The sequence below is a fragment of the Vibrio sp. D404a genome, assembly GCF_030248535.1.
In the GTDB taxonomy this organism is placed as follows: Bacteria; Pseudomonadota; Gammaproteobacteria; order Enterobacterales; family Vibrionaceae; genus Vibrio.
The window spans coordinates 1-57,671 of record NZ_JAHGAJ010000004.1; the positions used below are offsets into that span (position 1 = coordinate 1).

52 protein-coding genes, 1 other RNA gene and 1 pseudogene (1 of these 54 running past the window's edge) are annotated in these 57,671 nt (G+C 44.6%); 21 read left to right on the forward strand and 33 right to left on the reverse strand.

Annotated elements, in window-relative coordinates; translation table 11 throughout:
• Positions 1–198 precede the first annotated feature (198 nt).
• From dnaK to grpE, 4 genes are all read right to left on the reverse strand, one after another.
• Complete coding sequence (gene dnaK / locus KI655_RS02240; RefSeq protein ID WP_239842395.1) at positions 199–2,112, reverse strand: molecular chaperone DnaK; 1,914 nt, start codon at positions 2,110–2,112, stop codon at positions 199–201.
• Between the two features lie 365 nt (positions 2,113–2,477).
• The gene (locus KI655_RS02245; protein ID WP_285401311.1) at positions 2,478–3,515 is read right to left on the reverse strand and encodes a polysaccharide lyase family 7 protein; all 1,038 of its coding nucleotides are present in this window, start codon (positions 3,513–3,515) and stop codon (positions 2,478–2,480) included.
• Positions 3,516–3,779: 264 nt separating this feature from the next.
• Positions 3,780–5,054: a dicarboxylate/amino acid:cation symporter gene (locus KI655_RS02250; protein ID WP_285401313.1), complete on the reverse strand. Its 1,275-nt coding sequence runs from the start codon at positions 5,052–5,054 to the stop codon at positions 3,780–3,782.
• A gap of 323 nt (positions 5,055–5,377) precedes the next feature.
• The gene (grpE, locus tag KI655_RS02255) at positions 5,378–5,959 is read right to left on the reverse strand and encodes a nucleotide exchange factor GrpE (RefSeq protein WP_285401314.1); all 582 of its coding nucleotides are present in this window, start codon (positions 5,957–5,959) and stop codon (positions 5,378–5,380) included.
• Positions 5,960–6,102: 143 nt separating this feature from the next.
• Here grpE and nadK point away from each other — a divergent pair, with 143 nt between their 5' ends.
• From nadK to bamE, 3 genes are all read left to right on the forward strand, one after another.
• The gene (gene nadK / locus KI655_RS02260; RefSeq protein WP_285401316.1) at positions 6,103–6,987 is read left to right on the forward strand and encodes an NAD(+) kinase; all 885 of its coding nucleotides are present in this window, start codon (positions 6,103–6,105) and stop codon (positions 6,985–6,987) included.
• 289 nt (positions 6,988–7,276) lie between these two features.
• Positions 7,277–8,941: a DNA repair protein RecN gene (gene recN, locus KI655_RS02265; protein WP_285401317.1), complete on the forward strand. Its 1,665-nt coding sequence runs from the start codon at positions 7,277–7,279 to the stop codon at positions 8,939–8,941.
• 167 nt (positions 8,942–9,108) lie between these two features.
• Entirely contained in the window at positions 9,109–9,468 is a 360-nt protein-coding gene (bamE, locus tag KI655_RS02270; protein ID WP_285401319.1) for an outer membrane protein assembly factor BamE, read from the forward strand.
• Between the two features lie 99 nt (positions 9,469–9,567).
• On the opposite strand, the gene KI655_RS02275 is transcribed toward bamE, so the two are convergent.
• Entirely contained in the window at positions 9,568–9,876 is a 309-nt protein-coding gene (locus tag KI655_RS02275; RefSeq protein ID WP_285401321.1) for an RnfH family protein, read from the reverse strand.
• A gap of 2 nt (positions 9,877–9,878) precedes the next feature.
• On the reverse strand, positions 9,879–10,307 hold the full coding sequence (locus KI655_RS02280) for an SRPBCC family protein (protein WP_285401323.1): 429 nt from the start codon (positions 10,305–10,307) through the stop codon (positions 9,879–9,881).
• A gap of 118 nt (positions 10,308–10,425) precedes the next feature.
• Between KI655_RS02280 and smpB the strand changes: the two genes are divergently transcribed.
• From smpB to KI655_RS02300, 4 genes are all read left to right on the forward strand, one after another.
• The gene (gene smpB, locus KI655_RS02285; RefSeq protein ID WP_032551363.1) at positions 10,426–10,911 is read left to right on the forward strand and encodes an SsrA-binding protein SmpB; all 486 of its coding nucleotides are present in this window, start codon (positions 10,426–10,428) and stop codon (positions 10,909–10,911) included.
• Between the two features lie 67 nt (positions 10,912–10,978).
• Positions 10,979–11,345, forward strand: a transfer-messenger RNA (tmRNA) gene (gene ssrA, locus KI655_RS02290).
• 165 nt (positions 11,346–11,510) lie between these two features.
• The gene (locus KI655_RS02295; protein WP_285401328.1) at positions 11,511–12,752 is read left to right on the forward strand and encodes an integrase domain-containing protein; all 1,242 of its coding nucleotides are present in this window, start codon (positions 11,511–11,513) and stop codon (positions 12,750–12,752) included.
• A gap of 8 nt (positions 12,753–12,760) precedes the next feature.
• Positions 12,761–12,895: a hypothetical protein gene (locus KI655_RS02300; RefSeq protein ID WP_285401329.1), complete on the forward strand. Its 135-nt coding sequence runs from the start codon at positions 12,761–12,763 to the stop codon at positions 12,893–12,895.
• Between the two features lie 187 nt (positions 12,896–13,082).
• Here KI655_RS02300 and KI655_RS02305 read toward each other — a convergent pair whose 3' ends face one another.
• The 8 genes from KI655_RS02305 to KI655_RS02340 all read right to left on the reverse strand — a co-directional run bounded on the left by KI655_RS02305 (position 13,083) and on the right by KI655_RS02340 (position 27,702).
• Positions 13,083–16,820 carry a helicase-related protein gene (locus KI655_RS02305; protein ID WP_285401331.1) on the reverse strand — a complete coding sequence of 1,246 codons (3,738 nt, stop codon included), beginning with the start codon at positions 16,818–16,820 and terminating at the stop codon, positions 13,083–13,085.
• Positions 16,821–16,916: 96 nt separating this feature from the next.
• Positions 16,917–18,842, reverse strand: a complete 1,926-nt coding sequence (locus KI655_RS02310) for a DUF262 domain-containing protein (protein ID WP_285401333.1) — start codon at positions 18,840–18,842, stop codon at positions 16,917–16,919.
• A 52-nt stretch (positions 18,843–18,894) separates the two neighbouring features.
• Positions 18,895–22,116 carry a DUF1156 domain-containing protein gene (locus KI655_RS02315; protein WP_285401335.1) on the reverse strand — a complete coding sequence of 1,074 codons (3,222 nt, stop codon included), beginning with the start codon at positions 22,114–22,116 and terminating at the stop codon, positions 18,895–18,897.
• A 9-nt stretch (positions 22,117–22,125) separates the two neighbouring features.
• A complete protein-coding gene (locus KI655_RS02320) occupies positions 22,126–22,713 on the reverse strand; it encodes a hypothetical protein (protein ID WP_285401337.1) in 588 nt (195 codons plus the stop codon).
• On the reverse strand, positions 22,706–25,936 hold the full coding sequence (locus KI655_RS02325) for an ATP-binding protein (RefSeq protein ID WP_285401339.1): 3,231 nt from the start codon (positions 25,934–25,936) through the stop codon (positions 22,706–22,708). The genes KI655_RS02320 and KI655_RS02325 overlap by 8 nt, the downstream gene beginning before the upstream one ends.
• Positions 25,937–25,992: 56 nt before the next feature.
• Complete coding sequence (locus tag KI655_RS02330) at positions 25,993–26,166, reverse strand: helix-turn-helix domain-containing protein (protein ID WP_285401341.1); 174 nt, start codon at positions 26,164–26,166, stop codon at positions 25,993–25,995.
• Positions 26,167–26,336: 170 nt separating this feature from the next.
• Complete coding sequence (locus KI655_RS02335) at positions 26,337–27,521, reverse strand: DNA N-6-adenine-methyltransferase (protein WP_285401342.1); 1,185 nt, start codon at positions 27,519–27,521, stop codon at positions 26,337–26,339.
• Positions 27,514–27,702: an AlpA family transcriptional regulator gene (locus tag KI655_RS02340; protein WP_262646713.1), complete on the reverse strand. Its 189-nt coding sequence runs from the start codon at positions 27,700–27,702 to the stop codon at positions 27,514–27,516. Before KI655_RS02340 ends, KI655_RS02335 begins: the two co-directional genes overlap by 8 nt.
• Positions 27,703–27,865: 163 nt before the next feature.
• On the opposite strand from KI655_RS02340, the gene radC reads away from it, so the two are divergent.
• From radC to KI655_RS02355, 3 genes are read left to right on the forward strand one after another with little or no spacing between them, the layout of a single operon-like run.
• On the forward strand, positions 27,866–28,348 hold the full coding sequence (radC, locus tag KI655_RS02345; protein ID WP_276403960.1) for a DNA repair protein RadC: 483 nt from the start codon (positions 27,866–27,868) through the stop codon (positions 28,346–28,348).
• Positions 28,345–28,791 (forward strand): DUF2787 family protein, encoded by a 447-nt coding sequence (locus tag KI655_RS02350; RefSeq protein ID WP_285401347.1) that lies wholly within the window; start codon positions 28,345–28,347, stop codon positions 28,789–28,791. Before radC ends, KI655_RS02350 begins: the two co-directional genes overlap by 4 nt.
• 51 nt (positions 28,792–28,842) lie before the next feature.
• On the forward strand, positions 28,843–29,289 hold the full coding sequence (locus KI655_RS02355) for a DUF2787 domain-containing protein (protein ID WP_285401349.1): 447 nt from the start codon (positions 28,843–28,845) through the stop codon (positions 29,287–29,289).
• A 40-nt stretch (positions 29,290–29,329) separates the two neighbouring features.
• Here the strand turns inward: KI655_RS02355 and KI655_RS24140 are convergent, their stop codons facing one another.
• Positions 29,330–29,521, reverse strand: coding sequence for a helix-turn-helix transcriptional regulator (locus tag KI655_RS24140; RefSeq protein WP_373417280.1), 192 nt, complete (start codon positions 29,519–29,521; stop codon positions 29,330–29,332).
• A gap of 8 nt (positions 29,522–29,529) precedes the next feature.
• Positions 29,530–29,739, reverse strand: coding sequence for an AlpA family transcriptional regulator (locus KI655_RS02360; RefSeq protein WP_285401350.1), 210 nt, complete (start codon positions 29,737–29,739; stop codon positions 29,530–29,532).
• A 374-nt stretch (positions 29,740–30,113) separates the two neighbouring features.
• Here KI655_RS02360 and KI655_RS02365 point away from each other — a divergent pair, with 374 nt between their 5' ends.
• From KI655_RS02365 to KI655_RS02385, 5 genes are all read left to right on the forward strand, one after another.
• The gene (locus KI655_RS02365) at positions 30,114–30,878 is read left to right on the forward strand and encodes a hypothetical protein (RefSeq protein WP_285401352.1); all 765 of its coding nucleotides are present in this window, start codon (positions 30,114–30,116) and stop codon (positions 30,876–30,878) included.
• Between the two features lie 32 nt (positions 30,879–30,910).
• Entirely contained in the window at positions 30,911–32,149 is a 1,239-nt protein-coding gene (locus KI655_RS02370) for a hypothetical protein (RefSeq protein ID WP_285401354.1), read from the forward strand.
• A gap of 78 nt (positions 32,150–32,227) precedes the next feature.
• Entirely contained in the window at positions 32,228–32,404 is a 177-nt protein-coding gene (locus KI655_RS02375) for a hypothetical protein (RefSeq protein WP_285401356.1), read from the forward strand.
• A gap of 199 nt (positions 32,405–32,603) precedes the next feature.
• A complete protein-coding gene (locus KI655_RS02380; RefSeq protein ID WP_285401357.1) occupies positions 32,604–33,362 on the forward strand; it encodes a hypothetical protein in 759 nt (252 codons plus the stop codon).
• Between the two features lie 148 nt (positions 33,363–33,510).
• On the forward strand, positions 33,511–33,675 hold the full coding sequence (locus tag KI655_RS02385) for a hypothetical protein (protein WP_285401358.1): 165 nt from the start codon (positions 33,511–33,513) through the stop codon (positions 33,673–33,675).
• 66 nt (positions 33,676–33,741) lie between these two features.
• Here the strand turns inward: KI655_RS02385 and KI655_RS02390 are convergent, their stop codons facing one another.
• The gene (locus KI655_RS02390) at positions 33,742–34,401 is read right to left on the reverse strand and encodes an inovirus Gp2 family protein (protein WP_285401359.1); all 660 of its coding nucleotides are present in this window, start codon (positions 34,399–34,401) and stop codon (positions 33,742–33,744) included.
• A gap of 248 nt (positions 34,402–34,649) precedes the next feature.
• Positions 34,650–35,720, reverse strand: a complete 1,071-nt coding sequence (locus tag KI655_RS02395; RefSeq protein ID WP_285401360.1) for a hypothetical protein — start codon at positions 35,718–35,720, stop codon at positions 34,650–34,652.
• A 94-nt stretch (positions 35,721–35,814) separates the two neighbouring features.
• Here KI655_RS02395 and KI655_RS02400 point away from each other — a divergent pair, with 94 nt between their 5' ends.
• Entirely contained in the window at positions 35,815–36,564 is a 750-nt protein-coding gene (locus KI655_RS02400; RefSeq protein WP_285401361.1) for a hypothetical protein, read from the forward strand.
• A gap of 22 nt (positions 36,565–36,586) precedes the next feature.
• Here the strand turns inward: KI655_RS02400 and KI655_RS02405 are convergent, their stop codons facing one another.
• A complete protein-coding gene (locus tag KI655_RS02405; protein ID WP_285401363.1) occupies positions 36,587–36,895 on the reverse strand; it encodes a helix-turn-helix domain-containing protein in 309 nt (102 codons plus the stop codon).
• Positions 36,896–37,216: 321 nt separating this feature from the next.
• Positions 37,217–39,100 (reverse strand): RimK/LysX family protein, encoded by a 1,884-nt coding sequence (locus tag KI655_RS02410; protein ID WP_285401365.1) that lies wholly within the window; start codon positions 39,098–39,100, stop codon positions 37,217–37,219.
• Positions 39,101–39,456: 356 nt separating this feature from the next.
• Between KI655_RS02410 and KI655_RS02415 the strand changes: the two genes are divergently transcribed.
• Both KI655_RS02415 and KI655_RS02420 read left to right on the forward strand, forming a co-directional pair.
• A complete protein-coding gene (locus KI655_RS02415) occupies positions 39,457–39,930 on the forward strand; it encodes a hypothetical protein (protein WP_285401366.1) in 474 nt (157 codons plus the stop codon).
• A gap of 174 nt (positions 39,931–40,104) precedes the next feature.
• Positions 40,105–40,569 carry a copper chaperone PCu(A)C gene (locus KI655_RS02420; RefSeq protein ID WP_285401368.1) on the forward strand — a complete coding sequence of 155 codons (465 nt, stop codon included), beginning with the start codon at positions 40,105–40,107 and terminating at the stop codon, positions 40,567–40,569.
• Positions 40,570–40,677: 108 nt separating this feature from the next.
• Here KI655_RS02420 and KI655_RS02425 read toward each other — a convergent pair whose 3' ends face one another.
• From KI655_RS02425 to KI655_RS02460, 8 genes are all read right to left on the reverse strand, one after another.
• On the reverse strand, positions 40,678–41,865 hold the full coding sequence (locus KI655_RS02425; RefSeq protein WP_285401370.1) for a sensor histidine kinase KdpD: 1,188 nt from the start codon (positions 41,863–41,865) through the stop codon (positions 40,678–40,680).
• Positions 41,862–42,551 (reverse strand): response regulator transcription factor, encoded by a 690-nt coding sequence (locus tag KI655_RS02430; RefSeq protein ID WP_285401372.1) that lies wholly within the window; start codon positions 42,549–42,551, stop codon positions 41,862–41,864. The genes KI655_RS02425 and KI655_RS02430 overlap by 4 nt, the downstream gene beginning before the upstream one ends.
• Before the next feature lie 263 nt (positions 42,552–42,814).
• Positions 42,815–43,429, reverse strand: a complete 615-nt coding sequence (locus KI655_RS02435; protein WP_285401374.1) for a peroxiredoxin — start codon at positions 43,427–43,429, stop codon at positions 42,815–42,817.
• 1 nt (position 43,430) lies between these two features.
• A complete protein-coding gene (gene tpx, locus KI655_RS02440; RefSeq protein WP_306416330.1) occupies positions 43,431–43,931 on the reverse strand; it encodes a thiol peroxidase in 501 nt (166 codons plus the stop codon).
• A 79-nt stretch (positions 43,932–44,010) separates the two neighbouring features.
• Positions 44,011–44,202: a hypothetical protein gene (locus tag KI655_RS02445; RefSeq protein ID WP_285352830.1), complete on the reverse strand. Its 192-nt coding sequence runs from the start codon at positions 44,200–44,202 to the stop codon at positions 44,011–44,013.
• On the reverse strand, positions 44,183–45,151 hold the full coding sequence (gene cysK / locus KI655_RS02450) for a cysteine synthase A (protein WP_285401376.1): 969 nt from the start codon (positions 45,149–45,151) through the stop codon (positions 44,183–44,185). Before cysK ends, KI655_RS02445 begins: the two co-directional genes overlap by 20 nt.
• Positions 45,152–45,260: 109 nt before the next feature.
• Positions 45,261–45,971 (reverse strand): DUF429 domain-containing protein, encoded by a 711-nt coding sequence (locus tag KI655_RS02455; RefSeq protein WP_285401378.1) that lies wholly within the window; start codon positions 45,969–45,971, stop codon positions 45,261–45,263.
• A gap of 9 nt (positions 45,972–45,980) precedes the next feature.
• Positions 45,981–47,693: a class I SAM-dependent methyltransferase gene (locus tag KI655_RS02460; RefSeq protein ID WP_285401380.1), complete on the reverse strand. Its 1,713-nt coding sequence runs from the start codon at positions 47,691–47,693 to the stop codon at positions 45,981–45,983.
• A gap of 333 nt (positions 47,694–48,026) precedes the next feature.
• On the opposite strand from KI655_RS02460, the gene KI655_RS02465 reads away from it, so the two are divergent.
• Both KI655_RS02465 and KI655_RS02470 read left to right on the forward strand, forming a co-directional pair.
• Positions 48,027–48,800: a 1-acylglycerol-3-phosphate O-acyltransferase gene (locus tag KI655_RS02465; RefSeq protein ID WP_285401382.1), complete on the forward strand. Its 774-nt coding sequence runs from the start codon at positions 48,027–48,029 to the stop codon at positions 48,798–48,800.
• A gap of 134 nt (positions 48,801–48,934) precedes the next feature.
• Complete coding sequence (locus KI655_RS02470; protein ID WP_285401384.1) at positions 48,935–50,284, forward strand: MBL fold metallo-hydrolase; 1,350 nt, start codon at positions 48,935–48,937, stop codon at positions 50,282–50,284.
• 12 nt (positions 50,285–50,296) lie between these two features.
• Here the strand turns inward: KI655_RS02470 and KI655_RS02475 are convergent, their stop codons facing one another.
• Together KI655_RS02475 and KI655_RS02480 are read right to left on the reverse strand one after the other, a co-directional pair.
• Positions 50,297–50,893, reverse strand: a complete 597-nt coding sequence (locus tag KI655_RS02475; RefSeq protein ID WP_285401387.1) for an MltR family transcriptional regulator — start codon at positions 50,891–50,893, stop codon at positions 50,297–50,299.
• Positions 50,894–51,005: 112 nt separating this feature from the next.
• Positions 51,006–52,046: pseudogene (locus KI655_RS02480) on the reverse strand (PTS mannitol transporter subunit IICBA); the annotation flags it as partial.
• Between the two features lie 512 nt (positions 52,047–52,558).
• Here KI655_RS02480 and KI655_RS02485 point away from each other — a divergent pair.
• Positions 52,559–54,106 carry a sodium:alanine symporter family protein gene (locus tag KI655_RS02485; RefSeq protein WP_285401389.1) on the forward strand — a complete coding sequence of 516 codons (1,548 nt, stop codon included), beginning with the start codon at positions 52,559–52,561 and terminating at the stop codon, positions 54,104–54,106.
• 123 nt (positions 54,107–54,229) lie between these two features.
• Here the strand turns inward: KI655_RS02485 and KI655_RS02490 are convergent, their stop codons facing one another.
• The 3 genes from KI655_RS02490 to guaA all read right to left on the reverse strand — a co-directional run.
• Positions 54,230–54,823 carry an acetate uptake transporter gene (locus KI655_RS02490; RefSeq protein WP_285401390.1) on the reverse strand — a complete coding sequence of 198 codons (594 nt, stop codon included), beginning with the start codon at positions 54,821–54,823 and terminating at the stop codon, positions 54,230–54,232.
• A 535-nt stretch (positions 54,824–55,358) separates the two neighbouring features.
• On the reverse strand, positions 55,359–57,080 hold the full coding sequence (locus KI655_RS02495; protein ID WP_285401392.1) for a chitinase: 1,722 nt from the start codon (positions 57,078–57,080) through the stop codon (positions 55,359–55,361).
• A gap of 238 nt (positions 57,081–57,318) precedes the next feature.
• On the reverse strand, positions 57,319–57,671 hold the 3' end of the coding sequence (gene guaA / locus KI655_RS02500) for a glutamine-hydrolyzing GMP synthase (protein ID WP_032551338.1). 1,201 nt of this gene lie beyond the right edge of the window; only the last 353 of its 1,554 coding nucleotides appear in the window; its start codon lies beyond the right edge, outside the window — the gene reads right to left on this strand; its stop codon occupies positions 57,319–57,321.

Genomic DNA, 57,671 nt, shown 5'->3' on the forward strand with positions numbered 1-57,671 from the left:
TTCGAGATTCGAGAGCCATTATCTAGATTGACAGCCTAAATACAAATTTACGGGCGTGAGAGTTACCTCTGACGCCCGTATTAATAAGTCTTCGAGACAAATTTCTAAGCAGATAGCTTGAGTTCTAGGAGGAAGCGCGGAGCCTACGCTAGTAGGTGAGCACTTCCGACAACGAAGTCAGGCTACTCTGCGACGAAATTATTTCTTGTCGTCTTTAACTTCTTCAAACTCCGCGTCAACAACATCGTCGTCTTGCTTAGGTTGCTCACCTGCTTCTGCGCCAGCTTGCTGTGCTTGAGCTTGCTGTTGAGCGATTTCCATTAGCTTCTGAGCTGCTTGCATAAGTTCTTGAACTTTAGCGTCGATAGCTTCTTTGTCGTTACCAGACTTAACTTCTTCTAGTGCCGCGATAGCTGCTTCGATCTTCTCTTTCTCGTCTGCAGGTAGAGCTTCACCAGCTTCTTCTACTTGCTTCTTAGTACCGTGAATCATTTGGTCAGCTTGGTTACGTGCAGTTACTAGCTCTTCGAACTTCTTGTCCGCTTCTTTGTTAGCTTCTGCTTCTTGTACCATTGCTTCGATCTCTTCCTCAGACAGACCGCCTGATGCTTGGATAGTGATCTTCTGCTCTTTACCCGTCGCTTTATCTTTCGCAGATACGTTTAGGATACCGTCAGCATCTAGGTCGAAAGTTACTTCGATTTGTGGCATGCCACGTGGTGCTGGTTGGATACCTTCTAGGTTGAACTGACCAAGAGACTTGTTGTAAGTCGCTTGCTTACGCTCACCTTGTAGTACGTGGATAGTTACCGCGCTTTGGTTGTCTTCAGCTGTAGAGAACACTTGATCCGCTTTTGTAGGGATAGTTGTGTTTTTCTCGATTAGCTTAGTCATTACGCCGCCCATCGTTTCGATACCGAAAGATAGAGGAGTAACGTCTAGAAGTAGTACGTCTTTAACGTCACCAGCTAGTACACCACCTTGAACTGCAGCACCCATTGCTACTGCTTCGTCAGGGTTTACGTCTTTACGAGCTTCTTTACCGAAGAACTCAGCAACTTTAGCTTGAACCATAGGCATACGAGTTTGACCACCAACTAGGATAACGTCAGTGATTTCGCCTACAGATAGGTCAGCATCCGCTAGAGCAACTTTTAGAGGCTCAAGAGAACGTTGTACTAGGTCTTCAACTAGAGACTCAAGCTTCGCACGAGTAACTTTGATGTTCATGTGCTTAGGACCAGTCGCATCAGCAGTAACGTAAGGTAGGTTTACGTCAGTTTGAGTAGTAGAAGAAAGCTCGATTTTCGCTTTTTCTGCTGCTTCTTTAACACGCTGCATTGCTAGTGGATCAGTCTTAAGATCGATGCCTTGCTCTTTCTTGAACTCGTCTACTAGGTAGTTGATCATGCGGTTATCGAAGTCTTCACCACCTAGGTGAGTGTCACCGTTAGTAGAAAGAACTTCAAATGTCTTCTCGCCTTCAACTTCGTCGATCTCGATGATAGAGATATCGAAAGTACCACCACCAAGGTCGTATACAGCGATAGTGCGGTCACCACCTTGCTTGTCTAGGCCGTAAGCTAGAGCAGCAGCAGTTGGTTCGTTGATGATACGCTTAACGTCTAGACCAGCGATACGGCCAGCATCTTTAGTTGCTTGACGTTGTGCATCGTTGAAGTAAGCAGGAACTGTTACAACAGCGCCAGTTACTTCTTCACCTAGGAAGTCTTCAGCTGTTTTCTTCATCTTCTTAAGTACTTCAGCAGATACTTGAGGAGCAGCCATTTTTTGGCCTTGCGCTTCTACCCATGCATCACCGTTGTCAGCCTTAACAATGTTGAAAGGCATGATTTCGATATCGCGTTGTACTTCTTCATCTTCAAAACGACGACCGATTAGACGCTTGATAGCGAATAGTGTGTTTTGAGGGTTAGTAACAGCTTGACGTTTTGCAGGTTGACCAACTAGCGTCTCGCCTTCTGTGTATGCGATTACTGACGCAGTTGTGCGTTCGCCTTCCGCATTCTCGATTACGCGTGGTTTGTCGCCGTCAAGAACAGCAACACAAGAGTTAGTAGTACCTAAATCAATACCAATGATTTTACCCATCAGGCTATCTCCGAAATAATTCTATTTAGTTTTTGCTATACCCACATATGTGGGGGTGGTTACCGGGGATTCAACCCCGACACACAAAATTAAAGTGCAAATGTAATTTGCTTTCGTATGCACCATAGATAAGGGCGACAAACTGGTTTTCAAGGGAATATGTAAAAAAAATCTATTTTTTTCCCCATCTTTTTTCATAAAGGTAAAAAGTGAGCGTTCCCTTGCCAGTTAAGGCTCAAAAGTTGAGAAAGCCTCGCATTTAGCACTAGATTAAAACCCTGTTCTAATCCTCTACCCATAAAAAAGACCTTCATGTAGAAGGCCTTTGAAAATAGATATTTATCGATGAGTGTTGATTAACAATATTACTGATTAAGAACTAGCTGGTAGAAGCTTGTTTTGGTGTAATCACCTGCATCCATGCCGCGCCATTCACAGGCAGAGCTCGACTTCTTAGTGTTGCACTGGTTGTAAGCACCCGCTTTAAAATACATCCAATCCTGACCGTAACCTAAGTCCACATCGTGGCCTTGGTATTTACCCGCAGCTAAATCTACTTCGTACGTTTTCACGACTGGTGAATCTGAATTTGGGTTCTTAGTGAATGTCAGGTGCATGATGGTATCTTTGATATCCACATCGTAAGAGAAAACTTCACCTAGCTTGATGCCATCTGCTGGATCTGCACTGCCCTTCTTCAGGTTGTACTTGCCGAATACATCATGACGAATGTCTTTACGCAGCTTCTTACCATTTTCATCTTTGGCATTTTTCAGTTCTTTCGGTGGGTTTAATTCGTAATTCCACGTCAATGAACCATGTTCATGCTCAGGTAGTTTACGGTAAACAATCTTCAGTGGCTCATTGTCCGAGCCGTGAATCTGACCGATCACGACAGAAAACGCACCTGTCTTCTTATAGTTACCACTGGTACTTACTTGATCAACCGAAAGCGTCGCCGTCATTTGGCCACCAATGGCACCAAACGCCTGTGCATCTTTATGGCTTGATACTGCAAAGTTGTTGTCTGGAGCAGAATAGCTGTCTGCTAACATTGCGCGCAGTTCACTACGTGTATTCTTACTATTTGGTGTGGTTGGTGCGGTATTCGGGGCAACAAACACCATCGCACCGGTTTCCTTATCTGTGTAGAACCATTCAGGGTGAACATAAGGTGTCTCTACATTAGCAAGCTCAGTCTTGGCGATCTCCAGCGTTTTTCCTTTGCGAGGGCCTTCGGTAGTCAGCTCTGGCAGGTTGATTTTCCATTTAGATAGGTCAAAGTTTTGCGCTGGTGCCTTTGCAGGGTCTAAGTTGAACTGGCTCGCCATATCAGTATCAGCGGCAAGAGCAGGTGTCGCCAAAACAGCAGCGGTAATTAAGCTAAGGTAGGACAACTTCATTTTATTTTCCTTAATGTCGTCTGAATGTAGGTTGCCAGAGAATATAAAATACTATTGTATTATTATATGTGATCGATATTAGATATTTGCAGAGCCATGAATCATTTTCACGTTACCATTCACAAAACTGACCAATGACCTACCCACATCAAGTTGCCAGCTCTATGTATCACCCTCTATTCCCATCCTCTTAAGCACAAACGACAGACGAAAAAAAGCGAGGCACTCGGCCTCGCTTTTAGGATTCAATTTCAAGTTTTCTGATTAAGCTTCTGCTTTCTTCAGTTCAACTTCTTCGTCTGCTTCTACACCAATTTCGTTTTCAGACTTAGCAACAATTGTGTTTACTGCTGTGTCACCCACTACGTTAGAAGAAGTACAGAACATGTCACAAATACGGTCAACTGCGGCAACGATTGCTAGACCTTCCGGTGGTAGACCTAGTTGGTGCAATAGAACACCGACCATTACTACACCTCCACCTGGAACACCACCAGCACCGATAGACAGTAGCAGGATAGTTAGACCAAGAGTAAAGATGTCTGCAGTGTTGATTGGCTGACCAAATGCGTTAGCTACGAACATTGTTGCTAGTGCGATGTAGATAGATACACCAGACATGTTCATTGTTGCACCTAGTGGCACACCGAAACCTGCTACAGATTTAGAAACGTTTAGCTTCTCTGTAAGGGTACGCATTGTTACAGGAATTGTCGCGTTCGAGCTTGCAGTAGATAGTGAGAACAGAACTTGCTCACGAGTTGCACGCAGGAACTGCTTAGGAGAAATACCTGTGAACGCACCAACCATTGCTGGGTAGAAGAAGAAAATCCAGAACACTAGCATTGCAACAACAAGTGCTACGTAACCTGCTACCGACATTAACGTGTTTGCGTCAAGCGTTGCGCCTAGTTGAATCATAAGAGCGAATACACCGTATGGCGCTAGGCTCATTACAAGGCCGATAAGCTTCATCATGATTTCGTTAGCCATCTTGAACGTCTTGATAGCTGGGCCACCACGAGAATCAAGTGCTTGAATCGCAAGACCAGTCAGAATCGCCATGAAGATGATTTGAAGCATGTCGCCACTTGCGAACGCTTGTACTGGGTTACTAGGAACGATGTTTACAACCAGAGAGAAGATGTCTGGCGTTTCTGTTGTAGTTAGAGCAATCGTCTCAGAAACCGTACCCGCTAGGTTTGCACCCGCCCCCGGTTGGAAGATCAAACCGATAGTTAGCGCAGCTGAAATCGCGATGATGGTGTTGATAATGTAAAGAGCAAAGGTTTTACCACCAAGACGACCAAATGAACGGATATCTTTCAGTTCAACGATACCGCAAACGATAGATACGTAAACAAGTGGAACAACAAGAAGTTTAATTAGTGAAACGAACATACCACCAGCGCCTTCCGCAGCACCAAGTAGGTAAGTGTCAAAGATCGCAATACCGCTGAATAGGTACTGAATTGCAGTACCGATAAGTAGGCCGGCAAACAAACCTACAAATATTTTACTTGAGAGCGATTTATCCATCGTTTATCTCCAGTCTGTTATGTTTGAAAAATGTACTTTTATAGTTATATATACGAGTGATATCTCGATATGGCCGGAGATTTTACATATCAAAGTAACAATTGAAAGTATTATTTCACATATTAATTACAAATGTGACATCAGAGCAATTATTTAAAAACAACTGGTTTCATAAAATATTACACTAACCACCTGAAATCTCTAAAATAAAAAGAACGACATACCCAAACCACTTTTTTTGACTGTTTATTGGCCTGCCACTGTTTTAAACACAAAAAAAGAGAGGTCGAAGCCTCTCTCTGTATTTCACATGGTTTAGTGATTTATTTTGAAACCATAACCATCGCTGGACGAATCACACGACCGTTAAGCTCGTAGCCTTTCTGCATCACGAACATTACTGTGTTTGGCTCGTGATCTGGGCTCTCTTGAATCGACATTGCTTGGTGCAGCTCTGGGTTGAACGCTTCGCCTTCAGGGTTGATCTCTTTAAGACCAAACTTAGCCACTACGTCTACAAACGTTTTGTGAGTCAGCTCAACACCTTCAAACAGAGGCTTAACCACTTCGTTTTCACCATCAGCTGCTTGCATAGCACGCTCTAGGTTGTCGATAACTGGTAGCAGCTCTTCAGCAAACTTGTTTAGAGCAAATTTACGCGCTTTATCGATCTCTTGCTCTGTACGGCGGCGCATGTTTTCAACTTCAGCTTTTGCACGTAGAACAGAATCTTGCTGATCTTTTACTTTCGCTTCGCTCGACAACAAAGCTGCTTCTAGTTGAGCGATCTTTGCTTCTTGCTCATCCGCTGCTTCTTCAGTTTGCGCTTCTGCTTCAACTTTTTCTGCCTCAGCGATGATCTGATCTAGCTCTTCTTCCGTTACTTTGTTTTCTTCGTTGCTCATGATATCTCCAGAATTCAGTTTTCTATGCCAGTGAGCGGCGTATTAGCGCCCAATTTGATATAAAACACTCGCATAGTCATTCAACTTGCCTTTATTATGGGGATGAAGAATTTTGATTCAAGCCTAATTCGTTTGGAAACCGTATGAAAAAGCCATTTGAAGTCATCGCCATTATCGGTAAACCTCGAGATCAACAAGCAATTCAGACTCATAGAGAGCTGTATCAGTGGTTAAGTACCGAAGGCTATCAAGTCTTTGTTGATGACCGATTAGCCACTATCTTAGATGACATTCCTAAAGATCGATTCTCTAGTTTGGTGGAACTCGGTAAACGAGCAGACTTGGCGATCGTCGTCGGTGGTGATGGCAACATGCTCGGTGCAGCTCGAATCTTGTCTCGCTTCGACATCTCAGTGATCGGTGTAAACCGTGGCAACCTCGGCTTTTTGACCGATCTCAATCCCGAGAACTTCCAATCTGCATTAACCGATGTACTCAATGGCGAGTTCATGGAGGAAGAGCGCTTCCTGCTTGAAACGGAAATCCACCGCCACGGCCAGATCAAAAGCCACAACGCAGCACTTAACGAAGCGGTACTCCACCCAGGCCAAGTTGCTCACATGATCGAGTTTGAAGTCTACATTGATGATAGCTTCGCCTTCTCACAACGCTCAGATGGCTTGATTGTCTCAACACCAACTGGCTCTACCGCCTATTCACTCTCTGGTGGCGGCCCTATCCTCTCTTCAAGTTTGAATGCCATTTCTTTGGTACCAATGTTCCCGCATACGCTATCAAGCCGACCTTTAGTGGTTGATGGCAAGCGCCACATTAAACTGATCGTCTCCCCAGACAATCGCGGCACTCAAGAAGTCAGCTGTGACGGCCAGATTTCTTTACCTGTTTCACCGGGCGACGAAATCCATATCTACCAAAGCCCGAACGTGCTTAAGCTGATCCACCCTAAGGATTACAGCTACTACCACGTTCTACGTAACAAACTTGGATGGTCGAGTAAGTTATTCTAAGCTCACAACGAAGAAAATTTGAAAGGTTGGCGACATGCCAGCCTTTTTTATTGCCTGAAATCCAAACGCTCCCTCACCTTTTAAGCCTTTTTCACACCGTCATTCCAGAACCGAGGGACGAGGTGTCTGGAATCTCTTTTCGCAAATAGACATCAATATCAGTTACCTACAAACGAAGTTTGATTTGATCGATCTCACAAAAAATATTCACCTGTTCACTTTACTGTATAAAGAAACAGTATATACTGAGCTTATATACAGTATTGTTCAGTTATACAGGTAAATAAAAATGCTGGCTCATCTAAGTGTTAATAATTTCGCTATTGTTAAGTCTTTACAGCTAGAACTTTCTAAAGGCATGACAACCATTACCGGTGAAACCGGTGCGGGTAAATCTATTGCTATCGATGCGTTGGGCTTATGCCTTGGCGGTAGAGCCGACGCAGGCATGGTGCGACAAGGTGAAGAGAAAACCGAAGTCAGTGCCGCATTTTTACTGGATAACAACTTACACGCGACTCGTTGGCTAGAAGATAACGAGCTACTGGATGGTAGCGAGTGTATTCTTCGTCGTACCATCTCGAAAGAAGGCCGTTCGCGCGCCTTCATTAATGGCAGCCCTGTTCCGCTCTCACAACTAAAATCATTAGGACAGCTGCTTATTAATATCCATGGTCAGCACGCACACCATCAGTTGATGAAAAGTGACTACCAGATGGCGATGCTTGACCAATACGCAGGCCACCTTAACCTGCTGAAGTCGACTCGCAACGCTTACCAAACGTGGCGTCATGCAGACAATCACCTGAAAGAGTTGCGTGAAAACAGCCAGCAAAACCAAGCACAAAAACAGCTGCTTGAGTACCAAATCAAAGAGCTTAACGAGCTCTCACTTGGGGAGGAAGAATATGAAGAGCTTGAACAAGAGCACAAACGCCTATCCAACAGTGGTGAGCTTGCATCAACCTGTCAGCAAGCTATCGAGCTTATTTACGAAGGTGAAGAAGTTAATGCGCTTGGTATTCTGCAATCGGCCAATCACTCCCTAATCCAATTGGCTGAACTGGATGAAAGACTGGCTGAACTACCGAACATGCTCTCTGAAGCAATCATTCAGATTGAAGAGACCAACAGCGAGCTAAGAACTTACCTTGATAGTATCGATGTCGACCCAGGTCGTATGGCATTTGTAGAAGAGCGCTTCTCAAAGGTGATGTCGATGTCGCGTAAGCACCACGTGTTACCAGACGAGCTATATCAGCATCATCAAGATCTCCTACAACAGATCGAAGCGTTGGATTGTTCTGATGAAAAACTGGATGAGTTGGCGAATGAAGTAGAACAGCACTACCAAGGTTTTGTTGCAAAAGCAGAAAAGCTACACAAATCTCGTGTTCGCTATGCTAAAGAGCTCAATAAACTGATCACGCAAAGCATGCACGAACTGAGCATGGAAAAAGCGCAATTCGCAATAGAGGTAAACAACACCAATACTCACCCATCGCCACTGGGTATGGACAACGTGACCTTTATTGTTTCCACCAACCCGGGACAGCCAATGCAGCCGATCGCGAAAGTGGCCTCTGGTGGTGAGCTGTCACGTATTTCATTAGCGATTCAGGTGATCACCGCCCAGAAAGTCGATACCCCTAGCCTGATCTTCGATGAAGTCGATGTGGGTATCAGTGGCCCAACGGCTGCAGTCGTTGGTAAAATGCTGCGTACTCTGGGTGAATCGACACAAGTCATGTGTGTGACTCACTTACCGCAAGTTGCTGGCTGTGGTCACCAACAGCTGTTCGTAGCTAAGAGCACCAAAGCAGGCAAAACAGAAACGCAAATGCACACGCTTGATGAGCAACAACGTATTTCAGAGCTTGCAAGATTGCTAGGCGGCAGCCAGATCACCGATTCAACACTGGCTAACGCAAAAGAGCTGTTAATCGCCGCTTAGATTAAACTTTCGCCAAATACCTGATAGTTTTCTGAAAAAGATTGGCAATTTTGCAACTTATTTCAAAATTGCCAGTCATATTAAGTTCAAAGCGCAAGGAGCTTTTTACTTCTTGCTGGAGCTTGTTTATTATCAGGCAGTATTTTAGCGAAGAAAGATCTCAGACTATGCGAATTAAGAAGTGGTTAGTTGCAGTTCCACTTGCACTAACAATGTTGACCGGTTGTTCTCTATTAGAAAAGTTGGTTTATCGAATTGACATCAATCAGGGTAACTACGTTGAACAAGAAGCGGTCGACCAACTTAAATTTGGTATGACCAAAACACAAGTTCGTTACGTTATGGGTTCACCTATGCTGATTGAAAACGGCTACCCTGACACGTGGTACTACATCTACCACCATCAAAAAGGCCACGAAGATGCGATCCAGAAAAACCTCGTAGTTAACTTTGACGCGACAGGCACGCTTGTGAGCATCAACGGTGACTTTGAAGCGAGTGACGAGTTTTTCGAGAGCCTTCGATAAAGCGACTTCTGCTGAACAGATACTAAAAAGCCTGCATCACGCAGGCTTTTTGCTATTTGATTTTCGGCTTTAAACGCAACTAAGCGATTGCAGCAGTAGCTATTTAGATGCAGCAGCCTTTGCTTGTTCTGCACGCTTACGGCGGATCTCTTTTGGATCAGCCAGCAGTGCGCGGTAAATCTCGATACGGTCTTTGTCGCGAACCGTGGCATCGAGTTTCACGTTGCGGCTGTATACGCCGACCTTATTCTTAGATAGGTCGATCTCTGGGTAAAGTTCAAGCACGCCCGACTGGCCAATGATCTCTTCAACTGTCGCGTTCTTGTTTACTACCAGTGTGAATACACGCTGCTCATGTGGCAGTGCGTACACCACTTCAACGTGGATCATGTCTGATTCAATGCTCATGCTTAATACACCTGCTTAGCACGTTGCGTAAACGCGTTCACCATATTGCTGGTGAGCTCATTGAAAATCTTACCAAAAGCCATCTCAATCATGCGGCTAGAGAATTCAAACTCAAGCTTCAATTCCACTTTGCACGCTTGCTCGTCCAAAGGGGTAAAGTACCAACCGCCCTGCAGCTTCTTAAATGGGCCGTCCACCAGCTCCATTAAAATCTCTGCACCTTCCGCGAGGCGATTTGATGTTGTAAATGTTTTGCTAATACCAGCTTTCGATACATCAACCGAAGCCACCATTGCTGAATCTGAAGATTCGATCACACGAGAACCAGAACAACCCGGCAAAAACTCAGGATAACGAGCAACATCATTGACCAAGTCAAACATCTGGTCAGCACTAAATGATACTAATGCTGAACGAGTAACCTTTGGCATATAGACTCCTGTTAAAGACAGCGTTACATTAAACAAACCACAATTTTAATGGTATTGAGCCAGAGCGCAAATAAAAAGGATTCCCCATCTTTCGCGCAATCCGTATAATGAGGCCATTATGGCAAAGAAAAAATCAAAATCAAAAGCGGGTAGTAATACCATTGCGCTAAATAAGAAAGCTCGCCACGAATATTTCATCGACGATGAGATTGAAGCGGGGCTTGAGCTACAAGGCTGGGAAGTAAAATCCCTACGTGAAGGCAAAACGAACATCGCAGAAAGCTACGTCTACATCCGAGACGGTGAAGCATTCATCAGTGGCATGACTATCACTCCACTAACACAAGCAAGTACGCACATTGTCGCGAACCCAACACGTGTCCGTAAACTCCTAATGTCGAGAAAAGAGCTCGACAACCTATTCGGTCGTATTAACCGTGAAGGCATGACGCTAGTTGCAACATCGCTATACTGGTCTCGCTCTTGGGCGAAAATCAAAATTGGCGTAGCAAAAGGTAAGAAGCTGCACGACAAACGTACTGATATGAAAGAAAAAGATTGGGCTCGCGATAAAGCACGAATTATGAAGAGTAATTTGCGTTAATCTTGAGCACTTGAACTGCACAGTGCTAGACAGGCATAGCTTTTCTGGTACTATGCAAGAACACTTTGGGGCTGATTTAGGATTCGACAGGAATTTTGCAGTCTGAGGTGCATGCCGTGGGGCGGTTGGCCACGTAAAAAGCCGCAAAAAAATAGTCGCAAACGACGAAAACTACGCACTAGCAGCTTAATAACCTGCTCAGAGCTCTCTCGCCCTAGCTTCCGCACGTAAGACGGGGAATAACGAGAGATCAAACCCAAACGCGCTAGCCCGGATTTTCCCACCTGAGAGATGAACGGCGAATTATAATTCAGGTTAGCCTTTAACTAGCGTGTCGGTTCGCAGGTTACTGGTGAATTTAAAGATCGACTAAGCATGTAGTGCCAAGGATGAATGGTTTCTGGACGCGGGTTCAACTCCCGCCAGCTCCACCAATTCTACATTTAAAGACGTCCCAGGGCGTCTTTTTTTGTATCTACGACAACGTAAAATCAACAACTTAGCGTATCATCGCGTCCCATTACATCCCACCACTTCTTTGCTTTTTAGGTACATTGCAAGGTACACTGAATTTAGTTCATTAACTTGGTGTACCCATTATGGCAAAGATCACGACAAGACTGACCGACAAGGAAATCAAAGCCTCCAAACCTGGTGATAAAGAATACAACCTTTTTGACGGAGAGGGCTTACGCTTACGTATCAAGCCTAATGGCTCAAAACACTGGATACTGAACTATCACAGACCAACCAATCGAAAGCGTACTAACTTAAGCTTAGGCAAGTATCCTGACCTTTCTCTTGCAAATGCACGTAAAAGTGCATTAGAGGCAAAAGAACTGATCGCTCAAGGAATTGATCCTCAGGAAGAAAGAAAGAGATTATTAAACGAACACAAAGCAACTCATGAACACACTTTCAGTCTGATCGCGGCAAAGTGGTTTGAAATCAAAAAAGATTCGGTTACGGCTGATTACGCTATAGATATCTGGCGTTCACTCAAACTACACATACTACCTTCATTGTCGAATACCCCTGTAAAAGATATCGATGCTCCCATGATTATTGAGCTTCTAAAACCGATTGAAGCCAAAGGTAGCCTTGAAACCGTCAAACGCCTTGCTCAAAGGCTCAATGAGATAATGAACTATGCTGCCAATTATGGACTTATCAAAGCCAATCCCCTCACTGGGATCAAAGCTGCTTTCAAAAAACCGAAGAAAAAGAACATGGCAGCACTCGCTCCTACTGAGTTGCCAGAGCTCATGAGCGCAATTGCTAACGCCAGCATCAAACGAACAACACGCTGTTTGTTGGAGTGGCAACTGCACACCATGACACGCCCAACAGAGGCTGCTGGTGCACGTTGGGATGAGCTAGATTTAGATAATAAGGTTTGGATCATTCCCGCTGAGAGAATGAAAAAGCGAAGAGAGCATCGCATTCCGCTCACAGAGCAGATGCTAGCTATATTAGAAGTGATTAAACCAATTAGTGGACATCGGGATTACATCTTCCCTTCTGACAGAGATCCTCAAAAGCCGTGTAACAGCCAAACAGCAAATATGGCACTAAAACGAATGGGATTTGCCGGAAGGCTTGTTAGCCATGGTCTTCGTTCACTAGCAAGTACGACGCTTAATGAGCAAGGCTTTGAATCCGACTTGATAGAAGCTGCTCTTGCTCACGTAGATGATAACCAAGTTCGCAGTGCCTATAACCGTACCGACTACTTAGAGCGTCGAATCCCTATGATGTGCTGGTGGAGCGGGCATATAGAAGAGGCCGCCAAAGGCAGCCTCTCTGTTACGGGAACTAGAACTTTAAAAGTGATTGGGTAGGAGTCCTAATGAAACAACTAAACACTTACGATACAAAAGAAGAAGGCGAAGCAGCATTAGCTAAAATCGATGAGCCCAAACGTCTTGCTAGTGAGCGTGACAGTACCGAAACCATATATAACTTATTTGGTACACCTAGCTAGGGAAACTTCTACAGGCTGGGAATGTTTAATCTAGTAGAACTCAAAGTCATTGTTCAGAAAAAGCAAAACGGTCAACCCTATGATGAAAAAAAGCATTGTGAAATCATTACGATGCTTCAGTACGCTGCTAAAAGTTTCGAATTAGAAGTTCCAAAACACTGGTTGTAACTAATTCAGTTAAGTTGAATTAGTTAATCTCTTCCGGATTTATTTCAATCCCTCGAATAATAGCACTAGCTGTTTGCCTGCGTGCGCCCCCCTTGCTCCCATCAACCCTTCGAGCAAGAGACTCTAATGCGGTATTCACGATTAGTACTGGTGTATCAACATGCCCATCGCCTTGTCGAGGAAATTTTGCATCAATAATACCGGCAGTTAGCGAGACCTTCATATCTCTAGGGACCTCTCTAATTCTAACTGCTGTGTCTCGCTTACTAAATTGTTCTTCTAGTGCTCGAAGTATCACTGTTGCATTATCATCGAGTTTGCTGGTTTTGAGTTTTGAAGACATCAGTGAACGAACAACCTGATTGTTCAATAGCACCTGAGCCTTAGCTTGAAGTAGGTTGTTCCTCTCTACATTTGCTATTTTGCTTTGGTTTCGGTGGGTGTCTTTGGCGAACTTATCTATCTGCATCTGAGCGCGTTGGACGCTAGTTTTATCGTCACAAGCCTTGGCTTCATCGGCTGCGAGAGCTTGTTTCACAGAGGTTGCCAGTTGCATTCGGTTGTTATGATCTAAATACGCAATAGCTGCACATTCAATGTTGTCTTCTTTTGAGTGGAGAACTTGGCAGACTGGTTTGTCAATTTTCTCCACTACGAAGTTAAGCAGTCGTTCAAAAATAGGCTCACCATAGGTGGCGAAGTACGCATGCGAGCCATCCGGTAGACCCGTATCAAATAAAGACCTATCGATAGTTAATACAGAGCCATCAACGATCGATTCAATGCCATTTAAGATAAGGTATTTTCCACAATCACTCAGCTTGCAGCCAATTTCTTTGAGGAATTCTGATTCAATTAGGGTTTGCCAAATTTCAGTTAAATAAACCGGCAGCGGCTCTTTGCGATATGTTTGGCTGAGCCTTACATACACATTAAACATTTCCTCCACAGGCACTTCCATAAGCTTATTGTTAGCCTGTTGGATTTTGGCTCGGTCCATTGCAGCCTGTTCTACCTGTTTTTCGGTCATCGTACCTTCGGCCAATTTTTGGAACTCTTCTGTGGTGACAGGAAGCATTGAGAACTGTTGTGTTCCCACCACAAGATTTGCGCTAGCCAAGCGATTTAATAAGCGTTCATAGACAAATTGCTCTGCAGAGTCCGCAAAACATAGGTTGAGAACAAAAATCTCTTTATGAGTCTGCCCGATACGATCGATACGACCAATACGCTGTTCAACCTTCATTGGGTTCCAAGGCAGGTCATAGTTAACAAGCAAGTCAGAGGTTTGTAAGTTAAGACCCTCAGCGGCTGCGTCGGTACAGAGTAAAATATCGATATGGCCCTGAACAAATCGATGCTTGATCACATCACGTTCTACACCCACCATTTGATTCTTGTTTGGATCGTAGTAATGCCCACCTTCACCTGAATAGGTACCTATGAGTAGTTCAGGGAATTTGGCTTGTAGTCGCTCCCTGATGTCATGAAGGGTGTCGAGAAAGCGGGTAAAAATTACGGTTTGCTTAATGCGCTTGCCATCGATACGAGGCTTGAGTGCGGTCAGTAACGCTCTAAACTTATTCGAGTCCTCATAGATATCAGCCAACTCACCTAGTAATGAGTCGAGCATATCGCGTTCCCACCTTAAATCATCTTTGGTTCTGTTGTTGAGCAGCATTTCAACGGCGTCAACGTCATCGTCACCACCGTCAATAAGTAACTCCTGAAGCTCCTCATTATCGGTAGGGTCCATACTGTATTTCAGCTGCTCAATGAGCGTTGCTTCCACCTTTGTTTTACGGCGCGAGAGTGTCAGCTGTAATGCCTTAAGGCTGGATGCAAATCGTAAGCGCAAGAAGCTTAAATAGAAGCCTAAAGCAACCTGACCTGGTTCATTGAGCCCACTAGCCAGAAGCTGCTCTCTCAGTCCTTCGCAATATTCACCGAGCAGACCATCTACGCGAGCCTCTTTCTTGGTAAAGGTTATGCGTGGTGTTGGAATAACTGTTCTATCGGCAAGATTTGCACTAAGCTTGCCTTTCTGACGATAAATTTTAAGTAAATCACGCGTATGGCGCTGCATCACTCGTGACAGTGGGGCTGCAGCAAACAATAGTCTTGCTAAGGCGGCTAGCTCATGTTGCATTGGGATCGTGCCACGATTTAACCATTGCTCCAGTGAAATCTTCGACATAGGATCAATTACTACGTCGTTGAGGTATCGCCAGAGTTTCGGGTCCAGGTTTTCTACCGTCGTAACGGATTTACGAATAAAGTCCCATTCTTCCTGCTTTAACTTTTCGCCAGAGGCAACGGCATTAACAAGGCGATAATAAGCTAGCATCAAGGACGGATCGTATTGAAATGCTCCAACGCGATTGGTTAAACGAATCAAGTCGCTCACTTCCACAGGATCAAGCTGCATGGGTGTTGCAGTCGCTAAGAGCAAAGAGTGAGTGTTGCCACGCATGTGATCGGCAATGGTCTGATACAGCTGATTAAAACGGGGAAAGCCTCTCGTCCCACGCTGAGAGTTTTGCCGACGGGCATAGTGAGCCTCATCCACCAAGGCCAGATCGAATTTATCCGCTTGATCCAGCAATCGGCGTCTTTCCTTTCTCGCCATTAAACCTGTCGATACAATCGTTAAGTTGGGGCTATATAAACTGCCGATGGACTTTTTCTCTTCAAGAGGAAAGATCGATTCAGTTTGCGGTGATGGAGATGCTGTTACTCGGTCAAACCCAAGATAAAACTTGGTTGCCATTTCACGTTGCCACTGTCGTGTCAAGCTGGCTGGAGCTGCGATAAGGATACGTTTTGCGCGCATACTCAAGTACAGTGAGCGGAATGCTAGGCCTGCCTCAATGGTTTTACCCAATCCAACCTCGTCACACATCAGGTGCGATGCTGGAAAGTTCTCGATGATTCGTCGAGCAACCACTTCTTGATGGGGCCAAGGCTCAACTGGCGCTGTATACATGCCAACATACTCACCATTAGGCATCAAAGGCGCGTATTTCAGTGCGGTAAAACGCAATGCATCCTTGCTGGAAATCTTAGGTTGTTCAAGCTCAGCAGGGTGGTTATCTATCTCTACTGGAACCGTGATGCTTTCCGAAAAACGCAGTAGCTTTTCACGCACTGCTGAAGGCAAGTCCTTAACTACAAATGCGGGATGGATATTCTTCCACATTGCATCAAATGATCGCGCTGCATCTGCAATTTTTGCTCGCTCTTTTTTTCCTTCCCAAGAGCAATCAACGTCCACATTCTCTGCATTACGTTTCAGCGCGGTTTCTGATTCATTCCAGGAACCACTGGCATAAAGAGTTTCTCCATCCTTCCCCTCTTCGAAGTCATATCCCAACGCCCACTTTTCATGCACGTAGCCATCTTCACTGGAATCTAGGCTTATCGCTTCACCAGTTTGAGCATGCTTTCGCAAGGCGACTTTTATTTCTAAGTGGCCATGGGCAACCATCCAAGAAAGTAACTCCACACCGCGTTCAGCTTCTTCTGGCCATTGTTCTGTGCCGGCAAGCTCCTGATCAAGATGAGATTCAAGAATGGCGTGCTGGCCGTTTATAATGGCTTGCACATCTTTAGGTGTCATATCGACGCCAGCAATCAGACGCATTTTGCCATCACGATTTACAAAAGAGGTCATGCCTCGACTGGCAAGGGCAAGCGACGATGAGCGGAAGAAACCAGCTACCCGGTCATAGCGAACAATTCGCTGTAACAAAGGCACATAAAATTCCCGCAGAATATCTACGGCAGGCTCTCCCGGCGCTCTCACTTGAGATGTTTTATAACTGTACTCCCAGGAAAAGTCCTTTAATGGCATTTAATCGCAACCCTCATTATTTTTTACCTCATGGTTAAATCGATATTGACTGCTAAGTAGGTGTACCATCATTTGATTTCTTTGGGCAATATCATCTTTTTGCCACTGCTCGATCGTTGAAAGTGATACATCTTTGCCATTCGACTCGAATTTTAGGTTGTTCAAATACAAACCATTTTTGTAGCCAATATCGATTTTATGGCCCGCAGCGGTGATTTCAGTTTTCGATTGCTTCCTGTCGAAACTTTGATTTGATAGGCGGGAGTTGTAACCACTTAAAGTAAGATTACCCAGGCAATGAACGCTCTCATCTTGGATCTCTTTTGCTAAACTGGTATCTCCCCCTGCAATCATATCTACCCAATGGGCTGGAATATTCTCACCCTGAGGGAATATGTGCTCTACAGTCCAAATATATTGCCCTTTGTTGTTCCTTGCCCAGAAATCTGGTTTGTATTCGCGACTATGAGCTCGTTCATCCAGTTTTACTAATACATAACGAGCCATTTGCTTATTGTAATAGAACAAATTGTCGCTCAGTGCAGATTCGAATGATTCAAGTGAGGCGGGCTCTCCACGGCCTTTGCAGTAGGCGGTAATAACAAAGTCAGAATCGATAGTTTGGTTTATCTTTATTCTTGATTCGCAAGCTTCAACAACATCAATTTGTAACTGATCAAGGTCTCGCGTACTGGGGGTGTCTGTAATATTTCTCCGAACAAAATACTTCTGCAAAAAATTTACAACACTAAGTAAGGTATCAGCACTAGCGAAGTGCTTTTCATCCAGAGTCATCAAGTACATCAGCAGGGTATTTGAAGGCACTGCGCCGATCCGGTTTAGATCTACGAGTGCCAACCCTAACGGGGTACTCTCATCTGGCTGAGTAATTTCTCCGTAAACTTTAGCTTTTGCTACTAAATCATCAAAAATAAACTTGGCATTGCTTTCAATGATTTTCTCGTAAATAGCAATCAGAGTTGAAGAAGTTGCTTTGGCCGTAAAAGATGGCTGGCCAATTTTCTCTCTATGCTTAAAGGCGTTATAGAACTGTCTTAGAAAACGGTCCTCCACATCTTCAATGTCTTCTAGCATTTCTTGCCAAAACTCATACGCATCATCGATAGAAACGTCGTGTTGGCGTTCCATTTCAGCCAGCATTTTGTTTTTTATGATATCAACAGCTGTTAAAGGCACGCCTCGGTTGTTAAGCGTTTCAAAAAGGCGAAAGGCATTAGCGTGAGAGTTGACAGAGATATGGACTAATTGCAGTTGGTTGATTTTGTCTGCCAACAGCATTAATGCATCAATTGAATTCGGCAAACGATCTAAAAAATAGCGATAAGCTTTCGCCATAAGCCTGTTACCAAAATGGCTTGGGCACCTTACGGTATCGACTAATAGACCAGAGGTTGAAAGAATATACAGATAGTCATCTAGATTATGATTTTGGCTGGATGGTTGAACCCGCAATAATACAACACGCTTACCTGACTTGATTGCCCCGCGCTGATCTGCGACGTCAGCTTTAATTTTTCTTACGAGCTGTAACCCTATGCCTCGACGTTTGGCTTTTATCTCATCAAAGTCATCTTCATCAAAATCTTCTTCGTTTTCTGCTGCGTCTACACAGAGACTTAACTTCTGGTACAAAGCTGCAATCAACAAAGAGAGAGTAGTCATACGCTGTTGGCCATCGACCAACTCAAATACAAGGTCGTGTCCAGGCTTGCGCTTGCTATTCTCGTCAATGCAAATAATCGAGCCTATGAAGTGTCCAGCTTCATTTTCATCAATGTCATCAAATAACTGAGTCCAATTGTTCTGTCGCCAACTATAAGCTCGCTGGTATTTAGGGACATGGTAGTGTTCATTGCCATTATCAGACTGAATGATCTTTGAAAATGTTTGTTCAGACGCTTGCATGAAAAATTCCGTGTTGTGCTAACTGAGGCCTAATTCTGTTAGGCCTCTCTGTTTACTGTCTTAAGCCAAATAGCAGTGCTCGGGCTTCGTTACGTGCCTCTGGCGTTTCGGCTTCCTCTCCCCAAACCTCAAGTAAGTCGAGAATGATGTTGTCATTGCCTTCACGCTGTTCATCTAAATAGGCGCGTGCTACCGGCACATCACCTTCGCGGAACTTCAGCAACAAGCCATGCAGTACATCCCAATCTGATTGTGGTTTAGCAACCCGGCGAGCACTGCGCTCATGTGGCTTAGTCAAACGCAACTTAGAGCCTTTCTTCACAAGTGGTGCAGCGTAGCCTTTGTCCTCGGCAGCTTGACCTGCAACGGCAGTACGGCCACTGATTTCGGTGTTAATGCCCACCATGCGGCCTTCGATACCGTAACCACCGGTGCGGGTTTCTAGGCTAATATTAAGCGAGCGCGACAAGTTCAATACTTCCGTAAAGGAAGCGTCGTTATGCCCCCAAATACCGTACATGGTTAGCGCCATAGCGGTTTCAGTATCTAAATCGTCAACTGAGATATTGCCATCCGTAATCACTTTTATCTGGTGTTCTGCAACGACTCGACTGGCTTCGTTCATGGCGCGAATCGGTGATACCTCTTCATCGCCATCCATTACAGGCCAGTTTTCACTTAATACCTGTAAGGCGCGGCCGTAACAGGCGATCATCTGGTCAACGGCGTTGAGTTTTAGTGGTCTAAATTCATCAAGGCCTGCTTCTACAGCAGAGCGAATTTGGTGTTGTACGCCTGTGCCGCCTAGGCCTGACCAGAATGCGACTTGCTGATTATTTAAAGCGCGCTTACGGCAAGTAATAAAAATTGTACTGGCTGCAGAGGCCATATTCATTTGGTGGGTCGAGTAACCACTCTCAGATTCAACTGGGAAGCAGGACGTAATTTCCCATCCTGATTCAATCAATGAGCGAGTTAAGGTTTCCCAGGCATCTTGCGCTTTATGGGTGAACATCAGAGTCATCACACCGTCATCTTTAACGACTCGGCGAGACTCAGCAAATATTTCACCCATCAGCTTTTCATACTCGGCTTTGGCATTTTTTGCAGAGCCATCTCTAGCTGGGTTGGCAACGGCTTCTTCTTGTTTATTCGTTAATCGTGACCAGGATAATTCAGGATATAGATCTTTTAATGTTCGCTTCTGCCAAACATAGTAGTAATCCGATAATTCGGAATATTGAACATTGTCATAATAAGGAGGATCCATGCAGACAAGGTCAACGCTTTTATCCTTCACAGGCTCAATATGAACTCCGCTACCATTAATGATGGAAAGGTTTTGCCTTTCTAAATTAACAGAGTTTTCAACCAAGCCTTGAATACCCTGATACGCATCAAGAACTTGTGCCAATCCCCATTTTGAACCGGAGTTAGGTCCAGAAAGAATTATTTCGCCATAAGTCCACTTCAACGAAAAGTCATGGCGGCCAAAAGTGCCAACAATTACGCCGCGCCCAAAATGCCAACGAGTTTGTTTACTGCTGTAATCGACGACTTTGTCTATAGCAAACTGTAGGTACGTTATCACCGCTCTTCCGCGCTCTTGGCCTAACTCAGATATGATCTGGGGCTTTAACTGGCTAAGGGTTTCCATCGCTGTTAAATGGCCAAGCAGCTGTCGATCATTAAATAGCTTGTACCAACGCTCCATGCCATATTTAGCTGGTCTCATGTCGTTCCCATCAGGGAATTTTTCCGTTGGTATTAAGCCTTTTTCATCGAAGCGATCCCACTGTGCTTTTAACTCAGCACTTGCCGCCTCAATCGCGTCGTAATCTATTTGGTTTGGTGAGCGGAAAAAGCGAACTTTTTCTATTTTTACTTCACCTTTCCTTGGGCCTGTAGTGAAGTACTGCGGCAGACCGTTTTTGTCTAATTTGGGCTGGTGGCGAACTGCAACCACTGCGTAGAGTTCATCTTTCCATTGGCCGTGAATAGATTCACCACGCGCCTGAGACTTGATTTCATCAGCTTCAATTGCCTGCTTGCAGTGAACACATTGACCGATACCGCGCTTGCACGTTGCTTGTTCAGGATCTTCACCATTAGGGCCTTTGCCATTTTTTGCTTGATAGGTTTCAAAGCGGTAGGTGGCAGATGAGCCTGTACCAGAAGTAACTACTTTAACGCCCCACTGGTCTTTCGCTTCTTTAGATAGCCAATGTGTATTCAACAGCGGTGTTTTGGCGCTGCAACTTGGACAGGTGACTTGGCGGCAGTAGAGAATCCCACTTTGATCGAATTCAGGAGCATTAAATTGATCAAATAAATCTGGGCAATTTTCTAAATGATTTTTTAATCGCTTTTTCTCATGCTCTGGCAAGGGAGAAAAAGGCGTGAATGGCGCCATTTCACGTTCAACTCGCTCTAGCAGCTTATGTCCCCAGCTCTCAATATCTTGATATAAGGACTCTCCATATCTGGCAGGAAAGTCTAAGGTTGCATGCAATATGGTGCTAGCAACTGGATTCAACTCATTGGCAATAACGTTATGACCTAGGCGCAGAGCTTCAAATGGAATAGAGCCACCGCCAGAGGTGGGATCAAGGACTGTCAGACCTGAAGGTAGCGGCGCATGGTCGTTTTGATAAGCCCGGCCATAACCGTATAAGTCTTGAGCATCCCATTTGATTGTAGAGCCAAGAGCTTCTTTCACTTCATTGGATTTAGCGAATTCGATACGCTCGTTGGTATGAGATGGGTCGCCCATAACGCGTTTAACACTTAACACCTCACCGCTGTGTAATTGGCCAAGATACTGAGACTCTTGTTCCCATCGGTGTAATACAGGATTATTGGCAAGCTCTGCTGAGTGTTGTTTAAGCTGTGCAATGGTGTCTAAATTTTTCGCTCTTCTTGCAACCTCTTTGTCAAAAGCTCGCAACACAACGGCGTCTACTTTTAGTGATTCAATAGAGCCTGATTTTTCAATCCGTTCCAGTAGCTTACCTGTGAGCACCCACTGGCCACCAGTAAGTTCGACAACCTGCTTTTCGATACCTAACTCTTTAACAAATGCCTCAACATTTGTATTTTCAGGTAGTAGTGAACCTGCAATGGCTGCTCGGCTTGGTGTTAATGGTCGACGAGCCCACCACACATGTAAAAAATACAATGGTGGGAGGGCAGAACTTGCGCCGCGCTCCCTAGCGGTTTCGGCACCTACCTGGTGGCAAGGAAAGCCTGCCTCAATCAGTCGTCTATCGGTCATCACGTTCAATTACCTTAATTTGTTCAGCTGGCGAGTAATGCCAACATCATTATTTGTTGTGCCACATAGCATGATACGCAGCCCAGAGACTGCCCAGCGGTTGGCATCGACACCATAGTGAGTGGTGCGGCCTAGCCAGTAGGCAGCCTCTTCGCGGCTAAATCGCTGTACTCGTCGGGCGAGCAGTTCAAGGCGGTCAGGGTTGTGAAGACGAGACTGTAACTTCACAATCAATGCAATTTTTGCCCCGGCTTCTTCATCTAAAGGCAGGTTATCTCGTAGCTTGAACCCTTCCTGGCTAATAAAGCGTTGTAGGTCTAAGGGCACGCCCCCATCATCAACCACTTGCTCTAAAATAGGTTTGAGGCGCGGCGAAAGTATTTTTAAGTTTTCACCGTATAAGGTGCCTCGATCACGCAGGCTACCAAGTTTTTTACCGCTTTCTGAGGTTTCTTTTTCAACGCGTTCCTTGATCACCAAAACCGTACCGGTGTGATCAGCAAGCTCAGTAAAGCGCAAGACAAAAGGCGCTGTGCGCCAGCGATTCTTTAAGGTCTTGTCGAAGAGCTCTTGTAACGTCAGTTTCTTTTTAGTCATCAGCTTGTTTTACCAAATCTAAAAATGCACAGTCTTCAGGTGCATTTTGAATGTCGATCATTGCCTGACTGTCATCGCCTACTGTTGTTAAATCGGCAAGTACCTCAAACAATTCACTTAATGCCTTCATGTCTTTGCTGGTGGCATTGATTAAGTCAAGATTTAACTTGCCACCGCCTGGTAATTGTAAATAAGCCAGGCGCAAAGTATCGGGCTCGGTTGTTGCTCCTCGGCTGTATAGGGAGCTGATCTTATTGAGCTGTTTATGCAGCGCTATTGCAAGTCCATGGCCTTGTTTTGTGTAGCGGGTATCTTCCGGTTGTACCCAACCTTTCTCTGCTGCCGTTGCAGGCGTAACGAGCATGTCGTCTTCCTGCGTTTGGTGGAACATGGCAGAAGAGCCATAGATTAGGTTCGGGTTGTCTTCATCGCTTGGTCCACGTACTTCATAGGTATACACGCGGCCGGTCTGGACGATGTTATCTACCGCTTGCAAGACAGTGCTGTTTTGCACGCTGCCATGCTTTTCTTGAACCTTTTCGATGACTTCTTTGACCTTGGTGCAAGGCTCTTCGGTCATCACTTGTTCAACCCACTGAGTCACTTGCTCTACCGCCGGTTCGGCTTCTGGGTTCCAGCCACGCTGCTTGGCGCCTTGCTCAGATACCAACTTCCAGCCTTTCTCGGACAAGTTAACGTCTAGTGGGATTCCACCGGTTTCGCGGCTGTGGAAGTGTTCCGGTTTGGTGGATTCGCTTGATTCCATGCGATACAGACACCATTGGCCTTTCTCTACACCGCTGCGAATGATTTGTTCCAGTACGCGCTGATTATCCAAAATTGGCCAGCGACGGTTTTGATTAAACTGGTTGCTGATTTGCTCCAAAGATGGGGTTTGGCTAATGCTACCAAAAATAAGTTGGCCTAGTTGAAGCAACATGGATTGTGTCGCCGCGGCTTCAGCAGTGATCAATTCGCCTTCTTCTGTTAAGACGCGACGAATTTCTTCGTCAACGGACATGCCGCCTTCACCACCAGCTTGCTTGATACTCTTTTGAGCTACTTGACCAGAGGCTCCAGGAAACAAAATAGTGTCATAAGCCTGCGCAATCGAAGTTTGTAGTGCCATTTCTCGCTCTTTAAGCTTGGCTGTAAAGCCACTCTCTTGAAGTTTACTAGCTGACATACCATAGTCTTCTGGCTTGTTTTGTAATCGACGCATGGCAATAACAGTACGAGCAACATCGTTTAAGCGTTCTTTCCGGTACTGTGACTTTTTGACTCGATCCTCACTCCAGGTGTCGCCAGCGACTTGAACTGTTTCAGGAACCAGCATAAATACATTATTTTGCTCTAAACGAGGCTGACCGTTACCTCCTGTAGTGGTCATCTCCGTTGGATCAACTTTGTGGACATCTAGACGAATAATGGCCAAAACAGGACGACCAGTTTTATCAGGCACGTGTTCAGGTGCAGACACGTCTTGTGCGACTTGAAAGGTTGGGCTGTTGTGACTGACGACTTTACGTGCCACTACCGTCAGTTGTTCTTCAACATCATCTGGTTGGAGACCTTGTTTAATCGTAGAAACGATACGCGCCTCTGTAGGGTCAGTATGAGCGTAGAAACGCCCATCTTTTGCACGCAGGTAATAGGCTTCGTTTGAAATAGCTTTTAATGCAGCTTCAACCTGTGATGGTGGAATGTTAGGCATCGCTACTTCAAGTAGTGCATCCGCAAAAGTAATACCGAAAACGTTGGAAGACAATCCTTCACCTCGGCCAACAAGACTATGAAGGAATACTGCTTTCCAAGTCCATTCGTAAAGTGGTAATCCCTGAGGATGGGGATTATTTCGATCAAGGTTTTGCGCAACCGATACACCCATTTCCAAGTTACTTGAATCTGCCCCGCCCACATCAGCATTGAGAACAGTCAAGAGATCACTTGCGCCAGTGCGCCCTATAAGTTCATCTGCTAGGTCTGGGTTCGCCATATTTAAGTGGCAGGTATGCACCAGGGGAGTTATCATGCGCTTTTGCCAGATATTTCGAATGGCCATGGCTAGCACACGCAATACACCTCGCGTACCCTGGAAGCTTTCAGCAGAAGCAAGTTTATTAGTTAAATACGCGATAAAGCTTGGGTGGAATGGATAGTTTGCAACAATAGATTTGTTGTAATCGTCCCGAGTTGCGGTATCGGGCAATTGCGAACCACTGCGCTTATACATTTCCATATAAGCTGCTGCTGTCGTTGCTGCTTCTGTCTCATCAATTTTCGTGAAAAGTCGACGAGCCAATACGCGAGAAATTTCAGTCGGTCGTACAGGTACGGTCGTGGTTGCATCACGTTTTACAACGCTCATGATGCTTTGGCTGGCACGCTGTGCCAGCGCGGCAGCTTCTTCTTCATCAACATCACGGCCCAGTGTTGTAGATAGAACGCCTTGCAGCATGCTAGTTTGACCTTGGAATGCATCACTTTGGCTAGCAAGTGTAAGCACGACACTGATACCACTGTGAGTACGGGCATAGCCTAGAAGTGCCATTAAAAAAGCACTAATCTGCTCACCACCACCTACATGAGCTGCTTCATAGCGCGTCGCATATTGTGCAAGCTCGTCAAGCATGATAAGAACTTTGCGACCTTCAAACATTCGCTCTAAGAAATACTGACCAGGGAAAGCTGACGAGGTCACTTCTTTAATGTTGTCATTGTAGAAACTTTCACCGCCAAGCTTGAGAGCAATCTCACCCCAGAGAGTATAAGCCAACACTTTCTCACCACTAGGTGCAATAACAGGCATTTCATCACAGGCAATAGCCACTACATCAATGCTACCAGGAGGCTGAAGAACTTCTGGTTCAACTACATCAGAGGCCGCGTCAGCAATATCGCAACCACGGTAACTCAGGTGAGTCAACGCAATTAAAGTGTGAGTTTTACCACCACCGAAAGCAGTTTCTAAACGATGAATCGCTGGTTTGCTATTATCTCCGTTCAAGCGCCCCATTACATCTCTAACAACCCGACGTAAACCTTCTGTCGGGAAAGTCGCCTCTGTAAAGAACGCGCCAGCATCAGTATAGATTGAATCAATGGCGCTGCCTTTTCCTGAGTATGCAGAGGCAACCTGACTAATAGATGCAGTGAAGATTTCTGGGTTAAAAGAACCTTGTATAATGTCATCCCTAGGCTGACAACTGTGTAAAATACTCATTCGATGATTCCATTATTATTCTGATAAGTTTAGTTAATTTAAGCCGCCCAAAAGAGTCATAGCTCTTTTTGGTCTTGAATCCATGCTTCTAGGTCTTCACGTCTAAATCGCCATGAGCCACCGACTTTAAAGCCAGGTAGCTTACCTTCACTGGCAAGTCTGTATGCAGTTTTTTCAGCAAGTTTCAGATACTCTGCCACTTCTTTCAAGGTCAAAATTTGGTCAGTCATTTCAGCGCGTTAGCTCTCGATAGTTTTATCGGAAATCCTAATAATGGGAGAATATGAGAAAATTGGGGAATAGACAATAACTAACCCTCGATTATGCAACTACTGACTCAAAAGCACCCAATTCAGCCCATCTGGCATAAGGTCCAAGCGGCATTGCTTGGACCTTATGCTTATGTCTGCTTCAACACATCTTTGCTTACTATATCCATCTTCTTATCAACACCACCCCCTAACACACAAACCATACTAGGAAACGGAGCTGCATCCTGCTCCTGTCCGTTTTGGAGGAACTTCAAGCGCCCCTTGATAAAACTGACCTCTCCTTTCGATAGGTATTCATGAAATGCTTTAGTATCTGTCCTTGCAGGAACTAACATGACAACCGTTGCTCCTCTTTTTGACTCCTCGTACGCTTTCTTGGCAAAGGCACCGAGCTTTGAATATGGCGGATTACAGAAAACCACATGACCACTCCAGTCTTGCACCAGTGCATCATCCTCTTCAGTAAAATACGTCTTACATAGAGCCGTTTCTGGTTCGGCAGCAGCATCAAGAGTGAAGTTAAATAGGCCATTGAGCTGAGAAAAAATTCCCGGCGGCGTCTGCCATTTGTCTTTAGTCTTATCGCCACTCTTTGCTGATGAAAACATGACATCTAGAGTACTTGATGCATGTGTTAGCACTGACACATGAATAAGGTCATCTTGAGCTATCCCTGCTGGCTTGGCTGTTTGCATACTTAGTTTATAAAAAAGCAACGCTTTTTCCCTTTCATAATCAGGGGCATCTTTACTGATCAGGTCCAGAGCTAACTTTCCTGGAATAATGGTGGCAACAGGGAACCGTTCATCACCATTGTAAAGCTCTCTAGTACATCGTTTAACGGCTTCCCTTAACACACTATCAACTCCTAACCTAAGCTGATTACAAAAGCTGTCTTCCAGTACAGTATTCAAACCCGCCACCATATAAACCTTGACAGTATTAGGGCCTGGGGAGCGACAATGACTAGCCCAAAAACATCGAATTTTGCTGTTACACAAGCTTTCACCAAGATCACTAGTCTTACCTGCTGATTGAGCAGATTCTTCTATAGCTTTTAAAAATATTGAGAGCCATCGCTCCGCGGCAGGCTCCGATAAGATAGGACCAATTTCAGGCAAGTGGATAGTGAAATGAAAGCTAATCAGTAAATTGCTTGATTTCGTCATTTGATCAAAGTGCTTTTTGAATAAAGCGATAGCATCAACAATTAACGGACCTCTCTCTTGGTTGACCTGCATCTTTCTAAAGTAATCTTTGCTGTAGAGGCCAGACGTTTCAGGACAATAAGTTACTCTTTCTTCTTTAATCATTGCAACCACCCGCAATTACAGAATCAATCCAATCACTTACATCTTTCTCTACCCACGCAACAGCTCTATCACCAATGCTGACACTTTGCGGAAAATCGCCGGAATCCATCTTGCGGTAAATCGCTGAGCGCGATAACGCGGTTACATCCATTACTTCTTTTAGGCGTATTAGTCGTTTCATGAGTCGATCCTCTTCTATTCATTCATAGAAGGAGCCCGTCATGTATTTTTTCTCAGAACGTCCTACACCGTCCCGCCAGCTCTCAGGTCGACTCCATTCCAAAAAATCTCAAGCACATATTATCCAGATGAATTAGTGCATTAATTAAATTGGAGAATTAGACATGACTAACAAAAGCCAATCCACCAGCTACCCACCAATAGAGAAAACATACTCTGAACATCAGATACTGGAGCATGCGGCTCAAATCATTGCCGATAAGTACATGCGCGGTGACGTATTCACAAGTCCTCAGGCAACTAAGGAGTTTCTAACCTATAAGCTTGCTCAACATGAAAGGGAGGTGTTTGCTGTGCTATTGCTCGATAACCAGCATCGGTTGGTTGAATACAATGAGTTGTTTTTCGGCACCATTGATGCCGCAAGTATCTATCCAAGGGAAGTCGTAAAGCTGGCGCTGCAGCATAATGCTGCAGCTGTCATCTTTGCCCATAACCACCCTTCCGGCTCACCTGAGCCATCTCAAGCAGATAAGCGCATCACATCTCGATTGAAAGACGCATTAGCTCTGGTTGATATCAGGGTTCTTGATCACTTTGTCGTTGGCGAGGGTTGTATCTCATTTGCTGAAAGGGGACTTATATGAACTTACCAATCCTAGATAACGACATCTTGCCATTATCGAACGAGCTTAAAGTAAAACTTTGCGCTTCTCTTGAACTGTGTGCAATTCCCAAAGAAGCAAAACGTATCGCTATTAATTTTCGGGATACTCAATACTATCAAAACGGTAATGGGCCCCACCCTATCGAAGTTCACCTCGCTAGAGATACCAGTGAGAGCCCTTGGCACATCGCAGTCATGGCGAGCTTTGCCTACCCAGATAAACAGAGCACAGAAATGGAGGTTCAGCTCTACTTCAACTTTCGTCATGGCTGGTTTTATCAACCAGACATTGAACGCTGTGATCTCGACCAGCCGCAAGTCATTGAGCTATTTCAGTCTTGGGACAAAGCCTTTGTGAACTTACTAAATAACAAAGGCTTCAACCAACTCACTCTCTCCGTTCTTAAAACGCTTTTGCCTTAACCACAACCTCTTGAATAGATTGCCGCTTCGCAACAGCGGTAAGGAGCCTTTATGTCTGCCAAAACGATTACACACCACCCATTAACCTTCGCCAATTCCGCTCTAAGGGTTTCAGATAAGTTACTTAATGTGCTAATAACAACAGTGTCAAAAAAGGATATATCTCAGGCGAGAACAGTCACTGTCAACTTTAGAGATAGCAGTTACTCTTCTGATGCTGGCGGATTTCATCCTGTTGAAATTTGCTTTAACAAAATTGAAGGCAATCACTGTCACCTGCTTTACATCACAGACTTCAGTTTCTCTGGAGGCCACTATCCTGAACTTGCTCGCGATTTAGACTTTGATATCGGTAACAATGCATTCTTTGCTCGTTATTCTGGTTGGCAATGTCTTGATAGTCACGATGTCCGTGAAATGTATAAGCTCTGGGAAGGAAATTTCCTTGCTTATCTGGAAATGGGAAGCTTTGATGAGATAAAGGTTGAATGCTTCTAATCGGCAAAAGTAAGGCTTGGGTTTTCCAAGCCTTACTTTATTAACGCACCCGTTCACAAATCTTTTGTCTCATCCATGCTTCAATATCTTGTAAACGCCACTTCACCGATTTGGTCCCCGTTTTAATTAGGCGAGGAAATTGCCTGCGTTCCATAAGGGTATAGAGACTAGTTCGCCTCAACGCAATACGATTCATTACCTCGCGAACATTGAGCCATTCATCTTGCTCCATTTAACACCTCAGTCTATATCATAACCATAGAAAACATTTTCATCACGTCGCCCTAACACATCACGCATCCAATCTTGGACTTCGCTTTCAAGCCAAACTGCAGCTCGACAGCCCAACGGAACGCATCTTGGGAAACGTTCTTCCTTGATATAACGATTGATAGAAGATCGACTCAAACTCGTCATTTCCATCACCTGCTTCATCCTGATGAATCGCATGACACCCCTCCTATCGTCCACTCATAAGATAGTAGTTAGTAGAGCTAATTTTTGTTCGCTGCTGTCCCCTAGTGTGTTGGTTAGGTCTTTAAGGCACCAATTAAGTCAATTTAAAAGAAACACAAACATACATTACTAAGGTGAATCGGCTGCAATCATTTACTACTAACCAGTTCAACATCTAGCGCTTTGAACCTTACCTTTCAATTGCACCAACTGTGACTGATAGCAAATAAAGCAAGCCATAAAATCCATCCGGCAAGTAATGCCCACTCAATCCGTAGCATCAGAAATTATTTACTGATAGCACAGCAAGTTAGTTCAATCATTCCACCTGAATAGCATTGCTCTGCCTTAACCTACAGCAGTTAGTTATGGCGACTAAACCCAACTTGAGAGATCACGTATCGCTTCTTTTTGAGCTGTACAATCGCATTCCACAAACTCACTCAATAACCGCACAGGAGTTACAACAGCAACTTTCTTCTATCGGAGTCGAACGAGACATTCGAACTATCCAAAGAAATCTCGACATTCTTGTCCAATACCTCAACGTTTCCAAAGACACTCGTGACCGCCCTTATGGGTATCGCCGTGAAGCTTCAACTCTAAATAGTTTTGGTCCCAGAGAGACCGTTCTTATGGCATTCGCTGAGCTGTGGTTGACTAACACTTTTCCTATCGAGTATCGGGCAATAATCAACTCTCTCTTCACAGACATCCAACAACACAAAACCCAAAAGCACGACTCCGCTTCATTACAAGAGTTGGTCTATATAAACGAATCTTTGATACCAAACATTAGCTATACCCCGACCTTCAGTTCAGTCTTTGAACTGATATGCAAGGCTCTGGTGAGCACCAGTCAACTCAAAATTGAACTATCAAGTGACCAAAAAACCATCGAACCTCTTTGCCTGGCAATGCTTGAACATGAACTATTTGTTATCTACCAAGAGCCCCAAAATCACCAGGTTAACCACATTGACGTAACACACATAGCTAACGCCTACCTGTCGACATTCAGCTTCAACAGACCAAAAGACTTTTCAGTTAAAACTTACATCAAACAGCAACTCACAATTTCAACTGAGCCCCAGAACTCAATTGAACATAACAACCGCCCTACGGCCATGTAGGGCTCAAATTACAAACAAGAAAGGATATAGATATGACATTTACCAAAACGTTATGGGCTAGCACTATTGCCCTATCACTTATTGGCTGTGGAGGAGGAAGCTCAAACTCTAGCAGTGAGGAAACTTCTAGCGCAATATCAGGCAAAGTTATTGATGGCTACATTTCTGGAGCGACCGTTTTTTTAGATTTGAACTTTAACGGTAAACTTGAAGATGGCGAACCGAATGCTATAACTGACGAAAATGGTAACTTCGACTTAGAAATTACAGAGACTCTTTCAGAATGTTCTCAATACGTTCCTACCGTCACTCATGTACCCGTTGGCGCTATTGACTCTGACTTTCCAGATAAACCGATTGAGAAAGCTTACACCATGGTCGCGCCTCCTAGCTTTGCTATGAGCACAAATCAAGACCTTCTCAACCTTACTCCTCTAACATCGATCGTCTGGGATTCAGTAGAAAAAGAACTAGCTAGTACTGGGCAGTCATTAAGCTGTGAAAGTATCATCGCAGAACAACAATTACGCGAAGACATCATTACGCGTATGGAGCAACAAGAGATTCGAGTTGCTCAACGTTATAACGTGACGGTAAATGAATTATATAGCGACTATGTAGAGAGTGGCGACTCTGCACTTCATGGTTTTGCCCAAAACCTAGTTCCTGGCCTACAAGCTTCATACTCAGCCACTCTTGCTTTAGAAGCCTCTTACCCTAACGCAAATTACCTGTTTGTTGAGTATTTCTTAGGTATGTTCGATGAACAGGCCGAAGAGTATGACTCACAGTGGTACCGCCGTGAATACGTGGCAACGACACCGGGTAACTACACAGACGTCACTAATCTAGTCAGTTCAGACTTAGAAACCATAGGCAACGCACATGAACATATATCCCAACGCACGTTTGACAACGGTATCTATGAATATGAAGAAACTATTCGTTATGCGGCTGCAGATGATTGGACACCAAACAACCTCTCATACAACTGCTCAATTAATGAAAGTTACCGAGATCTAACAAGCCTCGGGCAATATGGCGTCACTAACGGAGCACTCAGCTCTGAGACAACAAGCTTTGCACAATGTAGTGATTTGGATCGTGTTGCAAACAATGTTACTCAGGCCATCACTACTCGCACTTTCCAAAGTGTAAAAGACGAAGTTTATCGAACTGAATCTAACCATTGGTGGAACACTTCTTTATCCGCTGAAATACCTGAAGCTATTGGTGTTGGTGACGACATCGATAATCTAGAGGCTGGCTGACTCTATAGTCGAACTAACTACATTCAAACAGACTTCCACAATCCAAATGAAGTCGATTCTGATGGGTTTTATCGCATCATGAATGAATATGAGTTTGCTGATGAGGGAATCTATTACCAAGGTTGGCAGAAAGTTCACATGCGTGACCAAGACGACAACTATACCGTTACCTATTTCTTCGAAGATGGTACTAAAAAGAAATTATGCGGTACGTATCCAAGTTTAGAACGTGACATGACCGACTGTACCAACTAACCCAACACAGAGCAGGCTGCCAAGCTTGCTTTTTTATTTTCTCTTTTTAAATTCAAGGTCTACACAATGAAAGCTCTCATCGCAATCGGTATCGGACTGTCTGTTTTGCTCGGCTCAAAAAGCCTTCCATTTTGGCTCGTCATCGTGGCCATCATTTTGTTTGGCGGTAAAAAATCAAACTAGTAAATAAGGAAATTACATGAGTTTAATCAAAAAAGTCATTCTGGGTTGGCTAGCTCTTTCCATCATTATTGGTGGATGGGCTCTTGTTACAGGCAATACATCTGAAGAAGCTATGCTTAAGAATCAGTTTGTAGGCATCTGTGAGGATGTACTGAGTAATACTAAAGATGATATCAACAATCAGTTAAAGCTAAGGCTGTTCGAGTTGAGCAAGCCAGGAAATATTCAAATTGACAGTGTCAACGAAGAGCTCATCACCGCAGAGCGCGGCTACAGTGGCGCTGCTATTGCCTGCCCATACGAACTGGATGCCAACTTTGATACAAAAGGCATTAACGTATTTACGATTGTAAAACTTGACCATGATGGTGATATCGTTAGAACAGAAAACGTAATTAATGGCCTTCAACCACAACTAAAGAAATCCACCAGCATTGACTCACAACGAACCTCTCAGCTTCGAGAGCGAGCTCGAAAACAAGCCTGCGAGACCGTATTCGAAACAAACTTGGAATTTACCAAGAATCAATTTGATACTCACATGCCAAAGGCAGGTGCCATCGTTCAGATGAGTCAACAGCCAATAATCGCAGATTCACAAAGCGGCAAGCCAAATGCATTTATTTGTGATTTCATTCTACAATCATCAGTTACGGGAATAGAGCCACACATGATTTTTGAAGTTGAGATAAACTCAGTTCAAAACATCACCTCAGTTCTGGGTTGGCCTGATGTTTTTGACCCACAGGAGAATCTATGGTGGTCAGAGCTTTAACATCAAGTATTGGGGAGATTGGTTTCCTAGTACTTTCAAAGATATATTATTAAAATAAAAGGCCTTTTTTGAGCAATCTGTTCCTATCATGACTGGTTTTTGCTAACGTGTTGATACTCAATAACATGCAGTAAAAGGACACGACCAAATGGCAAATGATTACGAGCTTGAACAAGCAGAACAAGACCTTGTTGAAAAAGAGGAACAATATATCGAAGAGTGCGTTAATCGCGGTGAAGACAAAACAGTAGTTAGACAACGCCTTGAAGATGAAAAGAATCATGACCCGGCTCTAGGTCCACTACTGAGCTGAAGACACATTAGCTCAATTGAGTTGGGAGCTAGCACTCCCAACCTTTCATATTTACGCATAGCCCAGCTAGGTACGACTAGTTGCAAAATTTTTACTGCGAGTGCCGTATTGCTTAGTTTCAAGCTTTGCTAAATAGCTTAACCTGTAAAACACCCTTTCACATTGCTCCGCATAATCCAAGGCATTCCTATCAAGGCTATACACTGGATTCTCAGGTATATGAACCAGAGACATTGATTCTTCAGGAGACCTCATTAGTGCGCTCGCCCAAGCACGGTATATCTTCCCTGCAATGTTGTCACCTAGTCGACTATATCGACCAAACCCAAAGTAAGCATCACGATTCAAAATAAGCGCAACATGATAGTGAGGGTTAACTGACTGGTTTATTTCTTTAGCCCAAACGTAACGAACAGTACAACCGTACCAACGTTGACCGCTTCTTTCTTTTTTTGCTTTATCAGCCTGCACCTGTGCCTTAAACGACTCAATAAAGCGAGTGATGACCGTCGAGTCATACTCTATTGGGTAATCAGGGCAGTCTAACGCTACTGGAAGGTGCAAATCGAAACGCAGTACAACACTGCGAGCATTCTCGGCCATAGCACGATCAAGTAGCTCATTGATACGTTGCAAATATTCAACACAAAGGTTGTATCCCGGAATAACCGAATAACCGTTAAAGGATGTTTGATTTAGTGTGGTTAGCTTTTGAGTTGAGTACATCAGTGTTCTCTCAGTCTAGTGAATGACATAGAGAAAGGTAGATATTTATTTTTTATTAATTCCCTCTTAAGGAGGGATAATAACTAGATATAAATCAGTGATTTAATATTAACTTAACCAACATACTGATGTTGCACCAAACCTAAGGATAAGCGTCAATGTGCACGTTTCCCTGATAGCTATAGCATGGACACTGGAAAGAGTAGCACTCTGATAAAACATCAAAGCCATTGGTAGCAGACGATCCTTTACCACTTATCTGAAAACGTCAGCGATGCATCAAAATCAGACTTGAGTCCCTTTATTACCTTACCAATGACTTCAGAGAGCTCCACCTTAATTTGCTGCTCATCACCATCAAATTCTTCTGCAAGGCTTCTCTGGTAAGCCTTGGACCATGGGCATATCGTTTCCAAATGAAAATTGGAATCTGGATGTTGAATACAATGTATAGATAAGTTGAACAGCAAATGCTTAGCAATGACAGGTTTCAATAAATCAGATCGTATATCAACCAAAGCTCGTTGTAACTGATAGCTGCGCCCCTCCTGATTTTGCATAATTATTGAATCAACCACCTTTTCATAATCACTGTTTGATTGGTAGCGTTCTAGTAGTAGATTTGAGTGATGCACAAGCCTCTTACCCTTTTCTGAGAAAAGAAGTCCATAGCGACTGCTAGTAACACCATACAAATACTTACCGGTAAAACCTGAGCTCAGTTTCGTGATAACACCTAAGCCTGTCAAACGCTGCAACTGATTACGAACACCGTCGACACCTACACCGGAAAACTTAGCTAGCTCTTTAGTTCCAGGAGTGACAATACCTGCTGATGATTTTGATATCAGCCAGAAGAGCACCAAACGCCCTGCATAACTCAAACTGTCAACGACATCAATCCAGCTTTTATCAACACCTCTTCCATCATCGACGACTGAGTAAAGACAATAAAGTGATAGCGGTTCGGCCTCTTCTCCACCAGCCTGGAAGGATGCAAATCTCAACTCATTTTTCATCAACGGTGTATACCGAGTAAAGCGGTAGCAATAGTGTCTAGTATCAATTCGATGCTTCTGTAACACGCCTTGTTTAACGAGTGAGGTAAGGCTTGCTTTTATCATGCTTTCTGGAAAAGCAAACTTTATCGATAGCCCTTTAACCGACAATATGTACTCAGATTTTGCGCCCTCATGATGCAATAAATTCAGCATAAATAGCTTATCTCTTGACATCAAACCACTTAACCATTTATCAATAACCCGCAATTCAATCACAAATAAACCTATAGGTATTTTAGACTTAGTGACATGTAACATAACACATAACGGCTACATGTCACACTTCAAAAATTGACACCTACAGGTCATCTCACATTTAGATATACTGAGTTAAAAAATAGGGAGTCTTCATATGACAGCATTGGATAAATGGGATGTGAGTTGGATTGACCAGTTAACTGAAAACGAGCTTGATTGGTTAATTGCTCATTTAGACAAGAAGGGAATTTCATCCCCTTACGACTCCAGCAATCAAAGCTTCGGATTGTCTAAGAAAGAGCATGCCTGCAACCGTTTGGTGACGATAAATTCTGAGGGTGAATATAGGAAAATCAGACAAAGCTACAGGCAGTTCAAATACAGGAAATCTAGCTCTTCAAAAAGCAGAAGCTATACGTTGAGCAATCAAGCAATTACCGAACTAGACAAGCTGCGCTCTACTCTCTCACAAGCACAGAGTAGAGCTATCCCACTCTCAAATTCAGATGTGATTGAGCATTTAATCCATGACACATATAACGGAATAATTGATCGAAAACGCATCGAACGTCTCGCCCAAAAACAGCTAAAGCATGAAAAAGAAATTGAAAAATTGAGGTATGAAAGAGTCAACTTTGGTAATGCTAGAATGGCTGAGCTAAAAAAAAGAGCGCAATCTAATCGGGATCCAATCGTTGAACAGTTAACCGAAGAAAATGAGAACCTTTGCCAAGAGCTGGAAGGCGCTATGAATAAAAACGCCCTATTGAAGCATAAAATCGACAACCACAAATCCTATCATGATGAGGTCATTTCAGAGAATGGAAGATTGAAGTCAGAAATAGATCAACTAAAAAAACAAAACCAAGCTTTGCTAGAGGCTAAAAAACGCCTCGATCTTTGATGGTTCTCAGCCAGGTTAAAAGTTAGCCCTTGTCCTCCAAGCTAAACCAAAAATCTAGGTCATCAGTATCATCGCGAAGATCATCAGGTAAGGCATCACATTGACCTTTTTCACGCAATGGGTTCTTGGTTTCTTTCGGGGTAACTGCTAGTTCTAGATCCAAACCTTCAAGGACCCTAAGCAGCGTCGATAACTTAACATCGTTACCAGCTTCTAAACGCTGGTACTGTTGCTGCTTCATTCCGATCCGCATATACATATCTTTTTGTTCAAGACCTAGCTTTTTCCGTTGGTCTATTAACAGCAGGGCTAGCTCCTCTACATTTCTCATCACCTTACTCCAAACAACTACAATGTTGTACGCTCACAATAAACAACACTTTAGTTGTCTCGAGAAAGCTAAACAACATAAAAGTTGTACTGAGTATCAGCGCCGTTAAAGCATTCATCAAAGAGCACTAATTTCAACAAAAAAGCGACTAACAATAATGAATGGGTACACCACAAGGTACATCATAAAAAATCAAACCGGGACAAATTAATTAAAAACAGATACTTAAAAAACCAATTCAACTTACGCTAGCACCAAACGTTTGGAAAGGGCCAACTCGCAAGAGTTGGCCCTTTTTGTTTTTCCGGAGTTTAATGCAAGCTACTCCTTCTTACCCAATACATAGTCTTCGTCACTACTCACAAGCGCACCGTATTTCAAGAAGTTCTTGCCTAGAATCATGCTGTATTCAAAGCGAGAGCGGTCTTGTAGGTTAACCTTGACCTTCTTCTCTAAATCACCGAGTTTGACGTTCATTTCTACCACAGGACGAATGTTTACCTTCTCGCCTTTCTTAGCTTTAATGCGCATCACATCAATCACTGGCTTAGTGAATTCTTGTTTATCGCCTTGGTTGTTTTGGTAGGTAAAGGTCACCATATCTTGCCCGTCTTTCTTGAAGCGTTTAATGTTAATCGCATTCATTGAGCTCACGTCTGCACCTGTGTCTAGCTTAGCCGGGAATGTCATGCCGTTGACTTCAACAAGCTCAACATGACCGACTTTAAACAGAGGTTCTGCGTTCAACAGGTAGTCGGCGCGAGTGTTGATATACACGCCCTCTTTAGCCATTTTTTTGCCTAGAACGAAGTAAGGCACCTTTTCACTCATGTCTAACACATCAAGGGCAAACTCTCGCTCATGAGCTTCACCCGATACAACAAAATCTGCACTCACTACTGGGCGAACATCCTCGCCGACTTTCAGCTTCTTAATCACCTTTTTAGAGACTTTTTGCTGCTCGCCATCCGCATCTATCAAAAAGAACTCAACGGTTTCATCATCACCCGAGCCCGTCATTTCAAAACTTTCCACCTTTAGAACCGGAGTACTCACGTTGAACGAAGCAACGGCTTTGAGTGGGAAGTGATCCAGTGTGATGTCCTCTTCTGGCGAGATAATCAAAGCCTCACCTGACTTGGTAGCATCTTGAAAGCTCTCAGCGCCAGACGAAAGTAAGTTTTCTGCGTTGCTGTTGATCATGAAGTGTTCACTGGCCGTCATGGTGCCAATTCTTAGCTGGGAGTCGCTACCTGAACGGTCACGTAAATAAACCAAGATATCTCGCGTAGTGTCTTTACCTAATTGAACAGGCACGTACACGAGAGGCCTTTGCTTACCGCTCACGTTGAGCATACGTACCAGAGGTAAACTCACCTCTTTCTTTTGACCATCATTGCTAACCATGTCAAAGGTTACTTGATTGTTTTTCTTATCAATATCAACCTCTTCAGCATGTAGATTGCTGTAGCGGTTAGCAAGAGAGAAGCTGGCATTCATTGATAGACCATTAATGGAAACGATCTCTTTTCTGCCAACTACGGTCGCCTTTTCTTGCTCTTGAAGATAATCGTAACCTGCGAATACTAATGCGTTTTCGGCTAAGAAGGTTTTACCGATCAAAATGGGCGCGGAAAAGTGGCTTCTATCGGTAAGGTTAACGTCTGTCGTGAGCTCTTGGTCCGCGATTTTGAGCGACATTTTTATGGTTGGGCGAAGTATCGGCGTGCTACTGGTTCGACTGCGGATCATACTGACACGCTCTAAAGGCGCCTCAATCTTCGCCATTTCTCCAGTTCTAGGGTTTTGAATCTTAAATGATACCTGTGCTTCAAAAGGTTCAAAGGTACTGCCATCCCAATCACTGTAAGCCACATCGCTGTTGTTCAGAACCTCTTCTGTTAGCGCCAGCATCAGCTCTTGGTCTTTTAAGTTCTTATAATCCGGATGAGTACTGGTTACTGTAATATCTTCTGCGTGCATCGACGTGGTTTCAGCGCCGGTATCGATTTTGCCAATAAAAGGAATATCGCTGAACCCTTCCACTTTCGAGAGATAGACATTCTCAGTACGGCCAAGCACCGATTTGCCGTCCAGCTCATAAGTTGGATTTTGAGTAGTAGGGGAAGTGTCAGTCGTTGCCATGGAATAGTGCGAAAAAACAAGTGTACTTATTAGAGTTAAAGCCAAAGGTATCTTTTTCATTAGTTGTTCCGTTGTCATCAGTTCACTAATAATACTGACGTTTTTGTTTAAAGTTCCTGCGTCAGCAGTGGTTCTCACATAACGTTTACGTGGTGACTTTTTCAATGACAAATCGATGACTTAACAGGGTTTAACCTCATCAATTGTTGACTTACTACTCATCCATTTTTCATTGAAAGATCTACCTAGCATTCAGGCTGACAAGTAACGGCTCTTAAACAAGAAACGCCAGCCGATTTAAACGAATCAACTAAAAGTATAGAAGCAAATTCACCATTCATTTTAAGTATTTATGTCACCATTTTATAAACCTAGCATTACAACCCATTAATTTCTTTGGTAGTATCCGCGCCGAAATGAGTGAACTGAATGTTGTGATGCATATATCAAGAAATAAGCAGATAAAACAAAAAGTAATGGCGATTTACGTCATTGCTGCTTTGCTGTTTCAGATATATTTATTGGCGACGATGGCGCTCAACCCATCACAAGTGAATAACAAGAACTGGCTGTCAGAAGCACAGGGAGAGAAGATCTTGTTGTGTACCGCAGAGGGTTTTAAATGGGTCGATATAAGAGAGCTGATTGGTGATAACGCCGAACAACCAGTATCGCTAAACGACGTCCATGAACCTCTTAAATTCCAGTGTCCATTACTGGAAATGTGCCAATTCTCAATTGTTATGATGGCTCTTGTATTGGCTGCCATTGCTGTTTGGCTGTGCCGTGTCACGAGCTCTTATCTTGACTATAGTCATACCTATTGCTTTAGCAAAATCTATCTCACACTTGCGCCTAAGCAGTCCCCACCCTCTGGTTTTTCTGCGTAAACAAATCGATAAGCCTTGTGTTTATCTCTGTTAACGAAACTTGTTTAACGACAATTTTTTAACTCAAAAAACCAACGCCTTATATCATTAAAGGCGGGTGTAACTTCACTGCGCTCTTTGCATGCAGGCCAATATGAATATTTGGCCAACCAGATAAAACCGATAGAGACTATTATGAAAAAACAGCTCAACACTCTAATCCTATTTATTGCGACACTTTTCACCGCTCAAGTTTTTGCGCACGAATACACAGCAGATAGTATTCAAATAGATCACCCATGGAGCCGAGAGGCGCCGCCGAATGCCACTGTGATTGCTGGTTTTTTCCAATTGAAAAACCTAGCAGAGAAAGACGACTTCTTAATCAGCGCTTCAACTCCGATTGCTGATCGCGTCGAAATCCATACCCATGAAATGGAAGATGGAATGATGAAGATGATCAAAGTCGATAACGTACGCCTAGCGACTCAAGAAACGGTGATGTTCAAGCCGGGCGGCTACCACTTGATGATCTTCAACCCAAACAAGCCTTACAAAAAAGGCGAGCGCTTCCCGATGACGCTGCAATTTAAAAATGCAGGCAAAGTAGAAGTCGAGCTAGCGGTTGAAGAAAACGCGCACGTGCACCATCACCACTAATCGTTAATCACTAGTCATTCATCGCTAGTCATTAAGCACCCACAAAAAACAAGCCCCCTTGTGTTCTTCACAACAAGGGGGCTTTTTGTCTTTCATGAACGAGAGGAATCAGCGCTGCATAATGAGCGTCACTTGTCCGCCGTGATCAGTATTCGATAACAGGGTTCTGCCATTCAAGTGAGTGGTAAGCTCATAGATGAGTAACATCCCGATCCCAAAACCATCTTGCGGTTTGATGCTATCGATATCTCCATTATTGAATGCTTGAATGATAGGTTGTGGAAAGCCGCGTCCGTCGTCGCTGATCTTCACGACATCGAAATTCGGGTAGTTGGCGTAAACAATCTTAATGTTCTCGCGCGTATAACGGCACGCATTACTCAGAATGTTAAACAACAATATTTTGAGCACTTTATGATCGGTCGTGATCGTTTGATCGCAGTTAACCAGTTCCAAACCTTTTTTGTTACTCAGTGCCGAAAAAGTCTTATGTACTATCGCTTCAAAGTTCGCCTTTTCTCTGGCTAGCGGCACCTGCTTGTTTAAGATCTTTAGCAAGTGGAGACTGTTCTCACACAACATGTTCAGGCTTCGCACTTGCTCATCGAGCTTGGTTAGCAGAAATGCATCACTGTTGTGGCTCTCTACTAGCATGTCACTGGTTAACTGGATTGATGAGAGTGGTGTGCGAATATCATGAGGCAGTGCAGCAAAGATCATCTTCTGCCGCGCCATCAAACTCTCTATCGCTTCCGCCATCTGATGTTGATTGGCGATCAGGGTCTTCACTGCTTCCGGGCCCCTTTCATCTACACGCGCCTTAAAGTCGCCCCGCGCATACTGAGAAGATAAGTGATGAAGCGACTTAAAGCCATTGGTCCAAGTGCGCAGCGACAAGATCAAGATGATAAGGGTACACAGAAGCTGCAATACGTCTTCCAAAAGCTCCACCAGCTTGATGTGACGTATCGCTGGATCGTTATTGTAAGCCTCGCTATTAAACGTTCCTAGAATCGCTTTATCGCCGCGTTTCTTCGCCAGTGTGTACTCTCCCTCATCTACCCTTTGCATCTCTCCCGACGAGACGTCGCATTGGAACAACCAAACCGGAGATTCTTCAGGCTTGTTGGTTACTAGTGGCGCAAGGAAGCCGTTCAACACCATTTCTAAGCGACGAAAGTTCAGGTCCTGCTGCAGCTGTTCTTTATAAGGAGCAAGTAACAGCAACGACAACATGGTACTGACTAAGTAACCCAAAATGAGTGAACTGATGATCTGACCGATAAAGGTTTTCATCGAACCACAACCTGATAGTTGAGATAGAAACCTCGGCTACGCTTGTTTCTAATCAGCTCCATATCCGGTAGGTAAGTGCTGAGCTTTTTACGAAGCGTCGACACTCGCATGTAAATAGAGCGGTCTTCAATGTGATAAGGAAAGCCGTGAATATGTTGAAAAAGCTCATGTACGAGCATGGGCTCGTCTGCATTCGCAAGCAGTTCGAGAAGTTCGAATTCAGAGGGAATTAATGGAACGATAATATGCTTAAATTGAAGTGTTGAATCTCTAGAACACAGCCTAAATATCAACTCCTCTTCAACACGAGAGTGGATACTTGGTTTCTGCTCTAGGACCTTTCGGATTCGCTCGCGAAGCGCATTGGTACGAACCGGCTTGGTGATATAGTCATTCGCCCCTATTGTGAGCGCATTGGTTTCTGTGATCTCATTGTCGTTAGCCGTCATGATGATCACAGGAATAGTAGAGCCTTGTTGGCGCAGGTTCTCAAGAACGCTTAGCCCTGAAGTATGTGGAAGCTGGATATCAAGCAGGACCAACTTAGGCGCTCGATCCATAATTATCTCAGTGGCACCTTCACCACTGCTTAAACAGTCAACCGAATATCCCTCTACATTTCTCAAAAAGTAACACAGCATCTCCCTGAGCTGCAGATCATCTTCCACTATTAAAACGTCCGACATTGAATATTCTCTACTTAAATTAGTATTAATAACCAACCTAGCCATTAAAGCCAAAATCTCATAAAAGCAAAGCTTTAACTCTCTTACATTATAAACGCTTTTTATCACGGCAACGTTTGCGTTGCTCTAATGGGAGGCAGTGTAAGGCTAAGAGGTAATTTACTCTTTAAGATAATGTAAGCCCCTCTATAAAAGAAGGGCTTAGTAATTGATTTACAAGAGAACTCTTATCCTAAAAATCAGTGTTTTAATACCGAAATGGCTTAGCCTTGTTTCTTTGCTAGCTCAACAGCGGCTGCAAGGTCTGGCAGTGTCGTCAGTTCTGGTACACGTTGTACAAGAATGATCTTGTTGTTCTGATCCGTTACCACGATGCTGCGCGTCAGTAGGCCAAGCTCTTTAATCAGCGCACCAGTCTTCTCACCAAATGCATGCTCTACCGAATCTGACAGGTACTCAACACCCGTTAGCTCATGCTCAGAAATAAAACGCTGCTGTGCAAATGGCGTATCTGCACTGATCGCGTAAAACTCGATATCTTTCAGTGACGCTTTATTCTCATTCACAAACTGAGAAAGCTCTGCCGCTTGCTGAACACATACCGGAGTATCAACAGACGTCAGTACGCTGTAGATCTTGACTTTGCCGTTGGTTGCGCTGGTATCGAACGGTTTTAGGTTTGATGTCATTAGCTGAACAGAAGGCATGTAGTCGCCGACTTTCACACCTTCACCAGTTAGATGAAACTTGTTGGTTTTCTCTAGTGTAACGATCTCGCCCGAACCTAGGTTAGCGTGCTGCTCTGTCACGTCAAACTGCGCTGAAGCAACAGTAGAAAACAGCGCAGAAAGTGCCATAACTAACAGTGACTTTTTCATGTTAAGCACCTACTACGTCAAGAACCGCTTGGTAGTTTGGCTCTTCTGTGATTTCAGAAACTCGTTCGCTGTGCATCACCTTACCTTCTTCATCAACCACAACCACTGCGCGAGTTGCTAGGCCTTTTAGCGCACCTTCGTTCAGGTTCACACCGTAGTCTTCTGTGAAAGTTGGTGAGCGGAAGAAAGAGAAGTTTTGTACTGAATCGATAGACTCAGATGTACAGAAGCGGCCCGTTGCGAACGGCAGGTCTGCCGAGATGTTCAATACCGCAACACCTTGAACGCTCGCTAGCTTTTGGTGGAACTCACGTACGCTTGCCGCACATACTGGCGTGTCAATGCTTGGGAAGATATTGAGTACCAATTTCTGGCCTTTCATCGACTCAAGTGTGATGTCTGCAAGCTCTGCTGAGCATAACGTGAAGTTTTGTGCTGATTGGCCTGCTTGTGGGAATGAACCAGAAACAGAAACCGCTTCGCCTTGAAAAGTGATTGACATGATTTACCTTCAATTTGTTTTTTATAAGATTGTTTCGATAAGAGTGAGCAACTTATCAGTAGCAATGGTATCGACTTGGTCACATATAAAAAGTAAGGGTGACTAAGCCTAAGTAAGTCGCGATATAGAAAAGCGCAACGTAGAAAAATATCGCGGTTCCATCCTCCTCAGAGATGCGCTCTTGTAGGGCTTTTACGCCAACTTGTTGAAGCAAGGCGGCAACCAGCCCCAAAAAAATAGGGATAATCGCGCTAGTTACTGCTTTTTTCATCGAACATACCTGCAAACAACGCTGAGCTTAGGTAACGCTCGCCTGAACTAGGAAGAACCGTCACAATATTCTTGCCTCGGTATTCATGCATTTCAGCAATGCGATTCGCTGCAACAACTGCTGCGCCAGAAGAGATCCCTGCAAGAATGCCCTCTTCTTTCATAAGACGATTGGCCATATCGATGGCTTCTTGAGAAGTAACACGTTCTACGTGGTCGATCAGGCTGAGGTCTAAATTACCGGGAATAAACCCAGCGCCAATGCCTTGGATTTTATGAGGTGCAGGTTGAATCTCTTCCCCTGCCAATGATTGAGAAATGACGGGTGATTCAGCAGGCTCAACCGCCACCGACAACACCTGCTTTTTCTGATAGTTCTTAAGGTAACGGCTCACCCCTGTGATGGTACCGCCTGTACCTACGCCTGCGACAAACACATCGATTTGGCCTTGAGTGGCATCCCAGATTTCTGGCCCTGTCGTCTTTACATGAATCTCAGGGTTGGCAGGGTTATCAAACTGCTGAAGGAGCAGATATTTATTTGGGTTGGAATCAACGATCTGTTGCGCTTTATCTATCGCGCCTTTCATGCCTTTTGCTGCTTCAGTCAAAACCAAGTTCGCACCCAAGGCTTTCAATAATTTGCGACGCTCTAGGCTCATCGATTCAGGCATGGTAAGAGTCAGCTTGTAGCCACGAGCCGCAGCAACGTAAGCCAACGCAATACCCGTATTACCACTGGTCGGTTCAACAAGTTCAATCCCCGGAACTAACTTGCCTAACTTTGCCGCCTGCCAGATCATATTAGCGCCAATACGGCACTTCACACTAAAACTTGGATTACGTGATTCAATCTTAGCCATCACACGTCCGTTACTCACTCGGTTCAAGCGTACCAACGGTGTATGACCAATAGTGTAGGAGTTATCTTCTGCGATGTTATTTCTCATAACGACTGCCCTTATTGATAATTAGAGCAACAAAAAATACGTCTCGTGGGTTATGAAGATAACTAACGGCAGTTAAGGTACTGTAAGTGGTTATTTAGAAATGAAAAAGTTAGTGAGACAACGACAGCCAATAGACAATCTCGCGGGTTCGCCCTTGCGGATCCTTATCTTCACTCTCAGGAAAGGAGCGGAGTTGGTCAGAGTGCAGTGCACACAACATCAAGGCAAACGCGTCGATGAGATCATCCGGCGCCACTTTTGATTTCTTGGTGGTTGCTACTTGGTGCTTGAGCTTATCGATATGTTGAGGCAGGTATTGCGCTAACAAATCGAGCCTTTGCTGCTGGCCTTCAATGCTCTTTTTGGAATGCACTAGCGGCGCGCCATTTAGTGCAGCAAACACCACCTCTGGGTGCGACTCTCGCAGATAGAGGTCAGGATAAAGATTGAGTAACGCATCCACCTCACGCACTTTTGGCAGAATATACCAAGCCTGTTTAGAGAGCTTACGTCCACACAACTTGAAGTTAATCTCACAAGCCTGAGGATAGCTTTCAGCATAAGCCGCTTCACGACAAGGCACAGGGAACACCGAAGCACTGCGGGTTCGCGTTAGGTATTTTCGAGCCGCTTTGTCACACAGCCTATCTGGCGTTTGTGAATCACTAAAGCCGATTGGGATATCAATCAGAGTATGAGCATCACACAACTGTCCTGTTATCTCGGATAGCTCCGCAACTACTTCAAGCTGCACCTCATCGTGCTGCCAAATCCAAACCACCCACCCCACTTTGCAGGCATCGATTCCGATGTGTTTCATGTTCTATTCCTAACGCCACTCATTGATCAACAAACGGCTTTTCACACCACGAACCTGCAACCCCATAGCATCGAACACCTCTTCAAAGTCCCGACATTGAGGTGGAATGTTCGGTAAAGACAGGGCAGCTTCCGAGAAGAAACGTTGCTGAGACTGTTCTGAATAATCCCAAGCCAAACGCCACCAATCCACAATGCGCTGTTTCGATGCGTGAAGCTTTTCAGGCGTAGGAACTTTATCGCTTTTATTGAGGTTTTCTTTGGTTGTTGTCGGCAGAAGATTCCATTTGTCGTTATTCGGCCAGTAAGCAAACGGCAAACAATGATCAACATGGTATTCCTGCTTGAGTACCTTACCGCTCCAAACACTTACGATCTCAGTTTGCTCCTTTCTGAGCTGCTCAACACGCTTTCTCACGTCTCGCGTATCGTGGTTATGATCAATCCATACCAAGCAGTCGTGGTAGGTTTGCAATGAAATGTTGCGTTCACGGTTTGTCTCGAAACGCTGCATTTCCATCACCCACTGATTAACGACCAACGGTTCAATCCAAGAGTGGTAGATTCGAAAACATTCCCAAAGGCTCTCATCCAAAGTGAAGTAGCCAAAGCTGGCTAAGAATTCACTGTCTATAACTAAAGAGTTGAGTGACTTTCGACGTTGCGCTGGAGGCAATATCTCGAACAACCTGTTTTCTTTGGCTCCCTGATAGATAAAAGTCACGGGGCCAGCTTTTATGGTGCTTATGGTATGTGAGAACAGCTTCTGTAATGCTTTTGCTTCTTCTCCTAAAAACATCGCACCAATCGCGAGATCATCAGCACTTAAATGCTTTAACTGATTCCAACCGTCTTCTTTAACAAAACCAAGCCCCTTAGTGGTATTACTGTTCTGCTGAATACCCGAGCCTTCGATATCAATATCAATTAAGCGCTTGAACTGACGAATCCAATACAAAGCAACGATACCAACAGGCAATAGAACTTTACCGTCACTTCTATCAAGCACCGCGCCAGAATGTGCATCGGCAACGCGCAATAGGGTTCTCAACAAGGCTAATTTATACGTAGCTGATTTACTGTCGTTGACGATGATATGACGAACCTTATTCAGATCCCCAGAGCCGTCATCGGGTAATGTCATGACAACAGTTTGCCACCAGACGTCACTACGGTTGAGCGAATCTTTACTGTCATCTACATGGCGAACGAGCAGAGCGCTATTCTTGGCAAACTGCTCTAATTCTTGAACTGAAACAGGGTAACCTTGTCGCTCATCGCTGAACTCTCCATGACGAAGTGTAATAACGAGCCTTCCATTCGGTGCCAATAGATTAGAGAGTTTACGAAAAGCGCGCTCACGATAACTAGTTGGTAAATGCATCCAAACGGCACTGACCAATATAAGGTCAAATCGCATACCTAGATTTTCGGTTCGACTGAGTGACGGCAAAGAATCATCCATCCAAGTAACCTGAGCACCAGTGTGTTGTGCTCCAAGCTCTCTTAAACCTTGACTTGGTTCAATGGCGATAACGTCACAGCCCTGTTGCTGCATCCAACGTGCATCACGACCACTGCCCGCGCCAATATCCAGAACCTTGTCACCTTGCATGGGCCAATAAGGCTGCCAACTGCGATGAACTGACTCAAAATCGATAGAATTATACTGAGTACTCAGTTGCTGTGCATATTGGTGATAAAAGTCAGTCTTCGATGCCATATTCAATCAGTTAGTAGTGGTTCTAACTCAATGATAAGTCGACAGTTAGTAGAATACTATCGAACCATACAAAACTTACGAATTTTCCTTCGCTTAAATTTTGCTCTTTGGTTACTGCAACCAATTTGCCATTTTTATCGAATCATCTCTCCAGTGAACACCTGTAGGCTCACTTTGTTCTACCAAACACCCTTGTTAGTCATTGTTTTATATACATATCTCAAAATGGCTGTCTTGCACTGTGATTTTGTTGCAATTTGGTTAAATAGACTTAAAACTCTAATCATCTCTAACGGTTTGAATACTGCGTCATGCAATGCAAAGGAGTTGGCTGTGCTTACTGTTCTTCGTCTTATTTTGGCTACGGTGTTTGTGGTATTCACCACGCTCGCGGCTTTGGTCTACTGCTTGTTTAGCCCGAAAAATCCCAAACATGTCTATTTCTTTTGTCGTTGGTTTAATCAACTGCAAAAGATTGTCGGTTTAACGGTGATTCAACGCGGATTAGAGCATGCGCCCACACCGAGTAATAGCGTGTATATCTCAAACCACCAGAGTGTGTTTGACTTCGTGACAGATCCAGGAATGCTGAGGCCACGCACCGTGTCACTTGGTAAGCGAGACCTGTTATGGGTTCCGTTCTTTGGCGTGCTGTATTGGATCACGGGTAATATTTTGATTAACCGTGAAGATAAGTCAAAAGCCAGAGACACCATTCAGCAAGTTGCCGAAGCCATTCACCAACGTGACTTATCCGTTTGGGTATACCCAGAAGGTACGCGTAGCAAAGGTCGTGGGTTGCTGCCGTTCAAAACTGGCGCTTTTCGTATGGCGATTGCCGCTGGCGTGCCGATTACACCCATGTGCACTAGCACTACTCACAACAAGATCGATTTGAATCGTACCAATAACGGCATTGTAATCACCGAAATGCTGGAGCCGATTGATGTATCAAACTATCAGTTGAGTGATGCAAGAGCCCTTGCCGATCACTGCCACGCATTGATGAACGAAAAAATCGCGGAATTAGATGCCGAAGTGGTTCGCTTGGAAGCTGAGGCCGAATCAAAGCTCAACGCTCGTGAAGCTCAACACAAAGCCGAGTGATGTCTCGCTCACCATTGGCTGAGTTATTAATCAATTACATTGAACAGGGCAAAGGATCGCAACTCTGACTGTTACTGTTTTCTTGTTTGAATGTTGTTAGCACAATTGAGCTTGGATTTTATTAGGAGCGCAGCATGCAGGTCATTCATCACGGTGGAAAAGAGACAGTAACTGGCTCTTGTCATGAATTAAGAGCCGCAGGACAAGCGGTTTTGATAGACTGTGGCTTGTTTCAAGGAGCAGGCAGTCGCCCGCTAGAGGTGGATTTTGAGACTGACCAACTCAGCGTCCTATTGCTGACACATAGCCATATTGATCATATTGGTCGCCTTCCTTGGCTGTTAGCGAGTGGCTTCAATCAGCCCATCTTCTGTACTAAGGCCACAGCAGCCATTGCGCCGCTGATGATTGATGATGGCTTGAAACTACAAGGATTCAGCCATAAACAGCGCAAACAAATCTTAAAGCGAATTCACACTCTTATTCAGCCTCAAAGCTATCAAACATGGTTCCCGCTTCCCCACAGAACTGGCCCTCAGGGGCATAAGGATCATGGTAGGCCAAATACTCTCTATGCTCGATTTCAACCCGCAGGTCATATCCTTGGTTCTGCTTACATCGAAGTGAAATTACCCAATGAAGAGGTAGTGGTCTTCTCGGGCGATTTAGGCCCAATTAACACGCCCCTTCTTCCTGATCCGGTATCGCCACAACGCGCGGATCATCTGTTTATTGAATCAACCTATGGTGCGAGCGATCATTCAAATATCACAGAACGCGCCAACACGTTAAACCACATCATTGATCGCGCATTGCTAGATGGTGGCAGTATATTGATTCCCGCATTCAGTGTGGGTAGGACTCAAGAGCTGTTGTTTGATATTGAAAATCTAATTGCACAGCGAGCACTGAGTGACGCACTTCCTATCATTGTTGATTCTCCAATGGCGCTAAAAATCACCCGCTCTTATCGTCACTTTAAAAGTCTATGGGGAGAAGAAGCGAAACAGCGACTCGAAGCGCACCGTCACCCTTTGGCATTTGAGCAGTGCGTGACGATTGATGATCATCGAACTCACAAAAAGCTGGTAAATCGACTCAAGTCTACCGCTGAGCCTGCCATCGTGATCGCAGCATCGGGGATGTGTCAGGGCGGGCGAATTATGAATTACCTGTCGGCACTGTTACCTGATAAACGAACTGATGTGATTCTGGCTGGTTTTCAAGCGCACGGCACCTTGGGGCGAGAGCTTCAGCAGGGGAAAAGTAGTGTGCTCATCGACCAGAAAAACATCCCAGTTAACGCACAAATACACACTATGTCAGGCTACTCAGCTCATGCTGGTCAAAGTGACTTGCTGCGCTTTATCGAAGGAATAGACACGCCACCAAAATCGATCCATTTGATTCATGGTGAGCCAAAAACTCAGAAAGTATTTGCTGAGGTGCTTGAAAAGCGAGGCTACAGCGTAACAAACCCATAGAGGATTCGTTTGCTATAGTGCCCCAGAAGGCAGAAACGAGGTGTCACAGTGGCAGAGCTGTCTGACAAGTTCTGCGATGGCTAATACGACGCTGGATTGCACCTTTTGGTTATGACGTTCAATGAACATCGTCAGCATCTCTTCGGGTAGGTTGTTGGCTGCTTGCTGATCGTAATCGATAGGCATCACACTTTGCACCACGTGGACTTTTTGCAGCTCTTCAATCACATCTGGGTCGGTAAAGTAGATGCTGCTTTGTGGCGTGTCTGCCCACTCTTTCAGGGTCACAAAGCGCTCTACATCTTCATAGATTTCACGGTTAATCACACCAAGTCCATACAGCAGCTTGCTGCGAACCATCACATCCCCTAAAGGACCTTGATTCTTAAGCAGAGGATCAACCACAAACTTCACGGCGTAATCGTCTTTATAGAAGATAGTTTGCATTAACACGCCAATAGTATCGTCCAAGGCATGATAGGCCGCTAAGAACACCGCACTGGCGTCCTCAGCAGTCGAGATCACTTCCAGCAGTTCTGCTTCATTGGGCAAGTCTATGGGCTCTATGGCCTTTGAAAGCATGGCGCTTTCTGCTCGCGTGTTTCTCATGTTTACCTCTAAGCCTAAAGTGACGTTGGTCTATCGCTGTAAGAACGTCGTCATTTTAAAGTGATTAGTCTGACGTTCGATTTGAAAAGCGTGGTCGACCTGTTAAATAGCCTTCTTCCTGCTCAGCTTCCGCACTTTGCTCTGTTTTTAGAATCAGTGATGAGCATAAGAACGACACTAAGGTAGAGATAACAATAGAAAGCGCGACACCCAACATTGATGATTTAGGCGCCATCACCAAAATAGCGAAGATCGAACCCGGAGAGGCTGCTGACACCAAACCCGCATCAAACAAGACCAACGTTGTCACGCCCGCCATACCACCAGCAATCAAAGCGAAAATCAGGCGAGGCTTCATTAACACGTAAGGGAAGTAGATCTCTTGAATACCGCCGAAGAAGTGAATGATGGATGCACCACCAGCTGTTTGTTTAGTGCTGCCTTTGCCAAACACCATATAAGCCAATAACACCCCAAGACCAGGGCCTGGGTTAGACTCAATAAGGAATACTAGCGACTGACCATATTGTTCAACTTGCTGGATTCCGATTGGTGAGAACACACCATGGTTAATCGCATTGTTGAGGAAAAGAATTTTCGCAGGTTCCACCAGAATAGAAACCAAAGCCAGTGAGCCAGTGTCGACCATGGCCTGGACACCTGCGGCCAACATAGTCGAAACCACTTTTACAGCAGGCCCGACAATCAAAAAGGCAACGATGGCACACATCATTCCTATGATGCCCGCAGAGAAATTATTCACCAGCATCTCAAAGCCACTTCGAACCTTGCCTTCAATAGCTCGGTCAAAACGTGCAATCACAGCGCCACCTAATGGCCCAATGATCATCGCTCCCATTAGCATCGGAACATCAGTGCCAACAATCAGGCCCATGGTTGCGATAGAGCCAACAATTGCGCCCCGCTCTCCCCCAGTCATCTTGCCGCCAGTGTAGCCAATCAATAATGGAATCAAGAAGGTGATCATTGGGCTAACCATCGAAGCCAGAGCTTCATTCGGCCACCAGCCCGTTGGTATGAACAGTGCGGAGATCAATCCCCAAGCAATAAAGGCACCAATACTAGGCATAACCATGTTCGCAAGAACACGACCGAAACTCTGAACTTTGATTTTTGAACTTGGGGAGAACATATAGAACCTGGAACACATCTGTAACAATCAATGACTCTGGTAAAATCTGCAAACTTAGGCAAAAAACCTGTAATTGGCTGAGATTCATACCACACCCACCCATTGTGATTTTGATCACACCAAAACTCAAACACAGCAATCTAAATGTGATTTACAGATCACATTAACAGAACAACTATCGATAAGGTTACGTATTAAAACCACAATATAACCTAATCCTGACGTTTTCATCAGCAACAAGTCAGCAAATTGAAATTTAATACCAACGCCATTTACATCATGAATTTCTATTCTTTCGAGCCAGCTCTAACTAAAAAGATGCATTAAATTGCATTTCTATGTCGAATGGCAAACGGAAAAATAGAACTTATCGTTAACAAAAGCCCTCCAGAACATGCGATATATCACACTATTAAGCTTAGATAGATAAATAATTTAACAAGAGCATTACATGTGAAGTATTGTGTTGTACGAAAAACAATCATAAGTACAACTAACAGGGAAAAATACTCATGCAGTCATTCGTTGATTTTTTGAATGGAATAATCTGGAGTCCGGTACTGATTTACTTGTGTCTAGGCGCAGGTTTGTTCTACTCCATAATGACCCGATTTGTTCAAGTTCGTCACTTCTTTGAAATGTGGCGTTTGTTGTTATCTGGCAAAAGCTCAAGTAAAGGTATCTCGTCTTTTCAAGCACTTGCCGTTTCGCTTTCTGGGCGCGTAGGTACAGGTAATATTGCTGGTGTTGCTGCCGCAATCGGTTTCGGTGGTCCTGGTGCTGTATTCTGGATGTGGGTTGTTGCCTTCTTTGGCGCGGCAACTGCGTTTGCAGAATCGACACTGGCTCAAATCTATAAAGAAGAAGATGAGGGCGAGTTCCGTGGTGGTCCAGCTTACTACATTGAAAAAGCGATGGGTCAGAAATGGTACGCGTGGATCTTCGCTATCGCGACAATCTTTGCTTGTGGTGTTCTACTACCAGGCGTTCAGTCAAACAGCATTGGTAATGCGGTAGAAGCTGCGTTTGGCACAGGCGACATGATCGAAACAGCTATCGGTACGTTCAGTTTTGCTAAAGTTTTCACTGGTACTGTTATTGCGATCATCCTAGCGTTCATCATCTTCGGTGGTGTTAAGCGTATTGCGAACTTCACGCAAATCGTGGTTCCTTTCATGGCGCTGGCTTACATCGTGATTGCTTTCGTTATCATTCTTCTAAACATCGGTGAGGTGCCACGCATCTTCGGTATGATTGTTGGTGACGCATTTACGCCTATGGCTGGTGTTGGTGCTGCTATCGGTTGGGGTGTAAAACGTGGTGTTTACTCTAACGAAGCAGGTCAAGGTACTGGTCCTCACGCTGCAGCGGCTGCAAGTGTTGATCACCCAGCACAGCAAGGTCTGGTTCAATCTTTCTCTATCTACATCGATACGCTACTAGTATGTTCAGCAACAGCGTTCATGATTCTTATCACTGGTGCATACAACGTACACGGTGGTGCTGAAGGCGCATTCCTAGTACAGAACCTAGCTGCAGATATCGGTGCGAACGGCCCTGTATTTACACAGCTTGCAATCGAAAGTGCTCTACCAGGTGTTGGTAAGCCATTCATTGCGTTCGCTCTGTTCTTCTTCGCGTTCACAACTATTCTTGCTTACTACTACATTGCAGAAACGAACATCGCGTACCTACGTCGCACAGTTAAGATTCCAGGTATGATGTTTGCTCTGAAAGCGGTTCTTATCACTGCAGTATTCTACGGTACAGTGAAAACCGCCAACCTTGCATGGGCAATGGGTGATGTGGGCGTAGGTCTGATGGCTTGGCTAAACATCGTCGGCATTCTGATTATCTTCTTCATGTCTAAACCAGCTCTGAAAGCGCTGAAAGACTACGAAGAGCAACAGAAGAAAGGCGTAACTGAGTACACATTTAACCCAGTTAAGCTTGGCATTAAAGGTGCAGATTACTGGGAAGGTAAATACAAGCGTAAGACAGGTAAATCACCTGAAGCTGAATCAGCTGACAGCAAGCCAGTTGAGCAGCCATCTGCGTAAGTAAACTCCTGAGCTGAATAGATGCTGTAAGGCCTATTCAGAGACAATAAAAAACGGGTTAGCCATTTCGGCTAACCCGTTTTATTTTCCTGCGCTTTTAAGAGCTGTTCCCAAAAATCAGTCTTAAGCTGCGATCTCTTGCGCTGCAACTTGCGGTGCTTTCTTCTCACCGATTGGCAGTACTGTGCGACCGTATTCGTTGTTGAGCACTTGAGCCATTGCAAAGTAGATTGCAGAAGCGCCACAGAAGATACCTTCAAAACCAGCGATGGTGCCGATTAGTTCACTACCAGTGAAATCACGAGCTGCTAGCAGGAAGAATAGAATTGTTAGAGAGCCGAATACCACTTGCTTCGCTACTGGGTAGCACAGAGAACCAATGAACATGAAGCCTGTGAATACGCCCCATAGCAGTAGGTACCAACCCATGAAGCTTGCTGGGCTTGCTGGTAGCCCCATGTAAGGCATTACGATCAGACCAACCAGTGTCAGCCAAAATAGACCGTAAGAAGTAAATGCTGTCGTACCGAAAGTGTCACCACGCTTAAAGCACATTGTGCCGACAATCACTTGGCTCAAACCACCGTAGAAAATACCCATAGCTAGGATCATCGAATCAATCGGGAAGAAGCCTGCGTTGTGAATATTAAGAAGAATAGTGGTCATACCGAAACCCATTAAGCCAAGTGGCGCTGGGTTAGCTAGTTTGGTCGACATTGCGAATTTACCTTTATCAAATAGGGGGTTAAACAAAACCAATAAAAATTGTAAGAAAATTTTAATCTATAAACCGTATTTGAGGTAATCCAGTTATCGAAAACTTAGGTTGAGTAAATGATCTTATGAGAATCACAAACCATTTCGATTAAATTAGATTCATATAAGCTATGAGTTGGACGAGAGATTCCCTACTGCGCTCGTGCCTCGCTTGTATAAAGATACGAGTGTCGAGATAAGAGATGCGAAAAGATTCGTTAGATGCGAGTAAGCGAGATTAGGGATACGAAGAGCAACAGAGAATGCGCTCTTCGCTACTCGTTTACTCTCATCTCGTATCTGATCATTGATACGAGTATCGAGATGAGAGATACGAAAAAATCTTATACTTTTAAATGCGCGGAGTTTGGGAGCAATCAAAAACAGGCTCTTCGCCACTCGTTTACTCGCATCTCGCATCTATTCCTAACCACCAAAAAGCCGAGCATGTGCCCGGCTTATTTGATCGTCATTCACTCATCAAGTGTGAACCTTACTACTGACAACTAATCTCATCCCAGAACCAGTTTGATTGAACTGGGCTCTCCCATACACCGGGGCCGTTTTTCGCGACAAAGCACTTACCTTGGTATGTCACCTTCTCACCGTCACTCACCTGAGTAACACCCGGCTCCCAAGTGGTAAATTCGCTTGGAACGACTAGCGGTTCAGTAACTGGTGGCTCGACTGGAGGATTCGTTACCGGAGGCTCAGTCACTGGCGGATCTACAGGTGTTGGATCGGGCTCTACAGGTGGTGTTGGTTCGCCAGCGATCAGTTTCCAAGGGCCGCCAGCGGAAGGCTCATCGCCTTGTGTCCACCACTTCGCCTCATAAGTCGCGCCGTTAAAGGTCACCTGATCGCCAGTGTTATAAACCTTATTGGCATCCCAACCATTACCACCCGGGTTCGTTCCAGGATCTACCGGTTCTAGCTTGTCGACCACACGCACTTCTGGCCAGCTCGCATGAGAGCCATAAAAGTTGGTCACACACTTCTCGTAATCACCCGGTACTAATGCAGAGTAAGCGGTTTGGAAACCAACTAACTCACACTCAAATGAAAAACCTTCTGGGCGATCGGCGTAGTATTTCCAGTTACCATCCCAGTTGGTGTAAAGCACATCGGTTGCGCCGTTAAGGTTCAAACTACCGTAAGGCGTTTGCTGCCAACAGGTATTCTGCTCATCGGCTTCAATTGGGATCTGATAATGTTCAGCTAAACCTTCCCAGTAACGAATGCGGTTAACTGGTTGGCCTTTGTCTTTATTCTGTTCACCACACTCAATACCGCCGTTAATCACATTAATTGTGGTGCCAAACCCGTAGCCAATGCCCGCATCCAGTTCACGTTGAGATGGCGTCCAAGTACGGTCAATAACATGCAGCATCGCTGGCTTCGGCGCTTGAGGAGTTAAGAAGAACCAAATAGCTGAAGCCAAGTTCAACCATGAATCAGCAACTAAACCGGGATTATTTAAAAGAACCGTTGCATCACCATCGAACATCACCTCAGAGAAGGCGCCATAGTTAAAATGGTAAGAGAGCTGTTTAGCACCACGACCGAAGTAACCCTGCCCTGCCGCACATGGCCAGCGCGCATTTTGCCAATCATTCTGACCACAACCTGTGGTGTAACCTTCTTGCCCTTCAGACCAGCCCATTTCGCGAACATGGACTAACGCTTGCTGCCACTCTTCGAGAGCCAATGGATTATCAGAGGTGTTGTCTATCGCGATGTGACCGCCCGTCTCTTGAGAGAAGTGCGCAAACGCGGTGATGATGGATTTCTTACAGATGGCATCAGAGTCACGGCCATCAGTGTACTCTCCACAGAATGCAGGGAATTTGCCAATCGCACGTAGGAAACGTGTGTAAGTGTATTCTGGTGCAGCCATCTGAGTAAGGAAATCCCATTCAGATTGAGGGAATACACGCTCAACCCGCTTTACGTTTTCAGGGTTGGAAGGTGAACCGGGCTCTATCGCTTCGACAATCGTATTGGAGCGAGTTTGCAGTGCCTGCGACCAAATCGCATACATAGGATCCGAGGCCTTAGATTGCTCAACAGCGGCAAGATCGGCTCTCGAAACAAGATAGCCTGTTGGGTTCTGCGGATCAGGTTGGATATTCATCGTTGGTTGACTGTTGGTCGCCGCATGGCTTCCGCCAACAAAAAGCGCACTCAAAACAAGCGCTATTGGTTTCACGTTTAACATAGTTTGTTCTCTTATAAGTAACGTCGATAAGAGAGTATGTGGCACGATGAAAAGGCTCTAGTGCCGAACGGTTAAATCGAAAAGAAGTGCGAGTCGCTTACTAGTAATTTATAAATGACTTCATCTTGTCTCAGTCATTGTGGCGATTGGCTCCAAAAAAAAACAAAAAGCCCCGAACAGAGTTCGAGGCTTCTAGAATCTAAGACAAATTTGTCTCGATTACATCAACAGAGAGAGATTATTCCCACTCGATTGTTGCTGGTGGCTTACCAGAAATGTCGTAAACAACACGTGAAATGCCGTCAACTTCGTTGATAATACGGTTAGAAACCTTACCTAGGAAGTCGTATGGTAGATGTGCCCAGTGAGCAGTCATGAAGTCGATTGTTTCTACAGCACGTAGAGACACAACCCAATCGTACTTACGGCCATCGCCCATTACACCAACAGAACGTACTGGTAGGAATACCGTGAACGCTTGAGATACTTTGTGGTATAGGTCAGCAGCATGAAGCTCTTCAATGAAAATAGCATCTGCGCGACGTAGCAAGTCACAGTACTCTTTCTTGATTTCGCCAAGAACACGAACAC

What these genes read in the sequence shown, in the direction of transcription:
- dnaK (WP_239842395.1), bottom strand. Translation starts at nt 2,112, where the DNA reads ATGGGTAAAATCATTGGTATTGATTTAGGTACTACTAACTCTTGTGTT.
- KI655_RS02245 (WP_285401311.1), bottom strand. Translation starts at nt 3,515, where the DNA reads ATGAAGTTGTCCTACCTTAGCTTAATTACCGCTGCTGTTTTGGCGACA.
- KI655_RS02250 (WP_285401313.1), bottom strand. Translation starts at nt 5,054, where the DNA reads ATGGATAAATCGCTCTCAAGTAAAATATTTGTAGGTTTGTTTGCCGGC.
- grpE (WP_285401314.1), bottom strand. Translation starts at nt 5,959, where the DNA reads ATGAGCAACGAAGAAAACAAAGTAACGGAAGAAGAGCTAGATCAGATC.
- nadK (WP_285401316.1), top strand. Translation starts at nt 6,103, where the DNA reads ATGAAAAAGCCATTTGAAGTCATCGCCATTATCGGTAAACCTCGAGAT.
- recN (WP_285401317.1), top strand. Translation starts at nt 7,277, where the DNA reads ATGCTGGCTCATCTAAGTGTTAATAATTTCGCTATTGTTAAGTCTTTA.
- bamE (WP_285401319.1), top strand. Translation starts at nt 9,109, where the DNA reads ATGCGAATTAAGAAGTGGTTAGTTGCAGTTCCACTTGCACTAACAATG.
- KI655_RS02275 (WP_285401321.1), bottom strand. Translation starts at nt 9,876, where the DNA reads ATGAGCATTGAATCAGACATGATCCACGTTGAAGTGGTGTACGCACTG.
- KI655_RS02280 (WP_285401323.1), bottom strand. Translation starts at nt 10,307, where the DNA reads ATGCCAAAGGTTACTCGTTCAGCATTAGTATCATTTAGTGCTGACCAG.
- smpB (WP_032551363.1), top strand. Translation starts at nt 10,426, where the DNA reads ATGGCAAAGAAAAAATCAAAATCAAAAGCGGGTAGTAATACCATTGCG.
- KI655_RS02295 (WP_285401328.1), top strand. Translation starts at nt 11,511, where the DNA reads ATGGCAAAGATCACGACAAGACTGACCGACAAGGAAATCAAAGCCTCC.
- KI655_RS02300 (WP_285401329.1), top strand. Translation starts at nt 12,761, where the DNA reads ATGAAACAACTAAACACTTACGATACAAAAGAAGAAGGCGAAGCAGCA.
- KI655_RS02310 (WP_285401333.1), bottom strand. Translation starts at nt 18,842, where the DNA reads ATGCAAGCGTCTGAACAAACATTTTCAAAGATCATTCAGTCTGATAAT.
- KI655_RS02315 (WP_285401335.1), bottom strand. Translation starts at nt 22,116, where the DNA reads ATGACCGATAGACGACTGATTGAGGCAGGCTTTCCTTGCCACCAGGTA.
- KI655_RS02320 (WP_285401337.1), bottom strand. Translation starts at nt 22,713, where the DNA reads ATGACTAAAAAGAAACTGACGTTACAAGAGCTCTTCGACAAGACCTTA.
- KI655_RS02325 (WP_285401339.1), bottom strand. Translation starts at nt 25,936, where the DNA reads ATGAGTATTTTACACAGTTGTCAGCCTAGGGATGACATTATACAAGGT.
- KI655_RS02330 (WP_285401341.1), bottom strand. Translation starts at nt 26,166, where the DNA reads ATGACTGACCAAATTTTGACCTTGAAAGAAGTGGCAGAGTATCTGAAA.
- KI655_RS02335 (WP_285401342.1), bottom strand. Translation starts at nt 27,521, where the DNA reads ATGATTAAAGAAGAAAGAGTAACTTATTGTCCTGAAACGTCTGGCCTC.
- KI655_RS02340 (WP_262646713.1), bottom strand. Translation starts at nt 27,702, where the DNA reads ATGAAACGACTAATACGCCTAAAAGAAGTAATGGATGTAACCGCGTTA.
- radC (WP_276403960.1), top strand. Translation starts at nt 27,866, where the DNA reads ATGACTAACAAAAGCCAATCCACCAGCTACCCACCAATAGAGAAAACA.
- KI655_RS02350 (WP_285401347.1), top strand. Translation starts at nt 28,345, where the DNA reads ATGAACTTACCAATCCTAGATAACGACATCTTGCCATTATCGAACGAG.
- KI655_RS02355 (WP_285401349.1), top strand. Translation starts at nt 28,843, where the DNA reads ATGTCTGCCAAAACGATTACACACCACCCATTAACCTTCGCCAATTCC.
- KI655_RS24140 (WP_373417280.1), bottom strand. Translation starts at nt 29,521, where the DNA reads ATGGAGCAAGATGAATGGCTCAATGTTCGCGAGGTAATGAATCGTATT.
- KI655_RS02360 (WP_285401350.1), bottom strand. Translation starts at nt 29,739, where the DNA reads ATGCGATTCATCAGGATGAAGCAGGTGATGGAAATGACGAGTTTGAGT.
- KI655_RS02365 (WP_285401352.1), top strand. Translation starts at nt 30,114, where the DNA reads ATGGCGACTAAACCCAACTTGAGAGATCACGTATCGCTTCTTTTTGAG.
- KI655_RS02370 (WP_285401354.1), top strand. Translation starts at nt 30,911, where the DNA reads ATGACATTTACCAAAACGTTATGGGCTAGCACTATTGCCCTATCACTT.
- KI655_RS02375 (WP_285401356.1), top strand. Translation starts at nt 32,228, where the DNA reads ATGAATGAATATGAGTTTGCTGATGAGGGAATCTATTACCAAGGTTGG.
- KI655_RS02380 (WP_285401357.1), top strand. Translation starts at nt 32,604, where the DNA reads ATGAGTTTAATCAAAAAAGTCATTCTGGGTTGGCTAGCTCTTTCCATC.
- KI655_RS02385 (WP_285401358.1), top strand. Translation starts at nt 33,511, where the DNA reads ATGGCAAATGATTACGAGCTTGAACAAGCAGAACAAGACCTTGTTGAA.
- KI655_RS02390 (WP_285401359.1), bottom strand. Translation starts at nt 34,401, where the DNA reads ATGTACTCAACTCAAAAGCTAACCACACTAAATCAAACATCCTTTAAC.
- KI655_RS02395 (WP_285401360.1), bottom strand. Translation starts at nt 35,720, where the DNA reads ATGTTACATGTCACTAAGTCTAAAATACCTATAGGTTTATTTGTGATT.
- KI655_RS02400 (WP_285401361.1), top strand. Translation starts at nt 35,815, where the DNA reads ATGACAGCATTGGATAAATGGGATGTGAGTTGGATTGACCAGTTAACT.
- KI655_RS02405 (WP_285401363.1), bottom strand. Translation starts at nt 36,895, where the DNA reads ATGAGAAATGTAGAGGAGCTAGCCCTGCTGTTAATAGACCAACGGAAA.
- KI655_RS02410 (WP_285401365.1), bottom strand. Translation starts at nt 39,100, where the DNA reads ATGAAAAAGATACCTTTGGCTTTAACTCTAATAAGTACACTTGTTTTT.
- KI655_RS02415 (WP_285401366.1), top strand. Translation starts at nt 39,457, where the DNA reads ATGAGTGAACTGAATGTTGTGATGCATATATCAAGAAATAAGCAGATA.
- KI655_RS02420 (WP_285401368.1), top strand. Translation starts at nt 40,105, where the DNA reads ATGAAAAAACAGCTCAACACTCTAATCCTATTTATTGCGACACTTTTC.
- KI655_RS02425 (WP_285401370.1), bottom strand. Translation starts at nt 41,865, where the DNA reads ATGAAAACCTTTATCGGTCAGATCATCAGTTCACTCATTTTGGGTTAC.
- KI655_RS02430 (WP_285401372.1), bottom strand. Translation starts at nt 42,551, where the DNA reads ATGTCGGACGTTTTAATAGTGGAAGATGATCTGCAGCTCAGGGAGATG.
- KI655_RS02435 (WP_285401374.1), bottom strand. Translation starts at nt 43,429, where the DNA reads ATGAAAAAGTCACTGTTAGTTATGGCACTTTCTGCGCTGTTTTCTACT.
- tpx (WP_306416330.1), bottom strand. Translation starts at nt 43,931, where the DNA reads ATGTCAATCACTTTTCAAGGCGAAGCGGTTTCTGTTTCTGGTTCATTC.
- KI655_RS02445 (WP_285352830.1), bottom strand. Translation starts at nt 44,202, where the DNA reads ATGAAAAAAGCAGTAACTAGCGCGATTATCCCTATTTTTTTGGGGCTG.
- cysK (WP_285401376.1), bottom strand. Translation starts at nt 45,151, where the DNA reads ATGAGAAATAACATCGCAGAAGATAACTCCTACACTATTGGTCATACA.
- KI655_RS02455 (WP_285401378.1), bottom strand. Translation starts at nt 45,971, where the DNA reads ATGAAACACATCGGAATCGATGCCTGCAAAGTGGGGTGGGTGGTTTGG.
- KI655_RS02460 (WP_285401380.1), bottom strand. Translation starts at nt 47,693, where the DNA reads ATGGCATCGAAGACTGACTTTTATCACCAATATGCACAGCAACTGAGT.
- KI655_RS02470 (WP_285401384.1), top strand. Translation starts at nt 48,935, where the DNA reads ATGCAGGTCATTCATCACGGTGGAAAAGAGACAGTAACTGGCTCTTGT.
- KI655_RS02475 (WP_285401387.1), bottom strand. Translation starts at nt 50,893, where the DNA reads ATGAGAAACACGCGAGCAGAAAGCGCCATGCTTTCAAAGGCCATAGAG.
- KI655_RS02485 (WP_285401389.1), top strand. Translation starts at nt 52,559, where the DNA reads ATGCAGTCATTCGTTGATTTTTTGAATGGAATAATCTGGAGTCCGGTA.
- KI655_RS02490 (WP_285401390.1), bottom strand. Translation starts at nt 54,823, where the DNA reads ATGTCGACCAAACTAGCTAACCCAGCGCCACTTGGCTTAATGGGTTTC.
- KI655_RS02495 (WP_285401392.1), bottom strand. Translation starts at nt 57,080, where the DNA reads ATGTTAAACGTGAAACCAATAGCGCTTGTTTTGAGTGCGCTTTTTGTT.